The following is a 54,637-nucleotide window of genomic DNA, read 5'->3' as shown; positions in this document are numbered from 1 at the left end:
ATCGGCGTGCGGGACATGCAGGACACCATCACGCGCATGAACCGCGCCGAGGAGATCGTGTCGCGCGCGCAGGAGTCGCAGCTCTCGCTCGCGCGCGCCGCGCGGCACCTGCGCAGCGAGATCGCGGACTCGGACCCCGTGCTCGCGGGGCTCGTCGAGACGCTCGTCGCGGACGTCGACGGCGTGAAGCAGCACGCGGGGTTCGAGCACGACAAGGTGCGCTACCTCCAGCAGGCGATCATGACGTCGCTCGACGTCAAGCAGGCGCAGATCGTCAAGGTCTTCACCATCATCACGGCCGTGTTCCTGCCGCCGACGCTCATCGCGTCCTTCTACGGCATGAACTTCACGCACATGCCCGAGCTCGACCGGCCGTACGGGTTCACGCTGACCGTCCTGCTCACGCTCGTCGCCGCCGTCATCCCGCTCGCGTACATCAAGCGGCGCGGCTGGCTGCGCTGACCCGGAGCACGACGACGAGCCCGCCACCCGGCACCGCGCACCCAGCGGGCGGTGCCGGGCCGGCGGGCCCTTCGTGCGGCGCGCGCCCCCAGGGCGCGCCGCACGGCTCACGTCACGCGCACGTGCCGACCACGCGCCACGACGGGTACCAGGACTCGGCCCCGGGGACGTTCGTCCGGACCCACCACGCGGCGCGGTAGTTCACGCCCTCGTGCGAGACGACGCGCCCGGCGGGGTACGACGTGTCGCGGCCCCAAGCCGGGAAGCACGCGCCCGGCGCGTCCGGGTCCACCGGGCCCGCCTGCGCGGCGCGGTACACGCCGGCCGCCGTCCCGACGAGCTCGTCCTCGAAGTCGCCCGCGAGGTCCCAGAACATCGAGCCGCCGAGGCCCTTCTCGGCGATCCACGACGCCTTGTGCGCGACGGCGCGCGGCGTGTCGACGCTCCACCACTGGTCGCCGTCGTAGCGCCACGACGCACCGCTGGCCTCGTCGAAGTACTCGGTCCCGTGGTCGCGGAGCTCGAAGTACTGCTTGTTCCCGGCCTCGTACGTGCCGGGCGCGACGCCCGCGGCGGGCTGCCACGCGCCGTCGGTGTCGCCGGCCTCGACGCCGGACCAGCCGCGGCCGAACGCCGGGATGCCGAGCGTGAGCTGGGCCGGGTCGACGCCCCGCGACAGGTAGAAGTCGATGCCGTCCTCGAGCGAGATCGTGCCCGGCTGCGTCGTGTCGTGGAGGTTCGCCTGGTGCCCCGCGAGGTGGGGCGACCAGCCGCCGTGCAGGTCGTAGCCCTGCATGTTGCCGTAGTCGAGGTAGTCGAAGATCGTCGGGGCGTCCCAGCCGGCGTCCACCACGGTCGGGCTGACCGGGATGTACGCGGACAGCAGGTAGTCCTTGCCCTGCGCCGCGCCGCGCTCGTCGAGCTGCCTGCGGAACTCCGCGAGCAGGGCCGTGAAGTTCGCCTTGTCGTTGACCGGGTCGACGTGGTTCTCCGGGTGCTGCGACCAGTCGGGCGCGCCGGGCCACTCCCAGTCCACGTCGATGCCGTCGAACAGGCCCGCGGCAGCGCCGGGGCCGCCGCGACCGTCGATCTCGGGCAGGTTGCCGTCGATGTAGAGGTCGAGGCACGACGCGACGAACCTCTCACGGCTCTCGGGCGTCGCCGCGGCCTTCGAGAAGTACTTCGACCACGTCCAGCCGCCGAGCGACATGAGGACCTTCGTACCGGGGTAATGCTCCTTGAGCTTGCGGAGCTGGTTGAAGTTCCCGGCGAGCGCCTGGCCGGGCGCGTCGGCGACGCCGTCCACGGAGTCCTCGGCGCTCACGGCGCGCACGAAGTCCGCCTGGGCGTCACCCGCGCCGTCGTTGCCGCCCGGCTCGGGCGTGCCCGGCGCGTCGGCGAGGAAGCACGTGAGGTCGGTCGGGTGGATGTTGCCGAAGGCGTAGTTGACGTGGGTGACCTGCTCGGCCTGGCCGGAGACCACGAGGTCCTTGACGGTGTACCCGTAGTTCTCCGGCGCCCAGACATGAAGTAGCCGACGTTGCGGTACCCGTTGATCGCCGCGTCGCCGTTGGGCGACGCGGTGGCGGTCGCCGTCGCGACGTCGGGGGTCGCGGCCGCGGTCGTCGCGGCGGCGACGCTCCCGGTCGCCGCGAGCGCGAGCGCGGCGAGAGCGGCGGCGGCACGCGTCGGGCGTGCGCGCCGCAGGCTGGAGGAGCGAGGAACGTGCATCGAGGTCCTCTCGTGAGGCAGGGGCCGGTCGCCGCCTCCTACGGGCGTGCGGGGGCCCGGACGTCGTGGTCCGGGGCCGGGCGACCGGTGCTGACGGGAGCGACCGTAACCGCGCGACGACCGGTCCGGACCTACGCGTTCCCCACAGACTTCTCCCACCGGACAGCCTCCGCGTCCGGGAGATTTCGTACGTACGGCACGTACGGGTTCGCTACGAGATCACCCGGACCTCGGGGCGTCAGGCGTCCAGGATCAGGGTGACCGGGCCGTCGTTGACGAGCTCGACCGCCATGTGCGCGCCGAACCGCCCGGTCGCGACCTCGACCCCCCGCTCGCGCAGCCGCGCGACGACCGCGTCCACGAGCGGCTCCGCGACCGGGCCGGGCGCCGCGCCGTTCCACGACGGCCGCCGTCCCTTGCGCGTGTCCGCGTAGAGCGTGAACTGGGAGACGACGAGCACCGGCGCGCCCTCGTCCAGCACCGACCGCTCCCCCGCGAGGATCCGGAGCTCGGCGATCTTGCGTGCGATCGTCTCGACCTGCGCATCACCGTCGTCGTGCGTGACGCCGACGAGCGCGAGGAGACCCGGGCGGTCGATCGCGCCGACGACCTCCGCGCTGCCGTCCTCGCCGACGACGCTCACGCTCGCGCGCGTCACGCGCTGCACGACGGCCCTCACGGGTGTCCCTCCGCGCCGTCCAGCACCGCGCGCACCGCCCCGACGGGCCGACCCGCGCCCAGCACCGGGGCGTCGCCCAGCGCGGCGAGCGCGACGTCGTCGGCCCCGTCCACGTCGAGGGCCCCGAGCCGGCGCAGCGCCTCCGCCAGCACCGGCGGCCGGGGGCGCGACGCGCCGTCGAGCACCTTGAACGCGAGCGACCGGCCGTCGGGCAGCCCCGCGCCGTACACGCCGTCGGCGCCGTCCTTCGCCACGAGCCCCGGCACGGCGCGCATCGCGAGCGTCGCGTCACGTCCCGTGCCGCCGACCATCTCCGGGAACGCCGCCATCGCGCGCGCGACCTGCGCCTCGGGCGAGCGCGGGTCGCGCTCGGGCGCCGCGGCGAGCCGGCCGAACGCGCGGGCCAGCCCGCGCACGGTCGTCGAGAAGAGCGGTGCGCCGCACCCGTCGACCGTCACGTGCTCGACGGCCTGGCCCGTCGCCTCCGCGACGGCCTCGCGGACCGCGACCTGCAGCGGGTGGTCGACCTCGAGGTAGCCGGTCGTGTCCCAACCCGCCGCGACGCACGTCGCGAGCATCGCCGCATGCTTGCCCGAGCAGTTCTGCGTGATCGACGACGGCCCGTTCCCCTCGACCTGCCACGCGAACGCGGCGGGCGGGTGCAGCGGCATGTCCGGGGTGTTGCGCAGCGCGGACTCGTCGAGGCCCGCGCCCGCGAGGATCTCGCGCACGCCCGCGAGGTGCGCGCGCTCCCCGTTGTGGCTCGCGGCCGCGAGCGCGAGCAGGCGCGGCGGGAGCACGAGGCCGTGCCGCAGCATCGCGACCGCCTGGAACGGCTTGACGCTCGACCGCGGCCAGACCACCGCGTCGGGGTCGCCGCGCTCGAGGAGCGGGGTCCCGTCCGCGTCGAGGAGCACGAGGTGACCCGTGTGGACCGACTCGACGACGTCGCCGCGCACGACCTGGGCGAGCGGCTCGGCGCCGCGCTCGACCCCCTCGCGGACCGACGTCACGTGCGCGCTCACCAGCCGCCCGGGCGGCCGGACGACCCGTTGCCCCGGCCGTTGCCGTACGGCTGCAGGCGCGGGCGCACGTCCACGAGGTAGACGATCGCCGCGACGACGGCGACGAGGCCGAGGAACCCGAGGTTGGGCCCGCCGATCGGCAGCGACAGGAACCCGAGCGCCGCTGCGACCGCGAGGATCACGAGCCAGATCGGCTTCGTGAGCTTGCCCTCGGCCGTGAACGCCCCCGCCGGACGGCGGATCGCGTCGACGAGCGCGAAGAGCTGCGTGCCGAACACGACGAGCGTGAGGGCGAGGTAGACGATCCACTGCAGCGACCCGATGATTCCCACGGGCACGAGCCTACGGTCTGGCCAGGGGCCACGGCACCACGCGCAGGCCCGCCGCGCGGGCGGCGGTCACCACGTGCGGGTCCCAGGCGGCGACGAGCGTGTCGTCGTGCGCGACGGCGAGCGCGCTCGCCACGTGCAGCGCGTCGTTGCTGCGCAGCGCGCCGGACGCGGCGAGGCGGGCCGCGCGGTCGACGACGTCCGCGGAGACCTCGACCACGTGCAGAGCGGGGCGCAGCGCGTCCCACGTGGCGAGCGCCCGCGCGTGGCCGGGACCGTCGACGACCCCGGCCCGGGCCCCCGCCGCGAGGGCGGCACGCAGCTCGACGTCGGCGACGCGGCTCGTCACGACGACGTCCGCGCGGTTCCACAGGCGGCTCGCGAGCGCCGAGCCCGCCTCGGGGACGCAGAGTTTCACGAGCGCGCTCGCGTCGAAGTAGACCAGGGCCATCGGCGGGCCCTCAGCGCCGGATGCGGCGCACGAGCGCCGCGACGCCGCCGCGGGAGGCGCGCGACCCGTCGGTCGACCGCGCGCCGTCGGGGGCGCTCGCCCGGGCGACGTCCGCGGCGGCGGGGACCGCGTGGACGGGGCGCTCGCCCGCCGGCGGCACGAGCACGCCGTCACGCACGAGCTCGGTGACGAGGTCCGCCGTCGCGACGCCCGTCAGCCGCGCCACGGGGACGCCGCGCTCCGTGATGACGACCTCCTCGCCCTCCCTGGCCCGCTCGATCCACGACTTGAGCTCGGCGCGCAGGGCGCTGACGGGGACCTCCATGCCCCGACCGTACCGGCCCGGGCCGCCGCTGTGCAGGGTGAAGATCGTCCGGTTTCGCACCGGACGGGCACGGCGTCCGCGGCGGCGCCCGTCCGGGCGCGTCAGAGCTCGGGGAGCGCGGCGCGCGCCTGCTCCGGCGTGGCGCCCGCCGCCTCCAGGAGGTCGACGACCGGGGAGCGCACGAGCAGGACGAGCGACTGCACCTGCCAGTCGCCGGCGCCGAGAACGTGCGGGTCCGCGGCGCGCGCGACCTCGAGCAGCACCTCGCGCGTGACGGCCGGGTCCCGGCCCGACCCGACGGCCTCCGCGAGCACGTGGACGCCCGTGCCGAGGCGGGCCACGAGGTCGGCGAGCGCGGACAGGTCGCGCTCCTCGGGCCCGGTCGCGACCGGCACGCAACGGCGCGCGAGGACCCGCACGCTGCGCATCGCGCGGTCCGCGAGCACGGCCTGCCGCTCGAGCACGCCCAGCTCCTCCCGGTGGCGGAGCCCGGCGGCGCTGACGCGCGCGAGCTCGCGCGCCGACGACGCGGACGACTGCCACTCCTCGAGCGCACCTTCGGACGCGCGGCCCTTGACGAGCGCCGCGTCGAGGTCGCCGCGCTCGCGCGAGCGCAGCCCGCGCGCGAGCACGTCGAGCACCTCGGCGAGCTCCGTCATGGCCTCCGCGCCGAGCAGGCGCGGCCGACGGCGCGGGTCGCCGGGCGTGAGGGCCGCGACCGCGAACGCGACCGCGCCGCCCACGAGCGCGTCCGTCCAGCGGCCCAGCGGCCCGCCGGACTGCGCGACGGGCAGCGCGACGATGACGATGGCCTGCACGCCCGCCTGCGTCGTGAGCATCGCGCCGCGGTCGATGAACCGCGCCGCGAGCGCGGAGACCGCGACGACGACGGCGATCTGCCACCAGCCGGAGCCGATCGCGTGGACGACGACGTCGCCGAGGCCGACGCCGATCGCGACGCCCACCGCGACCTCGGCGACGCGGCGCAGCTGCCGGTCGGGGCTGAACCCTAGGCAGATCCACGCCGCGACCGGGGCGAAGAACGGGGCGGCGTGCCCGAGCCCGTACCGCGCGATCCCGTAGGCGATGCCGGCCGCGGCGGCGGCCAGGAGGACGGGGACGAGCGCGGCGCGCACGCGCGAGCCGCCCTGGCGCACGCGCGCACGCAGCAGGAGCCGGCGCCATGCCGTCCGGGCGACGTCGACCGCACCGGGGCCGACCGCCGGACCGTGCGCCGACCCGGACGTCACAGCATGCTCGTCGGCGCGCCCTCGCCGCGCGGGGTGATGCCCCGGGCGACGGGGCCCCGCGGCGCGGGACGGTCCGCCGAGACGCCCTCCCCGGGCACGACGACCTCCTGGGCGGCGGAGATCGCACCGCCGTCGCAGTCGACGAGCAGCTCCGCGTCCTCGGGCACGCTCCGCTTGAGCACGGCGAGCGCGATGGGCCCGAGCTCGTGGTGGCGCGCGACCGACGTCACGGTCCCCACGGCGCGGCCGTCGAGCGTCACCTCGGCGCCGGCCACCGGCAGCAGGTGCCCGGAGCCGTCGAGGTGCAGCATGACGATCCGCCGCGGCGGGCGGCCGAGGTTGTGCACGCGCGCGATGGTCTCCTGCCCGCGGTAGCAGCCCTTGTGCAGGTGGACCGCCGTGCGCAGCCAGTCGGTCTCGTGCGGGATCGAGCGGTGGTCGACCTCGGTCGCGAGCCGCGGGCGCCACGCCTCCACGCGCGCGGCCTCGCTCGCCCACGTGCCCACGAGGCGCCACCCGGCGGCCTCGCGCGCGGCGACGGCGTCGGCCAGCTGGTCGCGCGGCACGAGCACGAGGCGCCACGGGCGCTCCCGCCCGGGGTGCTCGTCCTCCGGCGGCCCGTAGCGCGTGCCGCCGCCGGTGACGCGCGGCCACGGGTCGCGCCACGTCACGGGCTCGCCCTCGGCCCCCTCGGCGTCGACGGGCTCGCCCAGCACGGCCCAGTCGTCGGTCGCGTCGGCGATCTCGACGCGCAGCATGAACTTCATGCGGTCGAGCCACGCGGCGAGGTCGGCGGCGTGCGAGCGCTCGGTGACGAGCCACGTCGTCGAGCCGTCGTCCACGACGGCCGCGGCGTGCTCGACGTGTCCCTGCGGCGAGAGCACGAGGAGCTCGGTCGACGCGCGCGGGGCGAGGGTCGTGAGGTCCTGCGACGTGATGGAGTGCAGCCAGCTCAGGCGGTCGGGCCCCGTGACGGTCACGACGCCGAGGTGCGACTGGTCGACGACGGCGCCGCCCGTCCGCAGGGCGCGCTGCTCACCGGTCGGGTCGCCGTAGTGCCACGCGACGCCCTCGTCGGGGCCCGTCGCGGGGACGGCACCGTGGCGGGACAGGAGCGGGCTGGTGTAACCGGTGGTCACGGGTGGTCCTCCTTCGTCGGCGCGTCCGGGTCCGGCGGGCCTCTCCCGGCCCGCGCGGCCCGTCGTCAGGCCGTCGGGCGCCGGCTCAGCTTCGCGGACGCGTACGACTGCAACGGCTCACCGAAGGCCGCCAATTCCCACACCCACAGGAGCTGGCCCTCGACGTACCCGTAGAGGCGCTTCGACGCCGTGACCTCCGACGCGGTGGACGTGCGCGCGATGAGGTCGCTCGCGAGGTCCACCCGGCCGTTGCCGACCGCGCCGAGGTACACCGACACGCGGCCCGCGGGGTCGGCGATCAGCACCTCGAGGGGGTGACGGTCGTCCTCGAGCCCGTCCGGCCGGTCCGTCGAGACGCGCCAGTAGCCGGTCTCGGTCGACCAGACCGGCGCGTCGGCCGCGGCGGCGTCCAGCGTCGCCGCGTCCCGCTCGGGCCACTCCCCCTCGTCGGGGACGGTCTCCGGGACGTCGGCCTCGAGGACCCGCAACGTCGAGCGGTAGCGCAGGTAGGGGCCGCCGTCGTGGTCGAACTCGACGTCGTGGACGAACGGCGTCTCCTCGACGCCCGGGTACTTGACGACCCCCTCGCCGCGCCAGCTCCCGACGAGCCAGGCGAGCGGGTACACCTCGGGCGCGAGGCCCTCGGGGAACTCGAACGGCATCAGCGACCACCTCTCGGAGTCGGGCGACGCGACGAGCCCGGGCGGGGCAGCGCCCCGCGCGGGGTCAGCGCTGGCCCTTGTAGAGCTTGTAGACGACGTACCCCGCGAACCACGTGATGGTGACGGTCGCCGCGATGAGCAGGCCGAGGAAGATCAGCTCGAGAGTGTGCGGACTCATGCCGCCGATCCTACCGGCCGGCCGGAGCGCGCACGCCGTGGCCCCCGGGCGCCCGTCGGGCGGCGCTACGCTCGGCGCGTGACCGACGTCGTGGACCCCCGCGTGACCGCCCGCCCCCGCTCGCTCGTCGTCAAGGCGACGTCCGGGCTCGACCGGCCCGAGGCCGCGAACCAGGCGTTCACCGTCGCGGCGGCCGCCGTCGCGGCAGGCGTCGAGGTGAGCGTGTGGCTCACGGGCGAGGCGGCATGGTTCGGCGTGCCGGGCCGCGCGGCCGAGCTCGAGCTCGAGCACGCGGCCCCGCTGCCCGACCTCCTGGACGCCGTGCTCGCGGCCGGGACGCTCACGGTGTGCACGCAGTGCGCCGCACGGCGGGAGATCACGGCGGACGACGTGCTGCCCGGCGTGCGGATCGCGGGCGCGGCCGTGTTCGTCGAGGAGGCGCTGCGCGAGGGCGCGCAGGCGCTCGTCTACTGACCGGCCCTCGCTGACCGGGCGCCTCTGCCCGACCGCCGACCGGCCGTGCGCGTCAGCGCGCGGGGGCGACCCGGCGCAGGAGCAGGTAGAGCTCGCAGCCGAGGCACAGCCCGAACGCGGCGTTGAGCACGGCGGCGACGAGCGCCAGCACGGCCGCGACCGGCACCGCCGCCGCGACGCCCAGGAGGCCCAGCACCACGCCCGCGCCGGTGATGACGAGGCCCACGGCCTGCGCGAAGCGCGGCGGACGCGGGTCCTCGCGCTCCGCCGTCGGGCCGATGCGCGGGAGGAGGACCGTCCGGAAGACCCACGCCTGCCACGTGCCCTGGGCGCCGCGCACGGCACCGAGCAGGAAGCTCGCGGCGACGACCGCGAGGAGCACGAGCGCGGCGGTCGACGTCCACAGCAGGATGACGACCGCGAGCAGGAGCGCCGTGATGCCCGCGCCCGCGCGCGGGCCGCGCGGGTCGATGCCGACGGGCGCGTCGCCCGGTCCGGCGGCGGTCTCCGTGCGGCCTGCCTCGTCGCTCATGCGGTCTCCTCGGGTCGGCGCCGTCGGGGGACGGCTGCGGTCAGGCGCGTACGCCCGCGGGGACCGTCTCCGGGCCCTCGCCCACGGCGAGCGCCGCGAGCGCCTGGGCGCGGTTCATCCCCCCGCTCGCGCGGGCGACCTCGCGGCCCTGCGCGTCGAGCACGAGGACGGTCGGCGTGCGCAGTACGCCGAATGCTCGCACCAGGTCGAGGTGGTCGTCGACGTCCATCTCACGATGCGTCACGTCGGGGTGCGACGCGCTCACCTCGCCGAGCACGCGGGCCGTGGCGCGGCACGGCGCGCACAGCTCCGCCGAGAACTGGACGAACGTGCGGCGCTCGCCCAGGTCGACGCCGTGCGCCGCCCAGTCGACGACGGCGCCCGCGGCGTCGTCCGGCTCGCCGCGCGCGGAGCGGACGACGCCCTGGCGGCGCCGCCACCACGCGCCGAGCACGACGGTCGCGAGCAACGTCGCGAGCAGGAGGAGCGCGGGGAGCACGGCCGGCGTCATCCCACGATCACCCGCCCCACGACGAAGATCAGCGTCCCGCCGACGGCGACGGGCAGCGCGGTGGCCGAGAACGCGCCGAGCCGGCCGCGCAGCTCCGGGAGCTGGTCGAACAGCGCGTGCAGCGACGCGACGAGGAGGCCCGCGACGACGCCCGACCACACGCCGCTGAGCAGGTCGAGGTCCGGCATGACGTAGCCGACGGCACCGCCCGCGACGACGGCGAGGCCGAGCGTGAGCGCGGCGTTCGTCCACCCGCCGAGCGGCAGCGCGGACACCGCGGACGCGACGGCGAGCGCGACCGCGCACGTGACGACGAGGGACTCGCCGGCGTCCGTGCGGCCGGTCGCGATCCAGCCCGCGCACGACACCGCGACGACGATCCCGCTCACCGTGCCGATCAGCGACTCGACGAGGCGCGGGCGCCCGTCGCGCCGCAGGAGCTCGGCGACGAACGCGAGGACCACGGCGAGCGCGAGCACGACGGGCAGGTGGCGCAGCGCGGGCTCGCCGTGCGTCGCGGCGGTCGCACCGACGGCACCGAGACCGGCGATCGCGACGACGACGCGCGTCCCGCCGTGGACGGGCACGTCGAGGAGCCGCGGCCACCCGATCGCGACGACCAGCGCGAGCGCGCCCGACGCCGCGGTGAGCGCGAGGGGTCCGAAGAAGGCGGCGACGGCGACGCCCGCCGCGAGGCATGCCGTGACCACGGCACGGGTCGAGAGGTCCACGCGGTCAGCGCCCCGTTCGGGGGTCGCGGTAGGGCGTCGGGTCGTGCAGCACGCCTCAGAGTGTCGCAGAGTCTCGCGCGGGGCCGCTCCCCGGCCGGGGTCCCCGGGCCCGCCGAGGGCGGCGGGGACGCGCGGCGCGCGGCGTCACCTCGCGCCGGGCGTGAGACGTTCGGCCACGGCGCGCCCGGCACGCGATACGGTAACCATCCACGGGCCGAGACCGTGGCCGATGTCGTGGCGAGCCCCCGCAGAGGCCCCGTCCGGCCCGGTCGCCACGCGTCGACGCCCCGGGCGCCGCCCGCGCCCCGCGACCCGGAAGGAGGTGCCGGATGGCCGACCTGCTCATCCTCACCCCCGCGACAGGCGGTTCCGTCGAGGTGCTGCCCGCTCTCGGCCTGCTCTCGCACCGGATCCGGGTCCTGCCCATGGAGCCCTCGGCCCTCGTCGACGCGCCGGACTCCGACGTCGTGCTGCTCGACGCGCGGCGCGACCTCGTCGCGGCCCGCACCACGTGCCGTCTCCTGCACGCGACCGGCCTGACCGTCCCGCTCGTGCTCGTCCTCACCGAGGGCGGGCTCACCGTCGTCACCGCGGAGTGGGGCGCGGACGACCTGCTGCTCGAGGGCGCCGGCCCCGCGGAGGTCGAGGCCCGCCTGCGGCTCGTCGTCGAGCGCTCGGCGCGCGGCCCCGCGGACGACGGCCCGCAGGAGATCGCCGCCGGCGAGCTCGCGATCGACGCGAGCGGCTACACCGCGCGCCTGCGCGGGCGGCCCATCGACCTCACGTACAAGGAGTTCGAGCTCCTCAAGTACCTCGTCCAGCACCCGGGCCGCGTGTTCACGCGCGCCCAGCTCCTCCAGGAGGTCTGGGGCTACGACTACTACGGCGGCACCCGCACGGTCGACGTCCACGTGCGCCGCCTGCGCGCGAAGCTCGGGCCCGAGCACGAGCAGCTCATCGGGACCGTGCGCAACGTCGGGTACCGCTTCGACCCGCCCAAGGACCGTCGCCCCGCCGACGAGGCCGCCCAGGCCGACGCCGGGTCGGCAGGCTCGTCCGCCGACGGTGGCACGGGGACACCGGTAGGTTCGTCCGGGTGACGCACGACCCCTCCGACTTCACCTCCGCGCTGCCCGACGGGCCGTGGCGGCACGAGTTCATCCCGGCCAACGGCGCGCGCTTCCACGTGGCCCTCGCGGGGCCCGAGGACCGGGGCGTGCGCGACCCGGGCCCGCCGCTCGTCGTGCTGCTCCACTCGTTCCCGCAGTTCTGGTGGGCTTGGCGCCACCAGGTCGAGCCGCTCGCCGCGGCCGGCTACCGCGTCGCCGCGATGGACGTGCGCGGCGTCGGCGCCTCCGACAAGCCGCCGATCGGCTACGACGCCCCCACGCGCACGCGCGACATCGCCGGGGTGATCCGCTCGCTCGGGTCCGGGCGCGCCGTCGTCGTCGGGCACGGCACGGGCGGCAGCCTCGCGTGGTCGATGGCCGCGCTCCAGCCCGCCGTCACGGCGGGCGTGGCCGCGTTCTCCGCACCCCACCCCGCACGCCTGCACACGTCCGCGCGCCGCCTGCTCACGCCCGCCGCGGCGCGCCAGCTCGCGTTCTACCAGGTGCCGACCCTGCCCGAGCGCGCGCTCGTGCGCGGCGACCTCGTGGCCGAGGTGCTCGCGACGGGGGCCGCGACGCCCTTCGCGCCCGACGTCGTCGACACGTACCGCACCGTCATGCGGATCCCGTTCGCGGCGCACACCGCGATGGAGTCCTTGCGCTGGGCCGTGCGCTCGACGCCCCGGCCGGACGGGCGCCGCTACCTCGCCGCGCTCCGCCGCCCGGTCGACGTGCCCGCGCTCCAGGTCCACGCGGGGCGCGACGGCCTCCTGCGGCGCGACCTCGCCGACGCCGACGGCGCCGCGCTCGCGCGCGACTTCCGCTTCGAGGTGATCGACGACGCCGGGCACTTCCTGCCCGAGGAGGCCCCCGACGCGGTGACGGACCTCCTGCTCGACTGGCTCCCCCGGGTCGCCCAGGGCTGAGGCTCGGGGTCAGCTCGTCTTGACGAGCTTCGCCGCCTTGACCGGGTCGACCTCGCCGACACCGAACGACGGGCACCAGCGCGCGATGCTGCACGCACCGCACGCAGGCTTGCGCGCGAAGCACACGCGGCGCCCGTGGAAGATCAGCCGGTGCGAGAGCATCGTCCACTCCGACTTCTCGATCAGACCCCCGACGACCTGCTCGACCTTGACCGGGTCCTCCTCCGTGGTCCAGCCGAGACGGCGCACGAGGCGGCCGAAGTGCGTGTCCACGGTCAGCCCCGGCACGCCGAACGCGTTCCCGAGCACGACGTTCGCCGTCTTGCGGCCCACCCCGGGCAGCGTCACGAGGTCCTCGAGCCGCGGCGGCACCTCGCCGTCGAACCGCTCGACGAGCGCCTGGCCGATCCCGATCACGGACTGCGCCTTCGCGCGGAAGAAGCCCGTGGGGCGCAGGAGCTCTTCCAGCTCGGCACGGTCCGCGCCCGCGTACGCCGCGGCGTCGGGGTAGCGCGCGAACAGCGCCGGCGTCGTGAGGTTCACGCGCTTGTCCGTCGTCTGCGCGGACAGGACCGTCGCGATGAGCAGCTCGAGCGGCGTGGTGAAGTCGAGCTCGCAGTGCGCGTCCGGGTACGTCGCCGCGAGCTCGCGGTTGGTGCGGCGCGCGCGGCGGACCAGTGCGAGGTGCGACTCGGGCCGCGGCGCCCGGGCGGGCTCGGTGGTGGTCACGGACCCACCGTAGCGGCCGCCCCCGACACCCGAGTTGCGGCCGTAGGGCAGACTTGTCCTGGACCATTCTTCGAGGACGAGACGATAGGACACCCCGCGTGGACGACGACGTTGTGCTCTCCGCCCCCCTGTTCGCGACCATGGACGCGGACGAGACGCGCACCCTCTTCGAGTCGATGCAGCAGATCGAGCTCTCCCGGGGCGACGTGCTGTTCCGCGAGGGCGAGCCGGGCGACCGCCTCTACGTCATCGCGAGCGGCAAGATCAAGCTGGGCCGCCGCTCCAACGACGGCCGCGAGAACCTCCTGTCGATCCTCGGCCCGGGCGAGATGTTCGGCGAGCTCTCGCTGTTCGACCCGGGCCCCCGCACCGCGACCGCGAGCTCCGTGGCCGACTCCGTGATCTACGAGCTCGGCCACGACCAGCTCGTCGAGTGGATCGAGAAGCACCCGAGCGTCGCCAAGCACCTGCTCAACGCGCTCGCCCGGCGCCTGCGCCGCACGAACGAGACGCTCGCGGACCTCGTCTTCTCCGACGTGCCCGGTCGCGTCGCCAAGGCTCTGCTCGACCTGTCGACCCGCTTCGGCGAAGAGACCGACGAGGGCATCCGCGTCGCGCACGACCTCACGCAGGAGGAGCTCGCGCAGCTCGTCGGCGCGTCGCGCGAGACCGTGAACAAGGCGCTCGCCGACTTCGCGACGCGCGGCTGGGTCCGCCGCGAGGGCCGCGCGGTCGTCCTGCTCGACCTCGACCGCCTGGAGCGCCGCGCGCGCTGACACCGCCTCGACGACGACGGGGTCGGTGCCCGGTCCACGTGGACCGGGCACCGACCCCGTTCTCGTCCGGGACGGGCCGCGCTACGACGCGAGCTCGACGACGATCTCCACCTCGACGGGGGCGTCGAGCGGCAGGACCGCGACGCCGACGGCGCTGCGCGCGTGCACGCCCGCCTCGCCGAGCACCTCGCCGAGCAGCTCGCTCGCGCCGTTGATCACGCCGGGCTGACCGGTGAAGGACGGGTCGCTCGCGACGAACCCGACCACCTTGACGACGCGCGCGACCTGGTCGAGGTCGCCGACGACGTCGTGCACCGCCGCGAGGGCGTTGAGCGCGCACTGCCGCGCGAGGCCCGCCGCGACGTCGGGGGCGACGAGCCCCTCGCCCTCGCCGACCTTGCCGGTCGCGGGCAGCGCGCCGTCGACGAACGGGAGCTGGCCCGACGTGTGCACGTACCGGCCCGAGCGCAGCGCGGGCACGTAGGCCGCGACGGGCGCCGCGACCGCCGGGAGCTCGAGGCCGAGCTCGGCGAGCCGCGCGGCGACCCTCCCGGAACCCACTACTTCTCCCCGGTCGGGCGCTTCAGGTAGGCGACGAGACCGTTGCCGTCGGGCCCGGTCACCACCTGCACGAGCTCCCAGCCGTCGGCGCCCCACTGGTCGAGGACGGCCTTGGTGTTGTGGATGATGAGAGGGATGGTCGCGTACTCCCACGTGGTAGCCATGGGGCGAGCGTAGTCCGCCGCCGGACCCCGCGCCGCAGCCGGTGCGACCGTCCGGTGGCACGCCGCCTCGGGATGCTCACACAACGTGCACACCCCCACGAGGCGCATCCCCGGGCCCCTCCCAGGGTCGCTCCCGTAGGGTTGTCACCATGGCTTCCCCTGTGCGTCCTCGCGGTCGGCAGATCAACGCGTACCAGCTCGTCGCGCTCCTCCTGGCGTTCGTGCTGGTCTCCGGCGTGGGCGGCGTGCTCGCCGCGGGGCTGTTCGTGCCGTTCGCCGCCGGGGCGAACACCGCGACCGACACCGCGGTCGAGGTGTTCGACGAGCTGCCCGCCGACCTCGAGCCGGGTCCGCTGTCCGAGCAGTCGCGCATCTACGCGAACGACGGGACGACGCGGCTCGCGACGTTCTACACCGAGAACCGCATCGTCGTGCCGCTCGACCAGGTCTCCGACGCGATGAAGAACGCGGTCGTCGCGATCGAGGACAAGCGCTTCTGGGAGCACGGCGGGGTCGACGTCGAGGGCATCCCGCGCGCGTTCGTCAACAACCTCACGGGCGGCTCCACGCAGGGCGCCTCGACGCTCACGCAGCAGTACGTGAAGAACGTGCTCATCGAGCAGGCCGTGCGCGACGACGACGTCATGGCGCAGCACGAGGCGAAGGCCGACACGCTCGGCCGCAAGGCCCGCGAGGCGAAGCTCGCCATCTCGCTCGAGAAGAAGATGACCAAGGAGGAGATCCTCCAGGGGTACCTCAACATCGCGCAGTTCGGTCGCTCCGTCTACGGCGTCGAGACCGCGGCGCGGCACTACTTCAACACGACCGCGGCCGAGCTCGACTACATCCAGGCCGCGACGATCGCGGGCATCACCAAGGCCCCGGGCAAGTACGACCCGAGCGTCGACCCCGAGCTGGCGCAGTCGCGCCGCAACACCGTGCTCCTCACGATGTACCAGCAGGGGTACATCACCAAGGAGGAGTACGACACGGGCTGGAAGACGCCGATCGGCGACACGCTGAACATCCAGCCGCTCGAGGCGGGCTGCCAGGCCGCCGGCGGCGCCGCGTTCTTCTGCGACTACGTCACCAAGATCATCATGTCCGACCCGGTGTTCGGGGAGACGAAGGCGGACCGCGAGGCGCGTCTGTACCGCGGCGGCCTCGACATCTACACGACGCTCGACCCGGCCATGCAGGCGGCGGCCCAGCAGCACGCGGCCGCGGCCGTCCCGGCCGACGACCCGAGCCGGCTCGAGGACGCGATCGTGTCCGTCGAGCCCGGCACGGGCAAGATCCTCGCGATGGCGCAGAACCGCGCGTACGACGCCACGCAGGACCCGGCGCCCAACACCACGGCGGTGAACTACAGCACCGACGAGGCGCACGGCGGCTCGCGCGGCTTCTCCCCCGGCTCGACGTGGAAGCCGTTCCTCCTCACGCAGTGGCTCAAGGAGGGGCACTCGCTGTACGAGACGGTCAGCGCCAACAAGCGCACGTGGACGCTCGGCCGCGACTTCCACGGCAGCTGCATCCGCTTCGGCGACGAGCAGTGGACGCCGGCGAACTCCGACGGCCCGGGCACCGGCTCGATGTCGGTCCTCAAGGCGACGTACAACTCGGTCAACACCGCGTACACGACCATGGCGAGCAAGCTCGACATGTGCGGCGTCGCCGACACGGCGAAGTCGGCGGGCTTCACGCCGTCGATGATCAAGGACGAGGGCGACGTGCACATCAACCCCTCGATGATCCTCGGCACGCAGAACTCGTCGCCGCTGCACATGGCCGCCGCGTACGCGACGTTCGCCTCGGGCGGCACGTACTGCAAGCCGATCGCGATCACGAAGGTCCTCGACGCCGACGGCCAGGAGCTCCCCGTCCCGTCCGCGGACTGCCGGGAGAACGCCGTCGACCCGGCCATCGCGAACACCGTCACCTACGCGCTGCAGCAGGTGCTCACCCAGGGCTCGGGTCGGGGCAACAGCCTCGCCGACGGCCGTCCCGCGGCCGGCAAGACGGGCACGGCGAACCTCAACAAGCACACCTGGTTCATCGGCTACACGCCGCAGGTGTCGACGGCGGTGTGGATCGGCAACGCGGAGAGCGACGTCGAGATGAGCATGCGCACGACGGGCCGCCCCTTCACGATCAACGGCACGTCCCGCTCGTACTGGTACGGCTCGAGCCTCGCCGCACCGACCTGGCGCGACTACATGAACCAGGTCCTCGCCGGCAAGCCCGCCCCCGGCTTCGCCGACCCCGACTGGAACCGCGTCAACGCGCCCGCCCCGCCCCCGCGGAACCCGTCCGACTCGAACCCTGGTGACGGCGACCAGGGTGGCAGAGGCGACGAGGGCCGTGGCCCCGGCGGCGGCGGTGGCGACGAGGCCGACGGCGGCGGTCGCGGCGACCGTGGCGACCGCGGCAACGGCGGGGGTCGCGACGGTCTCGCCGACTGGCTCGACTCCCTCGGCGCCGGGGGGAACGGCTGAGCGCCGCGGGCGCGCGCCGGGCCCTGCGCGGCCTCGGCGCGCTCGCCGCGGTCGGGGCGGCAGGCGTCGCGTACGCGCACGTCGAGACGAAGCTCTTCACGGTCCGCGAGGCCACCGTCCCGGTCCTGCCGCCCGGGTCGCACGACCTGCGCGTGCTGCACGTGTCGGACCTCCACCTCATCCCGTCCCAGCGGCGCAAGATCGAGTGGGTCCGCTCGCTCGCCGAGCTCGAGCCGGACCTCGTCGTCGACACCGGGGACAACCTCGCGCACGTCGACTCCCTCGCTCCCCTGCTGCACGCGCTCGAGCCGCTGCTCGCGGTCCCCGGCGCCTTCGTCATGGGGTCGAACGACTACTACGCGCCGGTGCCCAAGAACCCCGCGCGCTACCTCCTGCCGGACGCCCGCGTGCCGTTCGCGAGCGAGGCGCGCCTCCTCCCGGCGGGCGAGCTCGCCACCGCGATGCGCGACGCCGGGTGGGTCGACCTCACGAACCGTCGTGACGCGCTGCGCGTGGGCGGCGTCCGCCTCGATCTCATCGGCGTGGACGACCCGCACCTCGACCGGGACGTGTTCCCCGCTCCTGAGCCCGCGGGCTCGGCCACGGACGAGCCCGTGCTCCGCGTCGGCGTCACGCACGCGCCCTACCGGCGCGTGCTGGACTCCATGCACGACGACGGCGCGGACCTCGTCCTCGCGGGCCACACCCACGGCGGCCAGCTCTGCGTGCCCGGCTTGGGCGCGCTCGTGACGAACTGCGACATCGACCGCCGCCGCGCGAAGGGCCTGCACGGCTGGCCCGGCGCCCGGCCCGACGCCCCCGGCGGCGACGCGTCGACGTGGCTGCACGTCTCCGCCGGCGCCGGGACGTCGCCGTACGCGCAGGTGCGGTTCGCCTGCCGGCCCGAGGCCACGCTGCTCACGCTCACGGCGCGCTGAGCCTCGCGGCGTGCCCGCGTCGGACGGCCCGCGACGGGCGGAGCGGCGCCGCGGACGCGGGTGTCACCGGGGTCACGCGGATCGAGTTTCGTCGCACGGCACTTCGTCGGCTATTCTGGGCAGGCTTCCGACGCGGAAGACGAGGTCTACTCGTCGACCACCAGCAGACGGAGCAACCGGGGTGTGGCGCAGCTTGGTAGCGCGCTTCGTTCGGGACGAAGAGGTCGCAGGTTCAAATCCTGTCACCCCGACCCTTGTGAGAGGCCCTCTGGCCGGCGCGACGCTGGTCAGAGGGCCTCTTGCGTCCCCCGTGATCCCGGTGCGGCGGAAGCGCCCGGAGGCAGGTCGGAGCGGGCGAGTAGTATCCGCGAGCATGCCCCTGAGCGCTGTCGACGTGGACCGGTTCCAGGACGCCGCGCCCCGGCTGACGGCGATCGCGTACCGCATGCTCGGCTCCGCGGGCGAGGCGGAGGACGCGGTGCAGGAGACGTTCCTGCGCTGGCAGGGCGCCGACGTCGGGCGGATCGAGGTGCCGGAGGCGTGGCTGACGAAGGTGCTCACGAACATCTGCCTCAACCAGCTCTCGTCGGCCCGGCGGCGGCGCGAGACGTACGTGGGGACGTGGCTCCCGGAGCCGCTGCTCGCCGGGGACCCGATGCTCGGTCCGGCGGACACGGCGGAGCAGCGCGAGTCGGTGTCGTACGCGGTGCTCGTGCTGCTGGAGCGGCTGTCGCCCCACGAGCGGGCGGTGTACGTGCTGCGCGAGGCGTTCGACCACTCGCACCGCGAGATCGCGGAGATGCTGGAGGTCTCCGAGGCGTCGAGCCAGCAGACGTACCACCATGCGAAGAAGCGCGTCGCGGAGGGCAAGGCGCGCACCGACATCGACGAGGCGGCTGCGCGGCAGATCGTCGAGGAGTTCCTCGCCGCGGCCACGAGCGGCCGCACGGAGCCGCTGGTGCCGCTGCTCACGCAGGACGCGTTCTCCGTGGGCGACGGCGGCGGCACGGTGCCCGCCCGGGCCAAGGGCTTCCTGGGCGCGACGGCGGTCGCGACGTTCCTGCGCGGCCTGTTCAAGCCGGGCGGGGCGACGCGGAACTACGTCGGCGCGGCGACCGAGGTGTACGCGACGACGGCGAACGGCGGCCCCGCCGTCGTGGCGGTCGCGGACGGCCGCGTCGTCGGGATCACGTGCCTCGAGGTCACCGCGGACGGCATCGCCGCGGTCCACAACCAGGTGAACCCCGACAAGCTGCAGCGCGCGACGGCGCAGTGGGCGGCCGCGAGGGGCGGCGTCGCACCGCTCGCCGTCCTCTGACCCGTCCGGCACGGGTCGCCCGCTCCCCACCGAGCGGGTGTGATCGGCGTCACACCTCAACCCTGTCAGGAACCGGCCCGCTGCCCGGTTCAAGGGGCACGACCGCGCCGGACCGGCGCGGGCCCCTCGCAGACAGGAGCAGGACCATGCAGCACCGCATCGTCGTCCTCGGTGGCGGCTACACCGGAACCGTCGCCGCCGGCCGTCTCGCCAAGCGGCTGCGCCGCGAGGACGTCTCCATCACGCTCGTGAACCCCGAGCCGGACTTCGTCGAGCGCGTGCGGCTGCACCAGCTCGCCGCGGGCCAGGACCTCGCGCCTCGGCCGTTCGCCGAGATCTTCGCCGGCACCGGCGTCGAGCTGCGGCTCGGCCGCGTGACGCACGTGGACGTCGACACCAAGACCGTGACGACCACCGCGCCCGACGGGACCGGCAGCGACGTCGTCGAGTACGACACGCTCGTCTACGCGCTCGGGAGCGGCTGGGACGTCGACGGCGTCCCCGGCGTCGCGGAGCACGCGCACGACGTGTCGAGCCGTCCGGGCGCCCTGCGCCTGCGCGAGCGCCTGGCCGCGCTGGAGCCGGGCAGCCGGGCAGTCGTCGTCGGCGGCGGGCTGGCGGGTCTGGAGACCATGACCGAGGTCGCCGAGGCGCACCCCGGGCTCGACGTCGCGCTGGTCGCCCGCGGCGGCCTCGGCGACTGGCTCTCGGAGAAGGGCCGCGCCCACCTGCGTACGGTCGTCGACCGGCTCGGCATCACGGTCCACGAGCACGCGTCCGTCGCCGCCGTCGGGCCGGACGGCGTGACGACGGCCGGCGGCACCGTGCTGCCCGCCGACGTCACCGTGTGGACCGCGGGCTTCGCCGTCCACCCGCTCGCCCGCGCCACCGCGCTCGAGACGACGGACCGCGGCCAGATCGTCGTGGACGCCACGATGCGGTCGGTGTCCCACCCCGACGTGTACGTCGTGGGCGACGCCGCGAGCGCGATGGGTCCGGGCGGCAAGCCGCTGCGCATGTCGTGCGCCTCGGGCACGCCCACCGCCTGGCAGGCGGCCGACGCCGTCGCCGCGCGGCTCAGCGGCGGCGAGGTCCCGCGCGTCGGCATCCGGTACGTGCAGCAGTGCATCTCGCTCGGGCGCTCGGACGGGCTGATCCAGTTCGTCACGGCGGACGACCGGTCGAAGGACCGCGCGCTCTCCGGCCGCGTGGCGGTGCTCTACAAGGAGCTCGTCACCCGCAGCGCCGTCTGGGCCGTAACCCACCCGACGATGGGCGTGCCGTCCCGGCGCCGCCGGGTGGTGCGGTCCGCCGCGCGGGCCGACGAGCCGGCGGGCGCGACCGCCCTCTGACCGCACGCCGGGCGCTGCGCGGGCGAACGCGCGAGACTGAGCCCGTCGCCGTTCCCCAGGATCGCGGAGGTCGTCATGAGCGCCGGACGCCACGTCGTCGTCGGAGGCGGCCTCGCCGCCGCGAAGGCGGTCGAGACCCTCCGCGACGAGGGGTACGACGGCGGGCTCACCGTCGTCGCGCGGGAGCCGCACCACCCGTACGAGCGCCCGCCGCTGTCGAAGGACTACCTGCGCGGCGAGGTCGAGCGGGACTCCGTGTTCCCTCTCGCCGCGGGCTGGTACGCCGAGCACGACGTCGAGCTCCTCACCGGGACCGAGGCGACCGCGCTCGACCTCGGCGCGCGGAGCGTGACGCTCGACGACGGCCGGTCGCTGCCGTACGACAGGCTGTTGCTCGCCACCGGCTCCGACCCCCGGCGCATCCCGCTGCCGGGCGTCGACCTGGACGGCGTGCACGAGCTCCGCACGCTCGACGACTCCGAGTCCCTCGCCGCCGCGCTGCGCGCCGCCCACGAGGACGGTAAGGGTCGGCTGGCGATCGTCGGCGACGGGTGGATCGGGCTGGAGATCGCGGCGTCGGCCCGCACGATCGGCCTCGACGTCACCGTGATCGGTCTCGGCGCCCACCCGCTCGAGCGCGTGCTCGGGCCGGAGATGGGCGAGCTCTACGGCCAGGTCCACACCGACCACGGCGTCCACCTGCACCGCCGCGCTCAGGTCACGGGCATCTCCGGCGAGGGCGGCCGCGCGACCGGCGTCGACATCGCCGACGGCACGCACGTCGACGCCGACCTCGTGCTCGTCGCCGTCGGCGCGGTCCCGAACGTCGCGCTCGCCCGGGACGCGGGCCTCGCGCTCGACTCCACGACGGGCGGCGTCGTCGCCTCCGCGACGCTCCAGACGACCGATCCCGACGTCTTCGTCGCCGGCGACATCGCGAGCGTGCCGACCGCGCGGTACGGGCGGTCGGTCCGCGTCGAGCACTGGGCGACCGCGCTCAACCAGGGCCCGCACGCGGCGCGCGCGATGCTCGGCGCGACCGACCCCTACCCCGAGCTCCCCTACTTCTTCTCCGACCAGTACGACGTCGGCATGGAGTACCTCGGCTTCGTCGCGGGCCCGGACGCGTACGACGAGGTCGTCGTCTCCGGCTCCCTCCCCGACCGCGAGCTCGTGGCGTTCTGGGTCAAGGACGGCCGGGTCGAGGCCGGCATGGCCGTCAACGTCTGGGACCGCATGGAGGACGTCAAGGCCCTCATCCACCGCGAGGCCGTCGACCGCGCCGCGCTGGAGTCGTTCGTCGGCTGACTCCCCGTGCGCCGAACATGCGGTTGCCGCCCGTCCCACTCTCCTGACGGGCGGCAACCGCATGTTCGGCGGGTCAGGGGAGCTCGCGCTGCTCCGGGCCCACGTACTCGCTCAGGGGGCGGATGAGCGCGTTGGCTGCGCGCTGCTCCATGACGTGCGCCGTCCAGCCGACGACGCGCGACGCGACGAACAGCGGCGTGAACATCGGGGTGTCGAAGCCCATGAGGTGGTACGCCGGTCCGGCCGGGTAGTCGAGGTTCGGCAGGATGCCCTTGCGCTCGGTCATCGCGGCCTCGAGCGCGGTGTACAGGTCGAGGAGGTCCTGGCGGCCGTAGTGCGCGACGAGGTCGTCGAGCGTCGCGCGCATCGTGGGCACGCGCGAGTCGCCGTGCTTGTAGACGCGGTGCCCGAAGCCCATGATCTTGCGCTTGTGCGCGAGCGCGTCGTCGAGCCACGCCGCAGCGCGGTCGGCGGTGCCGATCTCGGCGAACGTCGCCATGACGGCCTCGTTCGCGCCGCCGTGGAGCGGGCCCTTGAGCGCGCCGACGGCGCCGGTCACCGCGGAGTGCAGGTCGGACAGCGTGGACGTGATGACGCGCGCGGTGAACGTGGACGCGTTGAACGAGTGCTCGGCGTACAGCACCATCGACACCTCGAACGCGCGCACGACCGCGGGCTCGGGCTCCTCGCCGAACGTCATCCACAGGAAGTTCTCGGCGTAGGTGAGGTCGTCGCGCGGGTCGACGATCTGCTGGCCGCGACGGCGGCGCTGGTCGAGCGCGACGACGGCGGGCAGCACGGCCCACAGGCGCAGCGCCTTCGCCTGCTCGGCCTCGGGCGAGGAGTCCTCGGCATCGGGGTCGTGCGCGCCGAGCTGGGAGATCGCGGTGCGGCACACGTCCATGGGGTGGCACGTCGTCGGGAGCTCGAGGATCGCGTTGCGGACGTTGCCCGGCAGGGCGCGGTGGGCGCGCTCGACGGCGGTCTGCTCGGCGAGCTGCTCGGGCGTGGGGAGCTCGCCGTGCCACAGGAGGTAGGCGACCTCCTCGAAGCTGCGGCGCGCGGCGAGGTCCTGGACGGGGTAGCCGCGGTAGAGCAGCGAGTTCGTCTCGGGGTTGACCTTGGAGATCGACGTGACGTCGACGACGACGCCGGCGAGCCCCTTGCGGATCTCGGGTGCGTCGGTGGTCGGTGCGGTGGGGGTGGTCATGCGGTCACTCCTTCGTGCGGCACGGGTCGCGGGTGCCGGTGCCACGGCCGGGCGGAGCGGCCGCGGCACCGGTCGGTGGTCAGGGCCGGTAGGTGAAGATGCCCTCGTCGAACGTGTTGTAGGCGGCGTAGTCGAGCAGCTCGTAGAGGCGTGCCCGCGTCTGCATGCCCTCGACCTGCCCCGCCTGGGTGCCGGTCTCGGCGATCTCGTCGAGCGCCCGCTCGGTCGCGCCCATCGCGACGCGCAGGAGCGTCACGGGGTAGATGATCAGGCGGACGCCGGCGTCGCCGAGCTGGCGGCGCGTGAAGAGCTCGGACTTGCCGAACTCGGTCATGTTGGCGAGCACGGGGACGTCGACGGCGGACGCGACGGCCTCGAACTCCGACAGGTCCTTCATCGCCTCGGGGAAGATCGCGTCCGCGCCCGCGTCGACGAGCGCCTTGGCGCGGTCGATCGCGGCCCGGAGCCCGGCGTCGCCCGGGATCGTGCCGCGCACGTCGGTGCGCGCCATGATCAGGAAGCCGGGATCCCTGCGCGCGTCGGCGGCCGCGCGGACGCGCTTGGCCGCCTCGTCGAGACCGACGACCTCCTTGCCGTCGAGGTGGCCGCACCGCTTGGGGTTGACCTGGTCCTCGACGTGCGCGCCCGCGACGCCCGCGTCCTCGAGCGCCTGGACGGTGCGCGCGACGTTCATCGGCTCGCCGAACCCGGTGTCGGCGTCGACGAGCGCGGGCAGGTCGATCACGCGCGCGATCTGCTGGGATCGGCCCGCGACCTCGGTGAGGGTCGTCAGGCCGATGTCGGGCAGGCCGAGGTCCGCCGACAGCACGGCCCCGGACACGTACACGCCCTCGAAGCCCTTGTCCTGGATCAGGCGCGCGGAGAGCGGGTTGAACGCGCCCGGGAGCCGCAGCGGCTCCCCCGTCGTCGCCGCGGCCTCGAGCGCCGCGCGGAACGCGCGCCGCTTGTCCGACGGCGTCACCTGGCTGTACAGCATCAGCGCGCCTCTCCCTCGGTCGTCTCGTCGGCCTCGTGCATGGTGAACCCGTCGCCCTCGAACTCACCGTGGGCGGGGGCGTCGTCGCGCCCGAGCTCGAAGAGCCCGGTCGGCGTCGGGACGGAGTCGAGCAGCCCGGGCCGCCCGACGATCGTCAGCTCGCGCACCTCGGCGGGCGTGAGCGACGGGAGGCGCTGCGCGAGGTCGAGGAAGCGCTCGATCTCGGCGTCCTCCAGGACGCCCGCGGCGAGCGTGCGGAACTTCTTCACGTACTGCTCGCGCCCGAACGGGCGCGCGCCGAGCGGGTGCGCGTCGGCGACGGCGATCTCGCGGACGAGGCGACCGCCGTCGGCGAGCTCGATCTCCACGCGCCCGCCGAACGCCTTCTCGGCCGGGTCGGTCGAGTGGTAGCGGCGCGTCCACTCGGGGTCCTCGGCCGTGGTGACCTTCGCCCACAGCGCGACCGTGTCGGGGCGGCCCGCGCGCTCGGGGGTGTACGAGTCGACGTGGTGCCAGCCGCCGTCCTGCAGCGCGACCGCGAAGATGTACGGGATCGAGTGGTCGAGCGTCTCGCGCGACGCCGTGGGGTCGTACTTCTGCGGGTCGTTCGCGCCCGACCCGATGACGTAGTGCGTGTGGTGGCTCGTGTGGATGACGATGCTCGTCACGTTGTCGGGGTCGGCGAGCCACGGGTGCTCGTCGTGCAGCGCGCGGGCGAGGTCGATGAGCGCCTGCGACTGGTACTCCGCCGAGTGCTCCTTGGTGTACGTGTCGAGGATCGCGGTCTTCGGCTCCCCCGGCGCGGGGAGCACGACGTCGTACGACGCGTCCGGGCCGTCGAGCAGCCACGCGACGACGCCGTCCTCGCCCTCGTAGATCGGCTCGGGCGACGTCTGGCCGCGCATCGCGCGGTCGACGGCCTCGACCGCGACCTTGCCCGCGAACGCCGGGGCGTGCGCCTTCCACGTGGAGATCTGGCCCTTGCGGGACTGGCGCGTGGCCGTCGTCGTGTGCAGCGCCTGGCCGATCGCCTGGAAGACCGTCTCGGTGTCGAGGCCGAGCAGCGTCCCGATGCCCGCGGCGGCCGACGGCCCGAGGTGCGCCACGTGGTCGATCTTGTGCCGGTGGAGGCTGATCGCGCGGACGAGGTCGACCTGGACCTCGTACCCGGTCGCGATCGCGCGGACCACGGCGGCGCCGTCGGACCCGGCGTGCTGCGCGACGGCGAGGATCGGCGGGATGTTGTCGCCCGGGTGCGAGTACTCCGCGGCGAGGAACGTGTCGTGGAAGTCGAGCTCGCGCACCGCGACGCCGTTCGCCCACGCCGCCCACTCGGGGCTCGTGCGGGTGTCGAGCCCGCAGCCGAACACCGTCGCGCCCGGCGTGTACGGGTGCGCGAGAGCCTGTCCGCGCGCCGCGACGGCCGGGCCGCGCGTCAGGCTGGCGGCGGCGACGGCCGCGTTGTCGATGACGCGGTTGATCACCATGTCGACGACCTCAGGCGTGACCTCGACCGGGTCGGTCGCGAGCTCGGCGAGCTTCCACGCGAGCTGGTCGGCGCGGTCGAGCGGCTCCGCGCTGGGGTAGACGCGCAGGTGGTGGGTGTACGGCATCGGTGTCTCCGTCGTGCGGTGGTGGGTGGTCAGGGGAGGTCGTCGGTCGCCGACCCGGCGCCGCGCAGCGACTGCTCGGCGAGGGCGGCGCTGCGTTCGATGTGGGCGCGCATCGCGGCCTCGGCCGCACCGGGGTCGCGGCTCGCGATCGCGTCGGCGACGGCGCGGTGCTCGTCCACGTGGTCGGTCGTGCCGACGCGGCGGCGCGCGGCGAGCGCGCGGTACCGGTCGACGTGGCCGCGGATCTGGCGCAGGAGCGCCGACCCCCAGCGGTTGTCCGCGAGCGCCTCGATCTCGCCGTGGAACTGGGCGCCGACGCGCAGCACCTCGTCCTCGTGGTCGCGCACGGCGTCCATGAGCGCGACGAGCCGGGCGAGCCGGGCGACGTCGTCGGGCGTCGCGCGCTCGCACGCGTCCCGTGCGAGCAGGCCCTCGAGGCGGGCCCGGACGTCGTAGACGCGGCGCGCGTCCGCGACGTCGAGCGGCGCGACGCGCACTCCCCCGGTGGGGAGCTCGACGACGAGCGCCTCCGCCTGGAGCAGGCGCAGCGCCTCGCGCACGGGGGTGCGGGAGACGCCGAGCTCGGCGGACAGCACGGGCTCGGTGAGGCGCGCGTCGGGCGCGAGCGTGCCGTCGATGATGCGCCCGCGCAGGAGGTCGTAGACGGCGCGGGCCCCGGACTGGCGGCGCGTGAGCCCGGCGTCGCCGGGCGCCGGCCCGGCGGCGCGCAGGTCGGGCGTCGTCGTCACCCGGCCATCGTGCCACAGCGATTGCGCACTTGTATACAAGTGTCGTCGGTGTGCGGCGATGTCACACGGGAGGCCCCTGCTTCGTCGTACGGGCATGAGGATCGCAGTGACAGGTGGGACGGGGACGATCGGTCGGCACGTGGTCGCGGAGCTGAGCGCGCGCGGGCACGAGGTACGCACCCTGAGCAGGCACGCGGAGCACTACCCCGTGGACGTCACGACGGGGACGGGCCTCGCGGCCGCGCTCGACGGGATCGAGGTCGTCGTGGACGCGAGCAACGCCAGCACGCCCGTCGCGCGGGCGCGCGCGACGCTCGTCGGCGGGACGCAGCGGCTGCTCGCCGCCGAGCGCGACGCCGGGGTGCGCCACCACGTCGTCGTCTCGATCGTGGGGTGCCACGATGTGCCGATGGCCTACTACCGCGTCAAGGTCGAGCAGGAGGAGGCGGTCGCGGCGGGCGGCGTGCCGTGGACGGTCGTGGCCGCGACGCAGTTCCACGAGTTCGTCGCCGGGACCCTCGCGGGCGCCGCGAGCCGCGGCGTCGTGCCGCTCCTGCGCGCCGCCGTGCAGCCCGTCGCGGCGGCCGAGGCCGCGGCGGCCGTCGCGGACGCCGCGACGCGCGAGCCGCAAGACGGCACCACGTCCGTCACCGGGCCCGAGGTGCTCGACCTGCGCGACGCCGCGCGCGCGTGGCGCGCGGCCACGGGGTCCCGCGCGCTGCCGCTGCGGGTCCCCCTGCCCGGGGCGCTGGGGCGCGCGCTGCGCACGGGCGCGCTCGTCGACCCGCACCCGGATGCGCGCGGCACCACGACGTTCCGCGACTGGCTGGCCGTGCAGCGCACGCTGCGCGCGTCCGCGCGATGACCGGGCCGGACGCGACGACCGGGCCGGAGGAGGTCGCGCGTGCGTTCCAGGCCGAGCGGCCCCGGCTCCTGCGCCTCGCCTACGCGACCACCGGGTCGTGGTCGGACGCCGAGGACTGCGTCCAGGACGCATGGCTGCGGCTGCGCACGCAGGACCCCGCGTCGATCCGTAACCTCGCAGCGTGGCTCACCACGACGGTCGGCCGCCTCGCGCTCGACGTGCTCGGCAGCGCGCGCGTGCGGCGCGAGCGGTACGTCGGGACCTGGCTCCCCGAGCCCGTCGTCACCCCGCCCGGAGCGGCGTCCCCCGTGGCGACCGCCGCGACGTCGACCGTCGCGGCCGACCCGGCGGACCGCGTGACGCTCGACGAGGAGGTGAGCATGGCGCTCCTCGTCGTGCTCGAGCGCCTCTCCCCCGCGCAGCGCGTCGCGTTCGTCCTGCACGACGTCTTCGGGCTCCCGTTCGAGGAGGTGGGCGACGTCGTCGGACGCTCGCCCGCGGCGGTGCGCCAGCTCGCCGCGCGCGCCCGCAAGGACGTCGAGGCCGGGCGCCCGCGCCGCCGGGCGACGCGCGCCGAGCAGCAGCAGGTCGTCGAGGCGTTCGTCGCCGCGTGCGTGGGCCAGGACCTGCCCGCGCTGCTCGGCCTGCTCGACCCCGACGTCGTGCTGCGCGGCGACGGCGGCGGCAAGGTCCGCACCCTGCGGCGCACGATCCACGGCGCGGAGCCCGCGGGCCGCGTGCTCCTCACCTACCTGCGCAAGCCGCCCGAGACGCTGCGCGTGGTGGACGTCAACGGTACGCCGGGCCTGCTCGTGCGCGACGTGTCGGGCGTGCTCACGGTCATGTCGTTCACGGTCGCGACCGGGCGCATCACCGCGCTCGACATCGTGCGCAACCCCGACAAGCTCGGGGCGGTGCCGCAGGACCTGCTCGACGCGGGCGGCGCGTGACCGCGGCCTACGGCCGGTAGCCCTCGGCGGGCCACGTGCCGTACCCGTCGAGGTGCTCGTCGGCGTCGCGCACGTAGTCGTCGACGGGCGCCATGCGCTCGGCCATCTCGAAGTGCCAGTCCACGAGCTCGCCGAGGGGCACCGTCGTGCGCGACGACCGCGCGACGTCGCGCCCCTCCTCCGACCACAGCGGCGGGTAGAGGCTCAGGCCCTCGTCGAGACGGACGCCGCCGACCTCCTCGTACCACCCCGGCCAGCGGACGGGTGCGTAGAACTCGGTGGTCCCGCCGCTCACCGCCCACTCGAGGAACGCGGCCTGGCCGAACCCGAGGTCGACCCACGAGAGCGAGTCGGGCGCGAAGTAGTGGACGTTGCCCAGCGGTCCCGGCAGCCCGCCGCCGTTGATCGCGAACGTGCCGCCGAGCACGTCGTACGCGACGACGAGGACGGCCGGGGCGACGCTGTCGGGACCGGGCTCGCCCAGCCCGTTGACGGTCGCGAGGTCGGGCAGCCCGGCGCCGCCCCCGCCGATGATCCGGAGCCACCCGCCGTCGACGAGCACCCCGCCCGTGTGCAGCGCGAGCGCCCCGAGCGTGGAGCGGACCGTGACCTGGAGGCGGTAGAGGACCTCGAGCGACCACGCGGGAGGCGGGACGACCTCCACGCCGGCGCGCCCGAGCATGCGGGAGAGCGTCGGCCACGCAGGGTCCTCGACCGCGGCGAGCTCCGCGGCCGTCCTCACAGTCATGGCCGGATCATGCCAGATGTTGCCGGTATCCAGGAGTCCTGGTATGGAGTGCGCCGGGTCGGACGCCCGGACGCTCCCTCGATGCGCCGAAAGACCGGTTCGGGAGCGCTCCCGGCCCGCGCCGGCCGCGCGCCCGTGAAGAGCCCGCGCGGGCCCTGCGGAGGGTTGCCGCCGACCCGGCCGCGGACCGGACCGCCCGGTACCGTCGCGACCGTGGACGACGACGCGCACCCCTCCCCTCGTGGCGACGACGCCGATGCGGCGGAGGACCCCGGGACGGCGCGCCGCCGCGGGGTCCCGGTCGCGGTGCTCGCCGCGGCGCTCGGCGCCGCCCTCGCGGTGTCGGCCGCCGTCGCCGCCCCGACCGCGCTGCGCACCGCCGCCGGCCCGGCCGCGCCGTCGACCACCGCGCCCCCGTCGCCCGGCCCCTCCCCCGACCCGTCGACCCGCACCGGCGACGTCGCCGCCCGCCTGCGCACGCTGCCCGGCGTCGCGGACGCCGTGCTGCTCGGTGCCTCCGACGAGAGCGCACGGATCACCCTCGCGTCGCCCCTGCCCGCGCCGACGGACGCCCAGGCCACCGCTGACGCCGCGAGCACCCTCCTCGCCGACGCGGCCGGCGGGGCGGCCTGGTCGCTGCGCGTCGAGGGCACCCGGCCCGGCGGCGGCAGCCTCGTCGTCGAGCACGGCACGGGCGCGGCGAGCGGCGGCGTCGACCCGGCGACGGGCGCACCCCTCCCCGACCTCCTGGGCGCGGACGCGGTCGCCGACGCCGTCCGGCTCGTCGCGCACGACGCGGTCCGGCGCGTCCACCTCGCGCCGGGGATCGCGGCGGTCGAGGCCCGCGCCACCGAGGACCTCGTCGCCGTCGCGGCACTCGCGCGCGCCGAGGACCGCGGGCTGACGAGCCTCGTCGTCGAGGGCTACGGCGTCGGCCTGTTCGAGGGCGACGGCCGCTCCGTCCCGGACGACGCGCTGCTCGCCCTCGTCACCGGCGCGGCCGCGCTGCCGTCGGTCACCCAGGTCGCGTACGAGACCGTGCGCAGCACCGTCCCGGCCGACCCTCTGCTCACGGTCGTCACGTCCGGCCCGGCCGCGGACGTCGCCCGCTGGCTCGACGACGCCGCACCCCCGGGCCCGGCGCTCGCCTACCAGGTGCAGGGATCGTCCGACGACGGGACGTCCACGACACGGTCCGGGTTCGTCGGGGGCACGGCCCCCGCGACCGCCGACCGGCCCACCGACGCGTGCGCGCCGCACGACCTCACGATCGCCGCTGCCGGGGTCGACGCCGCCGCCGGCCGCCGGTTCCTCACGCTCACCGCGCGCAACGACGGCGCGACGCCGTGCGCCCTCGCAGGCAGCCCGGGGATGCGCTTCGTCGCGGACGTCGGCACGGAGACCGACGTGCTCCTGGAGCCCGACGACGCCGCGGCGTCACCCGTCGTGCTGGAGCCCGGTGCCGCGGCCTCGGCCCTGCTGTCGTGGCGCGGCGGGTCCACGGCCGGCGGCCCGGCGCTCGTCGTGACGCTGCTCGTCGCGCCGCACCCCGGCGACCCGGAGACGGTCGTGCCCCTCACGGGTGTCCCCGGGGTCGGCGACGGCCTCGACCTTCTCGGCGGCGGTACCGCGACCGTCGGGGCGTGGGCCCTCGCCGGCTGAGGGTTGGCCGCCCGCCGGCGTCAGAGCGCGCGGCGGGTGCGGACGGCGCCGGCGAGCTCGCGCAGCAGGTCCGCCGTCGTGTCCCAGTCGATGCACGCGTCGGTGACCGACTGCCCGTACACGAGGCCGCTCGGCCCGGGCTTCTGCGCGCCCGCCACGAGGAAGCTCTCCATCATGAGACCCGTGATGCCCTCCTCGCCCTCGGCGAGGCGCGCGGAGATCTCGCGCACGACCTCCGCCTGGCGCACGTGGCTCTTGCCCGAGTTGCCGTGCGAGGCGTCGACGACGAGCCCGTGCTCCGCGACGCCGCCGAGGCCCGAGGTGCGCGCGACCGCGAGCGCCGCCGCGACGTCGTCGGCCCCGTAGTTGGGGCCCGAGCGGCCGCCGCGCAGGATGACGTGGCAGTCGGGGTTGCCCGCGGTCTCGACGGCCGCCGCCCGGCCGAGCGAGTCCATGCCGAAGAACGTGTGCTCGCTCGCGGCCGTGATGCAGCCGTCGACCGCGATCTGCACGTCGCCGTCGGTCGCGTTCTTGAACCCGACGGGCATGGACAGGCCCGAGGCGAGCTGGCGGTGCACCTGCGACTCGGCGTTGCGCGCGCCGATCGCGCCCCAGGACACGGCGTCGGCGATGTACTGCGGGCTCGTGGGCTCGAGGAACTCGCACGCGGCCGGGACGCCCGCGTCGAGGACGCCGAGCAGCACCTCGCGCGCGAGGCGCAGGCCGTGGCGCACGTCGTGCGAGCCGTCGAGGTGGGGGTCGTTGATGAGGCCCTTCCAGCCGACGGTGGTGCGCGGCTTCTCGAAGTACACGCGCATGACGACCATGAGGTCGTCGGCGAGCTCGTGCGCGACGGCGGCGAGCCGGCTCGCGTAGTCGAGCGCGGCCTCGGGGTCGTGCACCGAGCAGGGGCCGACGATGACGAGGAGGCGGTCGTCGTCGCCCGCGAGGACGTCGCGGACCTCGCGGCGGGACGTCGTCACGAGGTCGCTGCGCGTCGCGCCGAGCGGCAGGTCCGCGAGCATCGTGCGGGGCGCGGGGAGCGCGTCGAGGGCGCGCACCCGCAGGTCGCTCGTGCGCGCCTGGAGCTCGGGGCTGTCCACGGGGTCGACGGTACTCGTCGCGGCGTCGGACGACGCGGCGGGGGCGACGGGTTCGGGGTGGGTGGTCGTGCTGGTCACGGGGGGCTCCTGGTCTCTGCGGCGGGGTGGGGGGCCGCCGTGCGACGGATGCTCAGCGGCGCTCACCGGCCTGCTGCCGCCCGTGGTCCCGGAGCGGCCCGTCTCACGACGAAGGGCCCGGACGCGGTCCGCGTCCAAGGCCCTGTGCTGGCTCCGGGTGGTGATCTGTGGTCAGGCTGACGCCCGCACGGCCCCACCGGGAGCCTGCGTAAAGCGCCAATACCACTGAGAAGTCACGAGGTGACGGTAGCACAGCGCCTCCGAGGGGCGGACGGCGCGTCTCACGAGGTGGGCGTGTGGCGCTCGCGCACCCAGTCGTCGCGGGGCCGGGCGACCGGCCCGCGTCGCTGCGCCTACGCTCGGGGGATGCCGATCCCCGAGTTCGTCGCCGCCCTGCGGTCCCACGTCGGGACCGACCTGCTGTGGATGCCGGGGGTCTCGGCCGTCGTGGTGGACGACGACGGCCGGGTCCTGCTCGGGCAGCGCGCCGACACCGGGCAGTGGGCCGTGATCAGCGGGATCCTCGAGCCGGGCGAGGACCCGGCGGTCGGCCTCGCGCGCGAGGTCCTCGAGGAGACCGGGGTCGAGGTCGGGGTGGACGCGCTCGTCGCCGTGACCGTCACGGAGCCGGTCCGGTACCCCAACGGCGACCTCAGCCAGTACCTCGACCTCGCGTTCGTGTGCCGCCCGGTGTCGCCCGCCGCCGCGGCCGCCGCGCACGTCGCCGACGACGAGTCGCTCGCGGTGTCGTGGTTCGCGCCCGACGCGCTGCCGGACGACCTCGCGCGCTCGACGACCGAGCGCCTCGCCCACGCGCGCCGGTGGCTCGACGACCCGTCAGCCGGGCCGTTCTTCGTCCGCTGACGGCCCGCCCGCGCTCCCGGCCGTCGGCTCGACCGCCGGTGCGGGCCCGTCCGTCGTCCGCGGGCCCAGCCAGCGGACCGCGAGCAGGCACGCGTCGTCGTCCTGCGGGGCGCGCGCGACCACGGCCGCGAGCAGGTCCTCCCCGTCCAGGCCAGCCTCGAGCGCGTTCGTGACGATCTCCGCGAGCTCGTCGAGCGCGAGCCCGAGCGGACGGTCCCGGCGCTCGACGACGCCGTCCGTGAAGAGCAGCAGCAGGTCGCCGGGCGCGAGCGCCACCGTGTCGGCGACGCGCGGCGTCGTCCCCCGCACCCCGAGCGGCGTCGAGCGCGCCTCCCACAGGTAGTGGGAGTCGCCGTCGGCCGGCACGAGCAGCGGCGGGAGGTGCCCGGCGCACGTGTAGCGCAGCGCGCCCCGGCCGAGATCCAGCTCCGCGTACACGAGGCTCGCCATGAACCCCGTCCCGGTGCGGTCCACGAACCGGTCGAGGCGCCCCAGGACCTCCTCGGGCGGCAGGCCCGTGTCCGACGCCGCGCGGACCGCCGTGCGGAGCTGGCCCATCGACGTCGCGGCCTTGAGCCCACGACCCACCACGTCGCCCACCGAGAGCGCGACGACGTCCGGGGCGACGCGGAACGTGTCGTACCAGTCGCCCCCGACCTGCAGGTCGTGCACGCCCGGGCGGTACCGCGCCGAGATCTCCACCGCCGGGTCGTCGACGATCCCGTCCGAGAGCATCGCGCCCTGGAGCTCGCTCGCGACGGAGACGCTCTGCTCGTGGGTCGTGGCCCGCGCGAGCGCGAGCGCCGCGAGCTGGCCCGCGGCGGCGGCCGTGCCCAGGTCGAGCGGGTCGGCCCCCGCCGCGCGGCGCGGCGCGAGCGCGAGCACGCCGAGCAGCGCGCCCGCCGTGCGCAGCGGCACGACGACGGTCCCGTCCTCGCGGACCGCGGGCTCCGTGAGCTCGTCGATCGTCGGGGCGGCCAGCGCCTCGGCACCGCCCCAGCGCCGCAGCGGCCCGCTCTCCTGCGCCGTCCACAGCGCTGCGTCCCCCGCGCCCAGGAGGGTCACGGCGGTGCGCAGCAGGACCCACACGACGCCGTCGAGCCCGGCGACGCTCGCGAGGTCGGCCGCGATGCCGTGCAGGAGCCGCACCCGGCGCTCCGCGTCCTCCGCCGCGCGCCGCGCCCCCACGAGCTCCTGCTCGAACCGGGAGCGCTCGCGCGCGCTGAGCATCGCGACCTCGACCAGCCGCTCGCCGCGGACCTCGCGCTCCGTCGCGGTGAGCAGCACGGGCTCGCGGCCGTGCGGCGTCCGCAGCTCGACCGCCACCTCGTCCACGCGGCCCTCGATGTGCAGCAGAGGGCTGACGTGCGTCTCCCAGTAGATCCGGCCCCCGACCGTGAGGAGGTCGGCGAGGCGGCGGCCCGCGACGGCCTCGACGTCGGGCACCTCGATCATCCGGAGGAACTCGTGGTTCGCGTCGAGGACCCGCACCTCGGCGTCGAGGAGCAGGAGCGCGACGGGCGCGAGCGCCCACCGCTCGGCGCGGGACGTCACCACCGGTCGCCCCCGAGCCAGTCGCGCATCGCGGCGACCAGGAGCGCGGGGTGCGAGAGGTTGGGGCAGTGGCCGACGGAGTCGATGACGACGAGGTCGCTGTCCGGGAGGTGCTCGTGCACGAAGTGGCCGACCTCGAGCGGCGCGATGACGTCGACCCGGCTCTGCACGACGAGGCACGGCGTGCGGACCCGCACCAGGTCCGCACGGTTGTCGCCGAGGAACGTCACGCGCGCGAACTTCCGCGCGACCGCCGGGTCGTTGCGGCGGAACACCTCGGCGAGCTCGTCGCCGAGCGCCGGGCGGTCCGGGTTGCCGACGATCACGGGCGCCATCGCCTGGGTCCAGCCCAGGTAGTTCGCGTCCATCGTCTCGAGGAGCTCGTCGATCTCCGCCGCGGTGAAGCCGCCGTGGTAGCCGTCGTCGTCGATGTACCGCGGGCTCGGGCCCACGAGCACGAGGCGGTCGAACAGGTCGGGCCGCTCGGCCGCCGCGAGCAGCGCGATCATCGCGCTCACCGAGTGGCCCACGAGGGTCACCGGGTCGTCGGCGACGGCCTCCACGATCTCGACGACGTCCGCGACGTAGCCCGACAGGTCGGCGTGCCGGTCCGGGTCGTACGCGGTCGGGTGCGAGGCGCCGCACCCCGAGTGGTCGAACAGGACGACGCGGTGGTCCGTGGCGAACACGGGCGCGACGTAGCGCCACATCGACTGGTCGCCGCCGAAGCCGTGCGCGAAGACCATGGTCGGCCCGTCCTCGGGCCCCATGGTCCGGACGTTGTTGCGTTCGCGCACCTCCACGGGTGAAAGCGTAGGGCGAAACGCGCTCGTACGAGCAGGCGCGGCGCGGGTGAGATCGCGCGACGGCGCCCTTCGGGCGGCCCGCGGGCGCGCGCGTGCACGGCACAATGTGCTCATGCGTGTCTCGGCGAAGGCTGACTATGCGGTACGGGCGTGCGCCGAGCTCGCGGCGTCCCCCCACGGCGACCCCGTGCGGGCGGAGGACCTCGCGACGGGCCAGGGCCTGCCGGTGAGCTTCCTCGAGCGCATCCTCGGCGACCTGCGCCGCGCGGGCATCGTCGCGAGCGTGCGCGGCCGCTCCGGTGGTCACCGGCTCGCGCGTCCCGCGAGCGAGGTGACGCTCGCGGACGTGTTCCGCGCCGTCGACGGGCCGCTCGTCACCGTGCGCGACGAGCGTCCCCCGAGCCTGGAGTACGAGGGCTCCGCCGCGGCGCTCCTCGAGGTCTGGGTCGCGCTCCGCGCGAGCGTCCGCGACGTGCTCGACCGCGTGACGATCGACGACGTCGTCCGCCGCGACCTGCCCGAGGGCGTCCATGCGCTCGCCGCGCGCGCGGACGCCTGGGAGAACCCCTGACCCCTGGCCGCGGCGCGGCCCGTTAACACTGGCCCACCATGTGGTCGGCGCTTCACATACTGGACCCTCCCGGTCAACCTTGTCAGGACACGTCGGGGCCCTCCCGACGCCCCGAGCAAGGAGGCCCTGGTGCGGACCCTCGTCCTGCTGGCCCTCGTCGGCCTCGGCGCCCAGCTCGTCGACGGCAGCCTCGGCATGGCGTACGGCGTGACCTCGACGACGCTCCTGCTCGCGATCGGCACCAACCCCGCGGCGGCGTCGGCCACGATCCACCTCGCCGAGATCGGCACGACCCTCGCGTCCGGCGCGGCGCACTGGCGGTTCGGCAACGTCGACTGGGCGGTCGTGCGGCGCATCGGCGTCCCCGGCGCGATCGGCGCGTTCGCGGGCGCGACGTTCCTGTCGAGCCTGGCGACGGACGTCGCGGCCCCGGTGATGTCGCTCCTGCTCCTCGGCCTCGGGCTGTACGTGCTCGCCCGGTTCACCGTCGCCGGGCTGCCGACGGGCCGGCTCGGGCTGCCGCTGCGCAAGCGGTTCCTCGCCCCGCTCGGCCTCGTCGCGGGCTTCGTCGACGCCACCGGCGGCGGGGGCTGGGGCCCGGTCGGGACGCCCGCCCTGCTCGCGTCGGGCCGCATCGAGCCGCGCAAGGTCGTCGGCTCGATCGACACGAGCGAGTTCCTCGTCGCGATCGCGGCGTCCCTCGGCTTCCTCGTCTCGCTCGGCTCGCAGGGCATCGACCTCCTCTGGGTGGCGGCGCTGCTCCTCGGCGGCCTGGTCGCTGCGCCGGTCGCGGCGTGGCTCGTGCGGCTGCTCCCGCCGCGCATCCTCGGCTCGGCCGTCGGCGGCGTCATCGTCCTGACGAACGTGCGCACGCTCCTGCGCTCCGACTGGGTCGACGCGAGCAGCGCCGTCCAGGGCGTCGTGCTCGGCCTCGTCGCCGTGGTGTGGGCGGCGGCCGTCGTCTGGTCCGTGCGCGCGCACCGCCGCGCCGTCGCGTCCCAGCCGGAGACCGGCACGGCGTCGGACCCGTCCCCGGCACCCGAACCGGCGACCGCCCCCCGCTGACCCGCCCCCCCCGCTGACCCGGCCCCGCCGAACATGCGGTTGTCGCCCGACCTGGCGTCAGGTCGGGCGATATCCGCATGGTCGGCGCGCGACACGCGCATGCTCGTCAGCCGCGCGCGTACCGGCGCACGAACGCCGCGAGGATCCGGTGCGGCTCGCGGACGTCGCCGCGCCGCACCCTCGCCTCGACCTCGCCCGCGGCCTCGGGCGGGAAGTACCCGTAGTCCCGGTAGACGCCGATACGCGTGAGGATCCCGTCCAGGTCGAGCTCGGGGTGGAACTGCGTGGCGTAGAGGTTCTCCTTGACGCGGAACATCTGCACCGGGCACGCGTCCGACGTCGCGAGCAGGACGGCGTGCGGCGGCAGCTCGCGCACCGCCTCCTTGTGGCCCACGTAGGCCTCGAACGCGTCCGGGAGGTCGGCGAGCAGCGGGTCCGCCCGCCCCTCGGGCGTGAGGCGGATCGTCACGGGCGAGATCGGCTCGGCGTACGTGCCGTCGAGCACCGCGCCCTCGTGCAGACCGAGCGTCCCGACGCCGTAGCACGCGCCGAGGAACGGGACGTCGCGCTCGACGATCTCGTCGAGGAGCGGGGCGAGCTCGCGCTCGACCCGGCGCTGCGTCGCGGACTTGCGCTCCTCGGGCAGCGACGAGTCGAACGGGCTGCCGCCGACGATCACCCCCGAGTAGTCGCCGAGGTCGATCGCCGGCAGCGGTCCGGCCTCCATCCGGACGCGGTGCAGCGCGTCCGCGTCGAGCCCCGCGTAGCGGAGGACGGCGGCGTGCTCGCCGTCCGCGGCGGGGTCCTCGGCGCGGGAGGCGAGGAGCAGGAAGGGCCGCATGCCGGTCAGGGTAGGAGCGCCGCCCGCGCCTCGCCCGCCGGGGCGGACCGGCGGGCGAGGGCTCAGCTCCAGCGGAAGAGCCGGACCCCGAGCGGCAGGAGCACCGCGGTCCACACCGCCATGACGACGACCTGCACCGTGGGGAAGCCGGGCTCGAACCACCCCGCCGTCATCGCCTGCGACGCGGCCCCGAGCGGCGTGAGCCTCCCGATCTGCGCCACGGCCTCGGGCATGATCGGCCCCGGCGTCCACAGCCCCGAGAGGAAGAGCAGCGGGAAGTAGATCAGCGTCCCGATCGCGGACGCGGTGCTCGCCTTGGGCGCGCGCGCCGCGACGAGCGTGCCCAGCGCGTACATCGACGCGACGCCGAGGACGAACGCGAGCGCGACCGTCCCCGCGTTGCGCGGCGCGGGCAGCCCGAACACGAGCTCGCCGACGACGAGCGCGACCGCGGACGACACCACGACCGCCACGAGGTTGATGACGAGGTGCGCGACGACGATCCCCTGCGGCCGCATCGGCGTCGTGGACAGGCGCCGCAGCAGCCCTTTCTCGCGGAACGTCGCGAAGTACACCGGCATCGTGGTGAGCGCCGGGGTCGCGATCGCGGCCGCGAGCACGACGGGCACGTAGAGCGAGACGGCGGTGAGGCCGAGCCACGGCGGGGGCGCGTCCTCGATCGGGGTGCGCATGCCGGGGATGGCGAACCCGACCCCGACGAGCAGGACGGTGGGGAACACGAGCGCGAAGAACACCGTGCCGGGGTCGCGCAGCCACAGGCGCGCCTCGGTCGCGAGCAGCACGCCGAACCCGCGCCAGCCGGTGCTGCGGCGGGCGGGCGCGACGGACGGGGTCAGGGTCGTGGCGGTCATCGGGACTCCCCTCGGGTCGGCCGGGCGTCGGTCGCGTCCGGGTCGTAGGTGCGGCCGGTCACGGCCACGAACACGTCCTCGAGCGTGCGCGAGACGGTCCGGACGTCGTCGGGCACGACCTCGTGCTCGGCGAGCGCGAGCACGACGGCGGGCAGCACCCGCCGCGAGCCCGTCACCTCGATCTCCCGCCCGGGCGTCGGGGGCGCCTCCACGTGCTCGACGTCCGCGAGCCCGGCGATCGTGTGCAGCGCGAGGTCGTGGTCCGCGGGCGGGACGCGCAGCCGCACGGTGCGCGAGGTGTCGACGGAGTCGACGAGCTCCGCGGGCGTGCCCTGCGCGACGACGCGACCGCGGTCGATGATGACGAGCCGGTCGCACAGGCGCTCCGCCTCGTCCATGAAGTGCGTGACGAGCAGGATCGTCACGCCGCGGTCGCGCACCCGCTCCACGAGCTCCCACGTCGCGCGGCGGGCCGCGGGGTCCAGGCCCGTGGTGAGCTCGTCGAGGATCGCGACGCGCGGGTTGCCGACGAGCGCGAGCGCGATCGACAGGCGCTGCTTCTGCCCGCCGGAGAGCTTCGCGAACGCGACGCGTCGGTGCTCGGCGAGGTCGAGCAGGTCGAGCAGCTCCTCGACGTCCCCCGGTGTCGCGTAGAACGACGCGAAGAGGCGCATCGCCTCCTCGACCGTGATCCTCTCGTTGAGCGCGACCTCCTGGAGCTGGACCCCGACGGCGTCGCGCACCGCGGCGGGGTCGGCCTGCGGGTCGACGCCGAGCACGCGGACCGTGCCGCCGTCGGCCTCGCGCAGCCCCGCGAGGCACTCGACGGTCGTGGTCTTGCCCGCTCCGTTGGGGCCGAGGATGCCGAAGATCTCCCCGGCGGCGACGGTGAAGGACACGTCCTCGACGGCGACCTTCCGAGCGTCGGACCCCTTCGGCCCGGGGTACGTCTTGCGGAGGTTGCGGACCTCGACGACGGGCTCGGGCGCGGCGGTCGTCCCGGGCGACCGGGTGGCCGACGTCGCGGTCGCGCCGCCGGTGGGCGGTGGTGCGGTGGTCATGGTGCCTCCAGGTGGGTGTGCGCCACCCGCGGGCGGCGCGGCGCGCCGTCCGGAGGGGGTGGTGTCGGGTTGTCGGTGGTGGCCGGTCAGGCGCTCGCGCTCGCGGCGAACTCGACCGGGCGGACGGCGGCGCCCCGCAGGACGGCGCGCAGGAGCAGGGCGGCGAGCACGGCCCCGAGGACGCCGCCGAGGAGCGCGAGCCCCACGGGCGTGCCGTCGAGACCGACGGCGCGCGCGAGGCCGTTGCCGAAGAAGCCGGAGCGCAGGAAGACCTCGGTGACCGCCACGGTGCCGAGCGACGCGACGACGAGCAGCACGCCGCGCACGAACCCGTACCCGTAGAAGCCGGCCGCGATCACCATCCCGGCGAGGTAGTACACGACGCACGAGATCCCCTCGACGAGGCTCACGAGGACGACCTCGGACCCGTCGCCGTAGAGCTGCCCGAGATCCCCTTCCGTCGGCCACCCGACGCGCCGGAACAGCGTCCACTCGCCCCACTTCACGAGCGCGGCCGCGATCCCGAACGTCAGGCCGGAGACGGTCGCGCCGATCCAGAGCCCGTGGGTGTACGACCGTCGGGTGCCGCCCGCGGCGACGTGCACGGCGATCGTCATGAGCGGGAGGATGATGCCCATCACGAAGAGGAAGAACTTCGCCGAGCCCGCGACGCCGCCCACGGCCTCGATGCTCACGTCGTCGTTGCGCGTCATGATCCACAGGATCAGCACGCCGACGACGAGCGCGATGGCCCAGAACCACAGGCCCACGAACCACGTGCCGCCGATGAAGTACGAGGCGACGGCGCGCACTCCCCGCCGGTGGGCGGCGGTCTCGAGCGCGCGGCGCTCCGCGGCGCGGTCTGCGGTGGCGGTCATCGTGCCTCCTCCCTCTCGGCGTCCGTCCCGGCGCCGGGGCGGCCGGTGCGGGTGAGGTGCACGAACAGGTCCTGGACGGGCACGGCGCCCACCTCGAGCCCCGCCTCGACGGCGGCGGCGCGCTCGTCGTCGGCGAACGTGCCGAACAGCGTCACCTGGGCGGTGCCGCCGAGCCGTTGGCGCGCGAGCACCTCGCGCCCCGCGGCGTGCCGCTCGACGACGTCGGCCGGGCCGGTGAGGCTCACGCCGCGGGCCCGCACGTCGTCGGCGTTCTCGGCGAGCAGCACGCGGCCGCGGTCGATGATCACGACGTCCTCGAACAGCCGCTCCACCTCGGTGATGAGGTGGCTCGACAGCAGGACCGTGCGCGGGTGCTCGGCGTAGTCGGCGACGAGGGCGTCGTAGAACGCGTACCGGCTCGGCGCGTCCATGCCGAGGTAGACCTCGTCGAAGATCGTCAGCGGCGCGCGCGACGCCAGGCCGATCACCGCGCCGAGCGCGGACCGCTTGCCGCGCGACATCTCGCTGGGCTTCCTGCGCACGTCGACCTCGAGCTCGTCGAGGAGGCGCGCCGCGAGGTCGGCGTCCCAGCGGGGACGCAGGTCCGCGTAGTACGCGAGCGTGTCGCGGGCCTTGTCGGACTCCCACACGTCGCCGCTCTCGCGGACGAGCTGGGTGTGCGTCGTCGTCCACACGTTCTCGAACGGGTCCTCGAGCTCCCCGGGCAGGCCGACGCGCACGGACCCCGACGTCGGCCGGCGGAACGCGGCGAGCAGCGCGGCGAGGGTCGTCTTGCCCGCGCCGTTGCGGCCGAGCAGGCCGGTGATGACGCCGGGGCGGATGGTCAGGGTCGCGTGGTCGAGCGCGGGGGCGTCGTCGCCGCGCGCGTAGCGCACGACGACGTCGCGCACCTCGGCGGCGAACGGCTCCGGTCCGGGGAGGGCGGGGCCGGTCGGGTCGGTGGGGCGGCTGGCGGGCCGGGCGGTCACGGGTCTCACCTCGGGGTGGGGTCGGTGGTCGGGCCGGTGCGGGGAGCGCCTCCGGTGCCGGGACCGGCGGGGCGCGGGCGGCCGAGGACGTAGTCCACGACCTCGGACGTCGGGATGTCGAGGAGGTCGGCCTGCGCGAGCGCGGGCGCGAGCACCTCGTCGAAGAAGCGCGCACGGTGGTCGGCGAGGAGCTTCTCGCGCGCACCGGGCGCGACGAACATGCCGAGCCCGCGCCGCTTGTACAGGACGCCCTCGTCGACCAGGCCGGCGAACGCCTTGGCCGCGGTCGCCGGGTTGATGCGGAACGTCGTCGCGAACTGCGTCGTGGACATGACCTGCTCCTCCTCCGCGAGCTCTCCCGCGAGCACCTGCGCCCGGATCATCTGCGCGATCTGGAGGTAGATGGGTTCAGGTCCGTCGAACATGGGCCCCATCCTCTCCCGCCTCGCGCGTCCTGTGGTTCATTACTCCACTAATGAACCATGGATGCTTTACCAGGCGCAACCCCCGGCCGGCGACCCGGCCCCGCTCACCCGCGGCGGGCGGTTCCCGCCGACGCCGCGCGGTGGGAGCCTGGGAGGGTCCGACGTCCGCGGCGGGTCCACGCCCTCCGGGCGCCGGCGGTCACGAAGGAGTGAGGCAGCGATGGTCACGATTCGGCGCGGGTTCTCCAGCTTCTCGGCGGACGACCTCGACGCGGTGCGCGCGTTCTACGGGGACACCCTCGGGCTCTCCGTCACCGCCCTCGACGGGGGCAACGGCCTGGTCCTCCACCTCGGGGGCGGCTCGGACATGTTCGTCTACCCGAAGGAGGACCACCGTCCGGCCGCCTTCACCGTCATGCACCTCACCGTCGACGACGTGGACGAGGTCGTCGACGAGCTCACCGCGAAGGGCGTGACGTTCGAGCGCTACGAGGGGTTCGACCAGGACGAGAAGGGCATCGTGCGCGGGTTCATGGAGGGCGGCGACGGCGCCTGGCTCACCGATCCCGCCGGCAACATCGTCGGCCTCGCCGACGGCGAGACCATGCGGCGCATGGTCGAGGGCTGACGCCCGTCCGCACGACGACTTCCAGGACGCGGCAGGGCCCCGGTCGACGACCGGGGCCCTGCCGTGGCGTCGCGGGGCGTCACCCGCCGCGGATCAGGCGGGGGTCGACGCCCCCGCGAACGCGGCGCGGACGCCGTCGAGGTCCTGCGCGACGAGCTCGGCGAGCTGCACGGCGTTGAGCGCCGCGCCCTTGCGGAGGTTGTCGTTCGAGACGAACAGCACGAGCCCGCGCCCGCCCGGCACCGACTGGTCGGTGCGGATGCGGCCCACGAACGACGGGTCCTCGCCCGCCGCCTCGAGCGGGTTCGGCACGTCGGACAGCGCGACGCCCGGGGCGGCGGCGAGGATCTCGCGCGCCCGGTCCGGCGTGATCGCCGCGGCGAACTCGGCGTGGATCGCGAGCGAGTGCCCCGTGAACACGGGGACGCGAACGCACGTGCCCGCGACCGCGAGGTCGGGCAGGCCGAGGATCTTGCGCGACTCGTTGCGCAGCTTCTTCTCCTCGTCCGTCTCCTCCAGGCCGTCGTCGACGATCGAGCCGGCGAGCGGGACGACGTTGAACGCGATCGTCCGCGGGAACTTCACCGGCTCGGGGAAGGCGACCGCGCCGCCGTCGTGCACGAGCCCGACGAGACCCTCGCCCGTGCCCTCCGCCGCCGCGCCGGCGACGGCCTGGGCGCGCAGCTCCTCCGCGCCCGCGAGACCGGCGCCCGACACCGCCTGGTACGTCGCGACGATCAGGCGCTCGAGCCCCGCCTCGTCCGCGAGCGGTTTGAGGACCGGCATCGCCGCCATCGTCGTGCAGTTCGGGTTCGCGACGATGCCCTTGCGCGCCTCGCGCAGCGCGCCCGGGTTCACCTCGGAGACGACGAGAGGCACGTCCGGGTCCATGCGCCACGCGGACGAGTTGTCGATGACGACGGCGCCCGCCGCCGCGAAGCGCTCGGCCTGCGCCCTCGAGGTCGCGCCGCCCGCGGAGAACAGCGCGACGTCGATCCCGCGCAGGTCGTCGGTCGAGGTCGCGGCGACGTCCTCCACGACGACGTCCGTGCCGCGCCACGGGAGCGTCGACCCGGCCGACCGCGCGGACGCGAAGTACCGGATGCTCTGGACGGGGAAGTCGCGCTCGTCGAGGAGGCGGCGCATCACGGCGCCCACCTGGCCGGTCGCGCCGACGACGGCGACGTTCAGGCCCTGACGGTTCTCGGTGCTCATGGTCCAGTCCTCTCAGCGGCCGGTGCCGGCGTAGACGACGGCCTCGCCGTCGGCGTCGAGCTCGAACGCGGTGTGCACGGCGCGCACCGCCTCGTCGAGCGAGTCCTCGCGCGTCACGACCGAGATGCGGATCTCCGAGGTGGAGATCATCTCGATGTTGATGCCCGCGTCGCGCAGCGCGCCGAACAGCTTCGCCGAGACGCCCGGGTGCGACTTCATGCCCGCGCCCACGAGCGACAGCTTGCCGATCTGGTCGTCGAACTGCAGCGAGTCGAACCCGATCTCCGCCTGCAGCGCGGACAGCGCCGACATCGCCGCCGGGCCGTCGCCCTCGGGGAGGGAGAACGAGATGTCCGTGAGACCCGTGCGGGCGGCCGACACGTTCTGGACGATCATGTCGATGTTCACGCCCGAGCCCGCGACCACCTCGAAGATGCGCGCCGCCGTGCCCGGGACGTCGGGCACGCCGACGACGGTGATCTTGGCCTCGCTGCGGTCGTGCGCGACGCCGGAGATGATCGGGTCTTCCATGACGGTCTCCTCGGGAAGGTCTGCGGTGCTGGTCGGGCTGCCGGGGCGGGGCGCGGTGTAGGCGTCCGCGCGGACGAACGTGCCCTCCGTGCCGCTGAAGGACGAGCGCACGTGGATCGGGACGCCGTAGCGGCGGCCGTACTCGACGCACCGCAGCGCGAGGACCTTCGCCCCGCTCGCCGCCATCTCCAGCATCTCCTCGTACGTGATGCTGTCGATCTTGCGCGCGCTCGGCACGATGCGCGGGTCCGCCGTGAACACGCCGTCGACGTCCGTGTAGATCTCGCACACGTCGGCGTCCAGCCCGGCGGCGAGCGCGACGGCCGTCGTGTCCGACCCGCCGCGGCCCAGCGTCGTCACGTCGTTCGTCGACTGCGTGACGCCCTGGAACCCGGCCACGATCGCGACCTGCCCCTTGTCGAGCGTCTCGCGCACGCGCGTCGGCACCACGTCGACGATGCGCGCCTTGCCGTGCACCGCGTCCGTGATGACACCCGCCTGCTGGCCCGTGAACGACTTCGCCTTCACGCCGAGGTTCGTGATCGCCATCGCGAGCAGCGACATCGAGATGCGCTCGCCCGCGGTGAGGAGGATGTCCATCTCGCGCTGCGGCGGGAGGGGGGTGACCTGCTGCGCCAGGTCGATGAGCTCGTCCGTCGTGTCGCCCATCGCCGAGACCACGACGACCACGTCGTTCCCGGCCCGCTTCGCCTCCGCGATGCGCTTGGCCACCCGCTTGATGCTCTCGGCGTCCGATACCGACGATCCGCCGTACTTCTGCACGACAAGTGCCACGTGCTGCTCCGTCTGTCGCCGGCCTCCGTCTCTCTCAACGGCCCGCCGGGTGCTGTCTGGGTCGATCGATGATACGCACGCGGCGCGCGGTCCGGCCACGACCGTCCCGCCATGCGGGCCTCGGCGCCGGTCGACCAGTCAGCCGGCGACCCAACTGTCGAACGAGGCTCGCGTCGAGCGCGCCTCCCACGGGATCCAGCGGTCCTGCGCAACGAGTGTCTGGACGTACCCCCACGCGACGTCTGCGGCGAGGTTGCCCGTCTTGACGGCCAGCCTGATCAGCCCTGCGGTCGTCACCACCTTCAGACCGTGCTGCACGGCCACGAGCGTGGCCCCGCGGTCGTCGGTGACGAACAGCGCTCCGGGCGCACGCCGCGAGGCGAGCACGACCGTCTCTGCCTCCCCCAGGTGTTGGTGAGGTCCGTCGCCCGGGCTTGCCAGCCCGTCCCGGACGACACGGATGTCGATCTGCTCGGCAGCCTCCGGATACCACGGTGCGCCGAAGATGTCTGGAGCCAGCGCCATGTCTCTCAGAGCCTCGTTCTTCGCCTGGTCCGAACACTCGCGTGCGACTGTCCCGCACCACGCGCCCCGTTCGCCCACGAGGAGCCCAAGAAGATCCATTCGATGCAGGATGGCGAAGTTCCGCACGACCGTCGTGTCGGGGAAGACGAGAACCGTCACGCGAGAGAGAGCCCGAGCGCGGCGGCGAGTTCATCGGTCGACGTATCCGGCTGGTCTGGGGGCAAGACTTCCAGGTCCTCGACCTCGACTCCCGCCACCCAGGCCAGCGTTCGCGGATTCACACGACCTGCCGCCACTCCGTCCTCGAGCTTCTGGATCAGAGCCGTAGGAAAGCGTCGCGCTCGCGAAGCGCGTTCGCGATCCGTCACCTCGGTCCAGCGCGACGCCGGGAACGCTCGGTGACGCAAGAACTGCGGTGTCGCCATCCGCAGCCACGTGACGACCACCTCCGGCACCCGGATCGCCAACGAGTCGAGACGCGCAGCGAGCGCGGCGGTCGTCACGCCGAGTTCCCAGAGCAGCTCTCCGAGACGGGGAGCGTCTATCGTCGACCAGTCGAGCGCTCGAAGGCGACTCTCCGGCATCAGCAGCTCGGCGGCGAAGGCGTTCGCCCTGCGCTCGGCGGAATCGTCGGCGTCCGCGTCGTCCACGTCATGGTCTCCCGCGGCCAGATGGGCGAGCTCGTGCGCAAGCGAGAAGTTCGCCCGCCCCCATGGCTCCCGGTCAGGCAGCGCAACCACAGCACGCCGCCCCAAGACGACGAGTGAGTATGCCGTGCCCAGATCGCCCACGCGCACGACGTCTACGCCGAGACGTTCTTCCATGCGCTGGGCGAAGTGTCGCTGCCACCCGTCCCCCAGGAGCTCACGAATGCTGGCGACGTCGGTAGGAAGGCGGGTGGGCTCAGGCAGGCCCTCACCGAATGCCTGGTGATATGCCAGACGCACGCCCTCCAGCACCTGCTCGTCCTGCTCACGGGTGCCGTTGCCGTATGTCGCGGTGCCGTGGTCGTAGGCGTGCCGGGCCGCAATCCTCAACCGTCGCGGGTCTGCCTTGCCCGTGATGAGCCAGTGCACGTCGACACCGAGTTCCTCAGCGACGCGGGCAACCTCGATGGCTGCGAATCCGCGCGTTCCGCGGATGGCACGCGAGAGGGCGTCCTCAGGCATCCCGACGGCGGCAGCGAGCGCACGCTGCGTCCCGTCCTGCTCGTCGAGGAGGTCACGGACACGGGTTCCGATCGTGGGGGTGTCCATCAGAACAGCCTAGCGATCACTTGGGATTTCCCCAAACTTGCCGGTTTCGCCGCGCGTGCCCCCCACCACCACTGCAGATCGCGCGGCAGCACCATTCCCGCTCTCCGATGCGGTGACATCCTCCCGGCTCGCCGCGACCACGTCGCGCGTCGGGCCCGCCACGACGACGTAGGCGAGGCCGACGACGAGGGCGCCGCCGACGAGGTTGCCGAGGCCGACCCAGGTGAGGTTGCGCGCGAAGTCGGGCCACGTCGTCGGGCCGAGGTCGCCGAGGAGGCCGAGCGAGAAGGTCGTCATGTTGGCGACGACGTGCTCGAAGCCGGAGGCGATGAAGGCGAGGACCGCCCAGAACAGGACGATCGCCCGGCCCGCCTCGGAGCGCAGGCGGCCGCACGCCCAGATCGCGGCGCACACGAGCAGGTTGCACAGGACGCCGCGGAAGAAGAGCTCGCCGCCGGTCTCGTGCGCCTTGGCGCGGAGCATCGCCGCGAGCATGTCGCCCGCGGCGGGGTTCGAGCGCAGGACCCCCGCCTGCGTGACGGCCCAGCCGAAGAGCATCGACCCGGCCAGGTTGCCGACGAGGCACAGGGCGAGCGTGGCGACGGCGTCGCGCACCCGGACGGCGCGCGTCGCGACGCCCTGGGCGAGGACCATCATCGCGGACGTCGCGAGCTCGGCGCCGGCGAACACGACGAGCGTGAGCGCGGCGGCGAACACGCCGCCCGCGACGAGCCGCTCCCCGGGCGAGCCGGCCGCGAGGAAGGGACCCGCCGTCGCGACCATGAGCACGACGCCGACGCCGACGTACGTGCCCGCGAGCGCCGCGGACACGAGGTAGCGCGCGGGACGTCTCGCCGCGCGGACCTTGTCCCGGGCGGCCTGCGACTGGGTGGACAACGCCTGGGCGAGGGTCTGCACGCTCCCGATCCTCGCCGCCGGGGCGAACGCCCGTCAGGGTCGGTGGTCGGGCCGGTCCGGGACCGAAGGACCGCGCCGACGAGGTCCCGGCACGGGACGCCGCACGAGCCACTCCCCGGGCTCGTGCGGCGCGACTCCGTGCCGGGACCTCCTGCGCCCCGGGTCAGCGCATGCGCCGCCGGTACGTCGCGACCGCCCACGCCTGGGCGACGACGAGGATCCCGACGAGCCACGCGAGCGCGAGCCAGATGTCGGAGCCGACCGGCTGCCCGGCGAACAGCGCGCGCAGCGTGTCGACGACCGCGGTGACGGGCTGGTTCTCGGCGAACCAGGCGACCGCCGTCGGCATGGTGTCCGTGGGGACGAACGCCGAGCTGACGAACGGCAGGAAGATCAGGGGGTAGCTGAACGCGGACGCCCCGTCGACCGTCCTCGCCGAGAGACCGGCGACCACCGCGAGCCAGGTGAGCGCGAGCGTGAACAGCACGATGATCCCGAGCGCCGCGAGCCACGCGCCGACCGAGGCGTCCGTGCGGAAGCCCAGCAGCAGCCCGACGCCGACGACGAGCGTCACCGACACGAGGTTCGCGACGAGCGACGTGAGCACGTGCGCCCACAGGACGCTCGACCGGGCGACCGGCATGGAACGGAAGCGCTCGACGATACCGCCCTGGAGGTCGAGGAACAGCCGGTACGACGTGTACGCGACCCCGGACGCGACCGTGATGAGCAGGATGCCGGGCAGCAGGTAGTCGACGTAGGACCCGCCGGTGCCGGTGTCGATCGCGCCGCCGAGCACGTAGACGAACAGCAGCATGAGTGCGACCGGGGTGACGGCGGTCGTGATGATCGTGTCGGGGCTGCGCAGGACGTGCCGCAGCGACCGTCCCGCCAGGACGCGCGTGTCGGTCAGGGCGTGGGTGGTCATCGGAGCTCCTCTCCGGCGGGCTGGGCGGCCTCGGTGGTCGTCGGCGTCACCGGGGTGCCGTCGGTGTCGCCGGCGTCGCCGACGAGCGCGAGGAACACGTCCTCGAGGGACGGCTGCTTCTCGACGTACTCGACCGTCGCGGGCGGCAGCAGCGCCTTGAGCTCGGCGAGCGTGCCGTCCTGGACGATCGTGCCGCGGTGCAGGATCGCGATCCGGTCCGCGAGCTGCTCGGCCTCGTCGAGGTACTGGGTGGTGAGCAGCACCGTGGTGCCGCCGCGGGCCAGCTCGCGCACCGTGGCCCACACCTCGATGCGCGACTGCGGGTCCAGCCCCGTCGTGGGCTCGTCGAGGAAGACGACCGGCGGGTTCCCGACCAGGCTCATCGCGATGTCGAGGCGACGGCGCATCCCGCCGGAGTAGGTCCCGGCCCGGCGCGCGCCGGCGTCGGTCAGCGAGAACCGGGCCAGCAGGTCGTCCGCGACCCGCTCGGGGTCGCGCAGGTGGCGCAGGCGCGCGACGAGCACGAGGTTCTCCCGGCCCGTGAGGACCTCGTCGACCGCGGCGAACTGGCCGGTCAGCGAGATCGACTCGCGGACCCGCCCGGGCTGGTCGACGACGTCGTGCCCGTGGACGCTCGCGGTGCCCGCGTCGGGCGCGACGAGCGTCGACAGGATCCGCACGAGCGTGGTCTTGCCCGCGCCGTTGGAGCCGAGGAGCGCGACGATGCTCCCGGGCGCCACGTCCAGGTCGACCCCGCGCAGCACGCGCAGGTCGCCGAACGACTTCTCGATGCCTCGTACCCGCAGCGCGGGCTCGAGGGACAGGTCGACGGACATCTCGGTTCTCCGTTTCCTCGGCGCTTCTCGGGTGGTGCGGTCAGGGCCGGCGGACGACGACGTCGCCGTAGCCGGTGCTGGCGTGGATCTCCGCGGTGGCCTCGTCCTCGACGGGCCCCTCGGTCGGGGTCAGGTGGTTGCGGACGCTGCCGTGCTCGGAGCTCGCGTCCAGGTAGGCGGCGGTCCCCTCGGGGACGCCGACCTCGATCGACCCGTACGACGTGGCGAGGGTGACGCTGCCCGACTCCAGGCGCTCGACCCGGATGCCCGCGTGCGCGGACTTGGCCGTGAGGGTGCCGGCGACGCGCGCGACCGCGACGTCCCCGTGCGCGCCGTGCACGGCGAGCGAGCCGGTGACGACGCCGACCGTCGTCGTGCCGTTCGTCGCCTTGATCGAGCCCTCGCCGCGGACCTCCTCGACGCGGACGGACCCGGCGCTCGCGCGGGCGTCCAGCGAGCCGCTCACGCGGCGCGCCGCGACGGAGCCCGCGGAGGCCTTGACGTCGAGCCGCTCGACGTCCTCCACACGGGCGTCGCCCGCGGAGAGCGCCATGTCGACGGCGCCGAGAGCGCCCTCGGCGTAGAGCGACCCGGCCTTGCCGCGCACGTCGGAGCCGGCGGGCAGCTCGACGGTGATGTCGGCGGTGCCGGACGCGAACGGGAGGACGTACTGCTTCCACGTGCCGGGGAAGGAGATCGTCACGGCGGCGCCGTCGCTGTCGACGCGCACGGCCTCGGCGGCGCGGACGCTGCTCGACCTCCCGGGGTCCGTCGGCAGGACCGTGACGACGACGTCGTCACGCTCGCCGGCGACCACGTGCAGGTGGGCGAAGGGCACGTCGACGGCGACGGCGACGGGGTGCGGGGCGGGGAAAGTGGGCATGACGAAGCTCCAGGAGTGGTGTCGTGGTGGTGTCAGGTGGGTTCGGGAGGCGGGTACGGTGACCGGGGTCAGCGCACCCAGCCGGTGACGCGGGCCGAGCCGCGCTGCTGCGGACGGGCGGCCTGCCCGGCCGGTCGTCCGGTGGTCTGCTCGAGCGCCGCGGCGACCGCGCGCACGAGCCACGTGTTCACCGAGACGCCGTCGCGCGCGGCGGCGGTCTCGACCTGCGTCTTGAGGTGGTCGGGCAGGCGCAGGGTGGTGCGGGTGGTGGCGCCCGTCTCGACGTCCGCCGCGACCGCGGGCAGGACCCCCGCCGTCGAGGAGGCGCCGGGTGCGGGCTGCGCGGGGGCAGCGGGCTCCGGGGACGCCGGGGCGGCGACCACGAACTCCGGGGAGCCGCCCCGCAGGCGCACGTCGACCGACCCGGGCGCGAGCTCCGCGGAGATCTCGCCCGCGGCGGCCGACAGCGCGTCGAGCAGCACGAGCCGGACCGCGGCGTCGAGCGGTGCGGTCAGTCGCTCGGCGACCCGGCGGCCGTCGTCCCCCGCGGAGTCCGCGGCGGCGGCGAGTCGGTTCTGCAGGTCGTCGACGTACGGGGTGAGGTCCATGACTCCACTATGACACCACCTGTGGTGTCACACAACCCCTCGCGACAACGTTTCTGACACCACACGACACCAGTGGCGGCCCCGTGGCCGGACGGGGGTCAGGACGCGAGGTCCGCGACGACGTCGTACCCGAGCTTGACGACGAGCGCCCCCACCACGACGACGAACACGACGCGCACGAAGGCGCTGCCCTTCGCGACCGCCATCCGGGCGCCGACGTACGCCCCGAGCAGGTTCGCCGCCCCCATGACCAGACCCAGGCCCCACAGCACCGCGCCGTACGGGACGAAGAAGATGAGTGCGCCCGCGTTCGTCGCGAAGTTGGCGATCTTGGCGAGCGCCGACGCGGGGAGGAACGCGTAGCCGAGGATGCTCACGAGCGCGATGACGAAGAACGTCCCGGTGCCCGGGCCGAGCAGGCCGTCGTACGTGCCGATGACGAGGCCGATCCCGGCCGCGGCCCACCGGTGCCCGTTGCCCTCCCAGCGGAGGTTCGTCGTGTGCCCGAGCTTCGGCTTCGCGATCGTGTAGACCGCCACGCCCACGAGCACGACGAGGATGATCGGCTTGAAGAGGTCCGCCGGGATGCGCGAGGCGAGCGCCGCTCCCCCGATCGCCCCGACGAGCGCCGCGAGCGCCATCGGCCCCGCCGTCCGCAGGTCCGGGCCCACGCGCCGGTAGTAGGTCGCGGCGCTCACCGACGTGCCCATGATGCTCGCGAGCTTGTTCGTCGCGAGCGCCTGGACGGGGCTGATGCCCGGGACGAGGAGGAGCGCAGGGAGCTGGACCAGGCCGCCCCCGCCGACGACGGCGTCGATCCATCCCGCCGTGAGCGCTGCGAGGACGAGCAGGAGGACGGTCAGGCCGTCGATCTCGAGCCCGCCGGAGACCGGGAGGGAGAAGGCGGGAAGCACCCCCCAGTGGTACCACGGCGTCGCGCCGCCACCGGCACGGGCCGGGCGTCGCGGCCACCCGGCCCTTCACAACGTGTAACCGGAGCGTTACGCTTCATGAGTGGACGTGTTCGAGGTCGTCGCCGACGACGTGCGCCGGGACCTGCTCCTCGCGCTGCGCCGCGGCGCCCTCACGGCCGGCGAGCTCGCCCGCACGCGGTCCGACGTGTCGCGCCCCGCGGTGAGCCGCCACCTGCGCGTGCTGCGCGAGGCGGGCGTGGTGCAGTCCGTCGTCGACGGGCGTCGCCGCGTCTACTCGCTGCGGCCCGACGCGCTCGCGCCGCTCGCCACGTTCCTCGCGGCGCTGACGCCGCCCGCCCCGCCCGTCCCGGCACGAGCCCTCGACGGCCTCGACCTCGAGGTCCGCCGCACCACCCGAGAACGCCGCACCGCGCACGGGGCGGCCCAGCAGGAGGAGAGCGCATGAGCGACACCACGACCCCGATCCCCGCGGGCGCCCCGACGCCGCGCGGGACGGTCGAGCACGGACCGGAGGGCGCCGAGCTCGTCCTCACGCGGACCTTCCGCGCGCCCGCCGCCGACGTGTGGGCGAGCCTCACGGAGCCGGACCGCCTCTCGCGCTGGATCGGCTACTGGGAGGGCGACCCGTCGACCGGCGCCGTGCAGTTCTCCATGACCGCGGAGGGCGACGACCCGGACCCCGAGGAGTACCGCATCACACGGTGCGAGCCGCCGCACCGGTTCGCCGGGGTCACGTCCACGGGCGACGACGCGTGGCACCTGTCGTTCGACCTCGACGAGGAGGACGGCGTCACGACGCTCACCTTCCGCCAGGTGCTCGGACCCGGCGACGACGCGCGCAACATCGGCCCCGGGTGGGAGTACTACCTCGACCGGCTCGTCGCCGTCCGGGAGGGCCGCGACGCCGCGACCGTCCCCTGGGAGCCCTACCTCGCCACGCTCGCCGACCACTACGGCCGCGCGTCGGACGCCGTCTGACGCCGCCTGCGACGCCTCGGCGATCAGGACTGGAGCGCGTCGTACTCCGCCTCGGCCGCGACGTCGTCCTCGACGTCGAGGCGCAGGTGCGCGAGCGCGAGCTGGAGGACCCGCAGGGCGCTCGCCGCGCGCTCGCCCCACAGCGAGACGTAGGAGAACTGCCACCACCACAGGCCCTCGACCTCACGGCCGCCGTCGTAGTGCTGCAGCCCCTTGGCGAGGCACTCGGCCACGCACGCGAGGTCGCCGGAGAGGGACGCGGCACCGACCTCCGCGCCGACGAGCGGGTCCGTGATCTCGACGTAGTCGTCGAACCCGTCGAAGAGCTGCGCGAGCGCGGTGCGGAGCGGGTCCACGTCGGTGTCGCGGCCGGCGTCGGGCTCGAACCGCTCGACCGGGACGACGTCGCCCATCGCCCCCAGGCGCGCTCCCGCCGCGAGCGCGTCGGACAGCGCGAGGAGCAGCAGGGGCAGGACGGCCCCCGGGGCCGCCCCGGACGCCACCTGCGTCGAGGTCGTGAGGAAGGCGCGCGCCTGCGCGGCCATGCCCTCGGCGATCTCCCGCAGGTCCGGGTCGTTCTGGATCTCCCCCATGCCGGTCACCCTTCCGTCAGCCGCCGACGAGGCGCCGGCCCTCGAAGGCCCGGCCGAGCGTCACCTCGTCCGCGTACTCCAAGTCTCCCCCGACCGGCAGCCCGGACGCGAGGCGGGTCACGCGCAGACCCATGGGGCCCAGCATGCGCGCGAGGTACGTCGCGGTGGCCTCGCCCTCGACGTTCGGGTCGGTCGCGAGGATCACCTCCGTGACCTGCCCGTCCGCGAGGCGGGCCATGAGCTCGGCGATCCGCAGGTCGCCGGGCCCGACGTTCTCGATCGGGTTGATGGCGCCCCCGAGCACGTGGTAACGCCCGCGGAACTCGCGCGTGCGCTCGATCGCGACGACGTCCTTGGGCTCCTCGACGACGCAGATCACCTCGGGCGAACGGCGCGGGTCCGCGCAGATGCGGCACTGCTCGGACTCCGCGACGTTGCCGCACGTCTCGCAGAAGCGGACGCGCGCCTTGACCTCGGTGAGCGCGTCGGCGAGCCGCCGCACGTCGGCCGCGTCAGCGGCCAGCAGGTGGAACGCGATGCGCTGCGCGCTCTTGGGCCCGACGCCGGGAAGCCGGCCGAGCTCGTCGATCAGGTCCTGGACAGCGCCTTCGTACACTCCCCCAGCCTACGGGGCCGGGCCCGCGCGTCGGGCCCGGCCCGCCGTCGCCCGCCACGCGGTAGGTCGGCTCGCGTGCCGCGCAGCGCGTCAGCCCTGGTCCTGGATCTCCTCGATGATCTTGCCGTCGAGCAGGCTCACGACGAGCGCCGTGCCGACGAGTCCGGTCGAGACGATGTCCGGGTCGTCCGCCGACGGCAGGTCGTCCAGCGGGTCGTGGGCGGGCGACGGTCGCGCGGGCTCCTGCGCGGGGCGCGGTGCTGCGCCTCGCGACGACGCCGCCGCCAGGGCCGCGGCCGTGGCCGCGCGGGCAGCCGACACGCCGCGCAGCGGCGC

61 protein-coding genes and 1 tRNA gene (1 of these 62 cut by a window edge) are annotated in these 54,637 nt (G+C 74.8%); 20 read left to right on the top strand and 42 right to left on the bottom strand.

The window, feature by feature from the left end; genetic code table 11:
- On the top strand, positions 1-462 hold the 3' portion of the coding sequence (locus GJV82_RS06995) for a CorA family divalent cation transporter (RefSeq protein WP_155098727.1). It extends 531 nt beyond the left edge of the window; only the last 462 of its 993 coding nucleotides appear in the window; the start codon falls outside the window, past its left edge; its stop codon occupies positions 460-462.
- 112 nt (positions 463-574) lie between these two features.
- Here the strand turns inward: GJV82_RS06995 and GJV82_RS06990 are convergent, their stop codons facing one another.
- The 9 genes from GJV82_RS06990 to GJV82_RS06950 form a co-directional block, all read right to left on the bottom strand.
- On the bottom strand, positions 575-1,945 hold the full coding sequence (locus tag GJV82_RS06990) for a glycosyl hydrolase family 18 protein (protein ID WP_196217195.1): 1,371 nt from the start codon (positions 1,943-1,945) through the stop codon (positions 575-577).
- Positions 1,946-2,431: 486 nt separating this feature from the next.
- On the bottom strand, positions 2,432-2,872 hold the full coding sequence (gene dtd, locus GJV82_RS06985; protein WP_318657382.1) for a D-aminoacyl-tRNA deacylase: 441 nt from the start codon (positions 2,870-2,872) through the stop codon (positions 2,432-2,434).
- Positions 2,869-3,897: an asparaginase gene (locus GJV82_RS06980; protein WP_318657381.1), complete on the bottom strand. Its 1,029-nt coding sequence runs from the start codon at positions 3,895-3,897 to the stop codon at positions 2,869-2,871. The genes dtd and GJV82_RS06980 overlap by 4 nt, the downstream gene beginning before the upstream one ends.
- The gene (locus tag GJV82_RS06975; protein WP_318657380.1) at positions 3,894-4,229 is read right to left on the bottom strand and encodes a DUF2516 family protein; all 336 of its coding nucleotides are present in this window, start codon (positions 4,227-4,229) and stop codon (positions 3,894-3,896) included. Before GJV82_RS06975 ends, GJV82_RS06980 begins: the two co-directional genes overlap by 4 nt.
- Before the next feature lie 10 nt (positions 4,230-4,239).
- The gene (locus GJV82_RS06970) at positions 4,240-4,677 is read right to left on the bottom strand and encodes a type II toxin-antitoxin system VapC family toxin (protein WP_115943234.1); all 438 of its coding nucleotides are present in this window, start codon (positions 4,675-4,677) and stop codon (positions 4,240-4,242) included.
- A gap of 10 nt (positions 4,678-4,687) precedes the next feature.
- Positions 4,688-5,002 (bottom strand): type II toxin-antitoxin system Phd/YefM family antitoxin, encoded by a 315-nt coding sequence (locus GJV82_RS06965; RefSeq protein WP_155098725.1) that lies wholly within the window; start codon positions 5,000-5,002, stop codon positions 4,688-4,690.
- A 101-nt stretch (positions 5,003-5,103) separates the two neighbouring features.
- Positions 5,104-6,252, bottom strand: a complete 1,149-nt coding sequence (locus GJV82_RS06960; protein WP_318657379.1) for an FUSC family protein — start codon at positions 6,250-6,252, stop codon at positions 5,104-5,106.
- On the bottom strand, positions 6,249-7,391 hold the full coding sequence (gene ygfZ, locus GJV82_RS06955) for a CAF17-like 4Fe-4S cluster assembly/insertion protein YgfZ (RefSeq protein WP_024842268.1): 1,143 nt from the start codon (positions 7,389-7,391) through the stop codon (positions 6,249-6,251). The genes GJV82_RS06960 and ygfZ overlap by 4 nt, the downstream gene beginning before the upstream one ends.
- 65 nt (positions 7,392-7,456) lie before the next feature.
- Complete coding sequence (locus GJV82_RS06950; protein ID WP_155098723.1) at positions 7,457-8,053, bottom strand: FABP family protein; 597 nt, start codon at positions 8,051-8,053, stop codon at positions 7,457-7,459.
- Between the two features lie 256 nt (positions 8,054-8,309).
- On the opposite strand from GJV82_RS06950, the gene GJV82_RS06945 reads away from it, so the two are divergent.
- Positions 8,310-8,705 carry a DsrE family protein gene (locus GJV82_RS06945; RefSeq protein ID WP_318657378.1) on the top strand — a complete coding sequence of 132 codons (396 nt, stop codon included), beginning with the start codon at positions 8,310-8,312 and terminating at the stop codon, positions 8,703-8,705.
- 52 nt (positions 8,706-8,757) lie between these two features.
- On the opposite strand, the gene GJV82_RS06940 is transcribed toward GJV82_RS06945, so the two are convergent.
- The 3 genes from GJV82_RS06940 to GJV82_RS06930 are packed head-to-tail and all read right to left on the bottom strand — an operon-like array spanning position 8,758 to position 10,479.
- Positions 8,758-9,237: a DUF4395 domain-containing protein gene (locus tag GJV82_RS06940; RefSeq protein ID WP_155098722.1), complete on the bottom strand. Its 480-nt coding sequence runs from the start codon at positions 9,235-9,237 to the stop codon at positions 8,758-8,760.
- A 40-nt stretch (positions 9,238-9,277) separates the two neighbouring features.
- Positions 9,278-9,748 carry a thioredoxin family protein gene (locus GJV82_RS06935; RefSeq protein ID WP_155098721.1) on the bottom strand — a complete coding sequence of 157 codons (471 nt, stop codon included), beginning with the start codon at positions 9,746-9,748 and terminating at the stop codon, positions 9,278-9,280.
- Positions 9,745-10,479 carry a hypothetical protein gene (locus GJV82_RS06930; RefSeq protein ID WP_318657377.1) on the bottom strand — a complete coding sequence of 245 codons (735 nt, stop codon included), beginning with the start codon at positions 10,477-10,479 and terminating at the stop codon, positions 9,745-9,747. Before GJV82_RS06930 ends, GJV82_RS06935 begins: the two co-directional genes overlap by 4 nt.
- A gap of 329 nt (positions 10,480-10,808) precedes the next feature.
- On the opposite strand from GJV82_RS06930, the gene GJV82_RS06925 reads away from it, so the two are divergent.
- A complete protein-coding gene (locus GJV82_RS06925; protein WP_024842262.1) occupies positions 10,809-11,579 on the top strand; it encodes a winged helix-turn-helix transcriptional regulator in 771 nt (256 codons plus the stop codon).
- Complete coding sequence (locus GJV82_RS06920; protein ID WP_318657376.1) at positions 11,576-12,514, top strand: alpha/beta fold hydrolase; 939 nt, start codon at positions 11,576-11,578, stop codon at positions 12,512-12,514. The genes GJV82_RS06925 and GJV82_RS06920 overlap by 4 nt, the downstream gene beginning before the upstream one ends.
- A 9-nt stretch (positions 12,515-12,523) precedes the next feature.
- Here the strand turns inward: GJV82_RS06920 and nth are convergent, their stop codons facing one another.
- Positions 12,524-13,243 (bottom strand): endonuclease III, encoded by a 720-nt coding sequence (nth, locus tag GJV82_RS06915; RefSeq protein ID WP_034605630.1) that lies wholly within the window; start codon positions 13,241-13,243, stop codon positions 12,524-12,526.
- 98 nt (positions 13,244-13,341) lie between these two features.
- Here nth and GJV82_RS06910 point away from each other — a divergent pair, with 98 nt between their 5' ends.
- Positions 13,342-14,019, top strand: coding sequence for a Crp/Fnr family transcriptional regulator (locus tag GJV82_RS06910; RefSeq protein WP_115943238.1), 678 nt, complete (start codon positions 13,342-13,344; stop codon positions 14,017-14,019).
- 81 nt (positions 14,020-14,100) lie between these two features.
- Here the strand turns inward: GJV82_RS06910 and GJV82_RS06905 are convergent, their stop codons facing one another.
- Both GJV82_RS06905 and GJV82_RS06900 read right to left on the bottom strand, forming a co-directional pair.
- Positions 14,101-14,580, bottom strand: coding sequence for a RidA family protein (locus tag GJV82_RS06905; RefSeq protein ID WP_318657375.1), 480 nt, complete (start codon positions 14,578-14,580; stop codon positions 14,101-14,103).
- Positions 14,580-14,744: a DUF4177 domain-containing protein gene (locus GJV82_RS06900; protein WP_115943240.1), complete on the bottom strand. Its 165-nt coding sequence runs from the start codon at positions 14,742-14,744 to the stop codon at positions 14,580-14,582. Before GJV82_RS06900 ends, GJV82_RS06905 begins: the two co-directional genes overlap by 1 nt.
- Before the next feature lie 149 nt (positions 14,745-14,893).
- Here GJV82_RS06900 and GJV82_RS06895 point away from each other — a divergent pair, with 149 nt between their 5' ends.
- From GJV82_RS06895 to GJV82_RS06870, 6 genes are all read left to right on the top strand, one after another.
- A complete protein-coding gene (locus tag GJV82_RS06895; protein WP_155098720.1) occupies positions 14,894-17,239 on the top strand; it encodes a transglycosylase domain-containing protein in 2,346 nt (781 codons plus the stop codon).
- Entirely contained in the window at positions 17,236-18,177 is a 942-nt protein-coding gene (locus tag GJV82_RS06890) for a metallophosphoesterase (RefSeq protein ID WP_155098719.1), read from the top strand. The genes GJV82_RS06895 and GJV82_RS06890 overlap by 4 nt, the downstream gene beginning before the upstream one ends.
- A gap of 177 nt (positions 18,178-18,354) precedes the next feature.
- A tRNA-Pro gene (locus GJV82_RS06885) sits at positions 18,355-18,428 on the top strand.
- Between the two features lie 122 nt (positions 18,429-18,550).
- Positions 18,551-19,495, top strand: a complete 945-nt coding sequence (gene sigJ, locus GJV82_RS06880) for an RNA polymerase sigma factor SigJ (RefSeq protein WP_155098718.1) — start codon at positions 18,551-18,553, stop codon at positions 19,493-19,495.
- 146 nt (positions 19,496-19,641) lie between these two features.
- Positions 19,642-20,847, top strand: a complete 1,206-nt coding sequence (locus tag GJV82_RS06875; protein ID WP_155098717.1) for an NAD(P)/FAD-dependent oxidoreductase — start codon at positions 19,642-19,644, stop codon at positions 20,845-20,847.
- Positions 20,848-20,922: 75 nt separating this feature from the next.
- Positions 20,923-22,155 (top strand): NAD(P)/FAD-dependent oxidoreductase, encoded by a 1,233-nt coding sequence (locus GJV82_RS06870; protein WP_155098716.1) that lies wholly within the window; start codon positions 20,923-20,925, stop codon positions 22,153-22,155.
- 73 nt (positions 22,156-22,228) lie between these two features.
- On the opposite strand, the gene GJV82_RS06865 is transcribed toward GJV82_RS06870, so the two are convergent.
- From GJV82_RS06865 to GJV82_RS06850, 4 genes are all read right to left on the bottom strand, one after another.
- Positions 22,229-23,365 (bottom strand): bifunctional 2-methylcitrate synthase/citrate synthase, encoded by a 1,137-nt coding sequence (locus GJV82_RS06865; protein ID WP_155098715.1) that lies wholly within the window; start codon positions 23,363-23,365, stop codon positions 22,229-22,231.
- 79 nt (positions 23,366-23,444) lie between these two features.
- Positions 23,445-24,362, bottom strand: coding sequence for a methylisocitrate lyase (prpB, locus tag GJV82_RS06860; RefSeq protein ID WP_155098714.1), 918 nt, complete (start codon positions 24,360-24,362; stop codon positions 23,445-23,447).
- A complete protein-coding gene (locus GJV82_RS06855; RefSeq protein ID WP_115943248.1) occupies positions 24,362-25,975 on the bottom strand; it encodes an MmgE/PrpD family protein in 1,614 nt (537 codons plus the stop codon). The genes prpB and GJV82_RS06855 overlap by 1 nt, the downstream gene beginning before the upstream one ends.
- A 29-nt stretch (positions 25,976-26,004) precedes the next feature.
- A complete protein-coding gene (locus GJV82_RS06850; RefSeq protein ID WP_024841709.1) occupies positions 26,005-26,724 on the bottom strand; it encodes a GntR family transcriptional regulator in 720 nt (239 codons plus the stop codon).
- Positions 26,725-26,830: 106 nt separating this feature from the next.
- Between GJV82_RS06850 and GJV82_RS06845 the strand changes: the two genes are divergently transcribed.
- Both GJV82_RS06845 and sigJ (GJV82_RS06840) read left to right on the top strand, forming a co-directional pair.
- A complete protein-coding gene (locus GJV82_RS06845) occupies positions 26,831-27,589 on the top strand; it encodes an SDR family oxidoreductase (RefSeq protein ID WP_203231526.1) in 759 nt (252 codons plus the stop codon).
- A complete protein-coding gene (gene sigJ, locus GJV82_RS06840) occupies positions 27,586-28,539 on the top strand; it encodes an RNA polymerase sigma factor SigJ (RefSeq protein ID WP_155098712.1) in 954 nt (317 codons plus the stop codon). The genes GJV82_RS06845 and sigJ (GJV82_RS06840) overlap by 4 nt, the downstream gene beginning before the upstream one ends.
- Before the next feature lie 7 nt (positions 28,540-28,546).
- On the opposite strand, the gene GJV82_RS06835 is transcribed toward sigJ (GJV82_RS06840), so the two are convergent.
- Entirely contained in the window at positions 28,547-29,287 is a 741-nt protein-coding gene (locus GJV82_RS06835) for a DUF2625 family protein (RefSeq protein ID WP_155098711.1), read from the bottom strand.
- A 213-nt stretch (positions 29,288-29,500) separates the two neighbouring features.
- Between GJV82_RS06835 and GJV82_RS06830 the strand changes: the two genes are divergently transcribed.
- Positions 29,501-30,949, top strand: coding sequence for a DUF4232 domain-containing protein (locus GJV82_RS06830; protein ID WP_155098710.1), 1,449 nt, complete (start codon positions 29,501-29,503; stop codon positions 30,947-30,949).
- Between the two features lie 20 nt (positions 30,950-30,969).
- Here the strand turns inward: GJV82_RS06830 and GJV82_RS06825 are convergent, their stop codons facing one another.
- Positions 30,970-32,052 carry a 3-deoxy-7-phosphoheptulonate synthase gene (locus GJV82_RS06825; RefSeq protein ID WP_318657391.1) on the bottom strand — a complete coding sequence of 361 codons (1,083 nt, stop codon included), beginning with the start codon at positions 32,050-32,052 and terminating at the stop codon, positions 30,970-30,972.
- 444 nt (positions 32,053-32,496) lie between these two features.
- Between GJV82_RS06825 and GJV82_RS06820 the strand changes: the two genes are divergently transcribed.
- Positions 32,497-32,994, top strand: a complete 498-nt coding sequence (locus GJV82_RS06820) for an NUDIX hydrolase (protein WP_155098709.1) — start codon at positions 32,497-32,499, stop codon at positions 32,992-32,994.
- Here GJV82_RS06820 and GJV82_RS20705 read toward each other — a convergent pair.
- Both GJV82_RS20705 and GJV82_RS06810 read right to left on the bottom strand, forming a co-directional pair.
- Positions 32,968-34,551, bottom strand: a complete 1,584-nt coding sequence (locus tag GJV82_RS20705; protein WP_155098708.1) for a PP2C family protein-serine/threonine phosphatase — start codon at positions 34,549-34,551, stop codon at positions 32,968-32,970. The two genes, GJV82_RS06820 and GJV82_RS20705, sit on opposite strands and share 27 nt — an antisense overlap.
- Positions 34,545-35,351 (bottom strand): alpha/beta fold hydrolase, encoded by an 807-nt coding sequence (locus tag GJV82_RS06810; protein ID WP_318657374.1) that lies wholly within the window; start codon positions 35,349-35,351, stop codon positions 34,545-34,547. The genes GJV82_RS20705 and GJV82_RS06810 overlap by 7 nt, the downstream gene beginning before the upstream one ends.
- 115 nt (positions 35,352-35,466) lie before the next feature.
- On the opposite strand from GJV82_RS06810, the gene GJV82_RS06805 reads away from it, so the two are divergent.
- Both GJV82_RS06805 and GJV82_RS06800 read left to right on the top strand, forming a co-directional pair.
- On the top strand, positions 35,467-35,925 hold the full coding sequence (locus GJV82_RS06805; protein ID WP_024841700.1) for an RrF2 family transcriptional regulator: 459 nt from the start codon (positions 35,467-35,469) through the stop codon (positions 35,923-35,925).
- A 129-nt stretch (positions 35,926-36,054) separates the two neighbouring features.
- Positions 36,055-36,990 carry a sulfite exporter TauE/SafE family protein gene (locus GJV82_RS06800; protein ID WP_318657373.1) on the top strand — a complete coding sequence of 312 codons (936 nt, stop codon included), beginning with the start codon at positions 36,055-36,057 and terminating at the stop codon, positions 36,988-36,990.
- Between the two features lie 106 nt (positions 36,991-37,096).
- On the opposite strand, the gene GJV82_RS06795 is transcribed toward GJV82_RS06800, so the two are convergent.
- The 6 genes from GJV82_RS06795 to GJV82_RS06770 all read right to left on the bottom strand — a co-directional run bounded on the left by GJV82_RS06795 (position 37,097) and on the right by GJV82_RS06770 (position 42,056).
- Positions 37,097-37,831: a glutamine amidotransferase gene (locus tag GJV82_RS06795; protein ID WP_155098706.1), complete on the bottom strand. Its 735-nt coding sequence runs from the start codon at positions 37,829-37,831 to the stop codon at positions 37,097-37,099.
- A 62-nt stretch (positions 37,832-37,893) separates the two neighbouring features.
- The gene (locus tag GJV82_RS06790; RefSeq protein WP_155098705.1) at positions 37,894-38,703 is read right to left on the bottom strand and encodes an ABC transporter permease; all 810 of its coding nucleotides are present in this window, start codon (positions 38,701-38,703) and stop codon (positions 37,894-37,896) included.
- Positions 38,700-39,764 (bottom strand): ABC transporter ATP-binding protein, encoded by a 1,065-nt coding sequence (locus tag GJV82_RS06785; protein ID WP_155098704.1) that lies wholly within the window; start codon positions 39,762-39,764, stop codon positions 38,700-38,702. Before GJV82_RS06785 ends, GJV82_RS06790 begins: the two co-directional genes overlap by 4 nt.
- A gap of 86 nt (positions 39,765-39,850) precedes the next feature.
- Positions 39,851-40,642, bottom strand: coding sequence for a hypothetical protein (locus tag GJV82_RS06780; protein WP_155098703.1), 792 nt, complete (start codon positions 40,640-40,642; stop codon positions 39,851-39,853).
- Positions 40,639-41,631, bottom strand: a complete 993-nt coding sequence (locus tag GJV82_RS06775; RefSeq protein ID WP_115943258.1) for an ATP-binding cassette domain-containing protein — start codon at positions 41,629-41,631, stop codon at positions 40,639-40,641. Before GJV82_RS06775 ends, GJV82_RS06780 begins: the two co-directional genes overlap by 4 nt.
- Positions 41,632-41,636: 5 nt before the next feature.
- Entirely contained in the window at positions 41,637-42,056 is a 420-nt protein-coding gene (locus tag GJV82_RS06770) for a GntR family transcriptional regulator (protein WP_115943259.1), read from the bottom strand.
- Positions 42,057-42,276: 220 nt separating this feature from the next.
- Between GJV82_RS06770 and GJV82_RS06765 the strand changes: the two genes are divergently transcribed.
- Positions 42,277-42,684, top strand: a complete 408-nt coding sequence (locus tag GJV82_RS06765; RefSeq protein ID WP_155098702.1) for a VOC family protein — start codon at positions 42,277-42,279, stop codon at positions 42,682-42,684.
- A 93-nt stretch (positions 42,685-42,777) separates the two neighbouring features.
- On the opposite strand, the gene GJV82_RS06760 is transcribed toward GJV82_RS06765, so the two are convergent.
- The 10 genes from GJV82_RS06760 to GJV82_RS06715 all read right to left on the bottom strand — a co-directional run bounded on the left by GJV82_RS06760 (position 42,778) and on the right by GJV82_RS06715 (position 52,093).
- On the bottom strand, positions 42,778-43,899 hold the full coding sequence (locus tag GJV82_RS06760; protein ID WP_155098701.1) for an aspartate-semialdehyde dehydrogenase: 1,122 nt from the start codon (positions 43,897-43,899) through the stop codon (positions 42,778-42,780).
- A 12-nt stretch (positions 43,900-43,911) separates the two neighbouring features.
- Complete coding sequence (locus tag GJV82_RS06755) at positions 43,912-45,225, bottom strand: aspartate kinase (RefSeq protein WP_024841690.1); 1,314 nt, start codon at positions 45,223-45,225, stop codon at positions 43,912-43,914.
- A 138-nt stretch (positions 45,226-45,363) separates the two neighbouring features.
- Positions 45,364-45,909, bottom strand: coding sequence for a hypothetical protein (locus tag GJV82_RS06750; RefSeq protein ID WP_155098699.1), 546 nt, complete (start codon positions 45,907-45,909; stop codon positions 45,364-45,366).
- Positions 45,906-47,006, bottom strand: coding sequence for a helix-turn-helix domain-containing protein (locus tag GJV82_RS06745; RefSeq protein ID WP_155098698.1), 1,101 nt, complete (start codon positions 47,004-47,006; stop codon positions 45,906-45,908). Before GJV82_RS06745 ends, GJV82_RS06750 begins: the two co-directional genes overlap by 4 nt.
- 9 nt (positions 47,007-47,015) lie before the next feature.
- Positions 47,016-47,924 (bottom strand): formate/nitrite transporter family protein, encoded by a 909-nt coding sequence (locus tag GJV82_RS06740; protein ID WP_318657372.1) that lies wholly within the window; start codon positions 47,922-47,924, stop codon positions 47,016-47,018.
- A 163-nt stretch (positions 47,925-48,087) separates the two neighbouring features.
- A complete protein-coding gene (locus tag GJV82_RS06735; protein WP_024841688.1) occupies positions 48,088-48,852 on the bottom strand; it encodes an ABC transporter permease in 765 nt (254 codons plus the stop codon).
- Positions 48,849-49,688 (bottom strand): ABC transporter ATP-binding protein, encoded by an 840-nt coding sequence (locus tag GJV82_RS06730; RefSeq protein ID WP_155098697.1) that lies wholly within the window; start codon positions 49,686-49,688, stop codon positions 48,849-48,851. Before GJV82_RS06730 ends, GJV82_RS06735 begins: the two co-directional genes overlap by 4 nt.
- A gap of 40 nt (positions 49,689-49,728) precedes the next feature.
- Complete coding sequence (locus GJV82_RS06725) at positions 49,729-50,571, bottom strand: DUF4097 family beta strand repeat-containing protein (RefSeq protein ID WP_155098696.1); 843 nt, start codon at positions 50,569-50,571, stop codon at positions 49,729-49,731.
- Positions 50,572-50,639: 68 nt separating this feature from the next.
- Entirely contained in the window at positions 50,640-51,179 is a 540-nt protein-coding gene (locus tag GJV82_RS06720) for a histidine kinase (RefSeq protein WP_155098695.1), read from the bottom strand.
- 98 nt (positions 51,180-51,277) lie between these two features.
- Positions 51,278-52,093: a TSUP family transporter gene (locus GJV82_RS06715; RefSeq protein WP_024841684.1), complete on the bottom strand. Its 816-nt coding sequence runs from the start codon at positions 52,091-52,093 to the stop codon at positions 51,278-51,280.
- A gap of 100 nt (positions 52,094-52,193) precedes the next feature.
- Here GJV82_RS06715 and GJV82_RS06710 point away from each other — a divergent pair, with 100 nt between their 5' ends.
- Complete coding sequence (locus tag GJV82_RS06710) at positions 52,194-52,559, top strand: ArsR/SmtB family transcription factor (RefSeq protein WP_024841683.1); 366 nt, start codon at positions 52,194-52,196, stop codon at positions 52,557-52,559.
- The gene (locus tag GJV82_RS06705; RefSeq protein WP_024841682.1) at positions 52,556-53,092 is read left to right on the top strand and encodes an SRPBCC family protein; all 537 of its coding nucleotides are present in this window, start codon (positions 52,556-52,558) and stop codon (positions 53,090-53,092) included. The genes GJV82_RS06710 and GJV82_RS06705 overlap by 4 nt, the downstream gene beginning before the upstream one ends.
- 23 nt (positions 53,093-53,115) lie before the next feature.
- Here GJV82_RS06705 and GJV82_RS06700 read toward each other — a convergent pair whose 3' ends face one another.
- The 3 genes from GJV82_RS06700 to GJV82_RS06690 all read right to left on the bottom strand — a co-directional run.
- Positions 53,116-53,685, bottom strand: coding sequence for a DUF5063 domain-containing protein (locus GJV82_RS06700; RefSeq protein ID WP_024841681.1), 570 nt, complete (start codon positions 53,683-53,685; stop codon positions 53,116-53,118).
- Positions 53,686-53,701: 16 nt separating this feature from the next.
- On the bottom strand, positions 53,702-54,301 hold the full coding sequence (gene recR, locus GJV82_RS06695; protein ID WP_024841680.1) for a recombination mediator RecR: 600 nt from the start codon (positions 54,299-54,301) through the stop codon (positions 53,702-53,704).
- Positions 54,302-54,391: 90 nt separating this feature from the next.
- A partial coding sequence (locus GJV82_RS06690; RefSeq protein WP_225873167.1) for a hypothetical protein occupies positions 54,392-54,637 on the bottom strand: 246 nt, incomplete at its 5' end.

This window comes from Cellulosimicrobium composti (assembly GCF_009711085.1).
GTDB classification, from domain to species: domain Bacteria; phylum Actinomycetota; class Actinomycetes; order Actinomycetales; family Cellulomonadaceae; genus Cellulosimicrobium; species Cellulosimicrobium composti.
This window is presented reverse-complemented; position numbering and strand designations above follow the sequence as displayed.

What these genes read in the sequence shown, in the direction of transcription:
- GJV82_RS06780 (WP_155098703.1), bottom strand. Translation starts at nt 40,642, where the DNA reads ATGACCGCCACCGCAGACCGCGCCGCGGAGCGCCGCGCGCTCGAGACC.
- GJV82_RS06865 (WP_155098715.1), bottom strand. Translation starts at nt 23,365, where the DNA reads ATGACCACCCCCACCGCACCGACCACCGACGCACCCGAGATCCGCAAG.
- prpB (WP_155098714.1), bottom strand. Translation starts at nt 24,362, where the DNA reads ATGCTGTACAGCCAGGTGACGCCGTCGGACAAGCGGCGCGCGTTCCGC.
- GJV82_RS06735 (WP_024841688.1), bottom strand. Translation starts at nt 48,852, where the DNA reads ATGACCACCCACGCCCTGACCGACACGCGCGTCCTGGCGGGACGGTCG.
- GJV82_RS06895 (WP_155098720.1), top strand. Translation starts at nt 14,894, where the DNA reads ATGGCTTCCCCTGTGCGTCCTCGCGGTCGGCAGATCAACGCGTACCAG.
- GJV82_RS06900 (WP_115943240.1), bottom strand. Translation starts at nt 14,744, where the DNA reads ATGGCTACCACGTGGGAGTACGCGACCATCCCTCTCATCATCCACAAC.
- GJV82_RS06725 (WP_155098696.1), bottom strand. Translation starts at nt 50,571, where the DNA reads ATGCCCACTTTCCCCGCCCCGCACCCCGTCGCCGTCGCCGTCGACGTG.
- GJV82_RS06700 (WP_024841681.1), bottom strand. Translation starts at nt 53,685, where the DNA reads ATGGGGGAGATCCAGAACGACCCGGACCTGCGGGAGATCGCCGAGGGC.
- GJV82_RS06875 (WP_155098717.1), top strand. Translation starts at nt 19,642, where the DNA reads ATGCAGCACCGCATCGTCGTCCTCGGTGGCGGCTACACCGGAACCGTC.
- GJV82_RS06940 (WP_155098722.1), bottom strand. Translation starts at nt 9,237, where the DNA reads ATGAGCGACGAGGCAGGCCGCACGGAGACCGCCGCCGGACCGGGCGAC.
- GJV82_RS06795 (WP_155098706.1), bottom strand. Translation starts at nt 37,831, where the DNA reads ATGCGGCCCTTCCTGCTCCTCGCCTCCCGCGCCGAGGACCCCGCCGCG.
- GJV82_RS06950 (WP_155098723.1), bottom strand. Translation starts at nt 8,053, where the DNA reads ATGCCGTTCGAGTTCCCCGAGGGCCTCGCGCCCGAGGTGTACCCGCTC.
- GJV82_RS06760 (WP_155098701.1), bottom strand. Translation starts at nt 43,899, where the DNA reads ATGAGCACCGAGAACCGTCAGGGCCTGAACGTCGCCGTCGTCGGCGCG.
- GJV82_RS06820 (WP_155098709.1), top strand. Translation starts at nt 32,497, where the DNA reads ATGCCGATCCCCGAGTTCGTCGCCGCCCTGCGGTCCCACGTCGGGACC.
- GJV82_RS06835 (WP_155098711.1), bottom strand. Translation starts at nt 29,287, where the DNA reads ATGACTGTGAGGACGGCCGCGGAGCTCGCCGCGGTCGAGGACCCTGCG.
- GJV82_RS06705 (WP_024841682.1), top strand. Translation starts at nt 52,556, where the DNA reads ATGAGCGACACCACGACCCCGATCCCCGCGGGCGCCCCGACGCCGCGC.
- GJV82_RS06935 (WP_155098721.1), bottom strand. Translation starts at nt 9,748, where the DNA reads ATGACGCCGGCCGTGCTCCCCGCGCTCCTCCTGCTCGCGACGTTGCTC.
- GJV82_RS06870 (WP_155098716.1), top strand. Translation starts at nt 20,923, where the DNA reads ATGAGCGCCGGACGCCACGTCGTCGTCGGAGGCGGCCTCGCCGCCGCG.
- GJV82_RS06720 (WP_155098695.1), bottom strand. Translation starts at nt 51,179, where the DNA reads ATGGACCTCACCCCGTACGTCGACGACCTGCAGAACCGACTCGCCGCC.
- GJV82_RS06765 (WP_155098702.1), top strand. Translation starts at nt 42,277, where the DNA reads ATGGTCACGATTCGGCGCGGGTTCTCCAGCTTCTCGGCGGACGACCTC.
- GJV82_RS06925 (WP_024842262.1), top strand. Translation starts at nt 10,809, where the DNA reads ATGGCCGACCTGCTCATCCTCACCCCCGCGACAGGCGGTTCCGTCGAG.
- GJV82_RS06745 (WP_155098698.1), bottom strand. Translation starts at nt 47,006, where the DNA reads ATGGACACCCCCACGATCGGAACCCGTGTCCGTGACCTCCTCGACGAG.
- GJV82_RS06730 (WP_155098697.1), bottom strand. Translation starts at nt 49,688, where the DNA reads ATGTCCGTCGACCTGTCCCTCGAGCCCGCGCTGCGGGTACGAGGCATC.
- GJV82_RS06970 (WP_115943234.1), bottom strand. Translation starts at nt 4,677, where the DNA reads ATGGCCCTGGTCTACTTCGACGCGAGCGCGCTCGTGAAACTCTGCGTC.
- GJV82_RS06855 (WP_115943248.1), bottom strand. Translation starts at nt 25,975, where the DNA reads ATGCCGTACACCCACCACCTGCGCGTCTACCCCAGCGCGGAGCCGCTC.
- sigJ (WP_155098712.1), top strand. Translation starts at nt 27,586, where the DNA reads ATGACCGGGCCGGACGCGACGACCGGGCCGGAGGAGGTCGCGCGTGCG.
- GJV82_RS06770 (WP_115943259.1), bottom strand. Translation starts at nt 42,056, where the DNA reads ATGTTCGACGGACCTGAACCCATCTACCTCCAGATCGCGCAGATGATC.
- GJV82_RS06965 (WP_155098725.1), bottom strand. Translation starts at nt 5,002, where the DNA reads ATGGAGGTCCCCGTCAGCGCCCTGCGCGCCGAGCTCAAGTCGTGGATC.
- sigJ (WP_155098718.1), top strand. Translation starts at nt 18,551, where the DNA reads ATGCCCCTGAGCGCTGTCGACGTGGACCGGTTCCAGGACGCCGCGCCC.
- GJV82_RS06785 (WP_155098704.1), bottom strand. Translation starts at nt 39,764, where the DNA reads ATGACCACCGCACCACCGCCCACCGGCGGCGCGACCGCGACGTCGGCC.
- GJV82_RS06790 (WP_155098705.1), bottom strand. Translation starts at nt 38,703, where the DNA reads ATGACCGCCACGACCCTGACCCCGTCCGTCGCGCCCGCCCGCCGCAGC.
- GJV82_RS06805 (WP_024841700.1), top strand. Translation starts at nt 35,467, where the DNA reads ATGCGTGTCTCGGCGAAGGCTGACTATGCGGTACGGGCGTGCGCCGAG.